Source organism: Pseudomonas anuradhapurensis (assembly GCF_014269225.2).
Classification (GTDB): Bacteria; Pseudomonadota; Gammaproteobacteria; order Pseudomonadales; family Pseudomonadaceae; genus Aquipseudomonas; species Aquipseudomonas anuradhapurensis.
The window spans coordinates 3,815,311-3,871,508 of record NZ_CP077097.1; the positions used below are offsets into that span (position 1 = coordinate 3,815,311).

The following is a 56,198-nucleotide window of genomic DNA, read 5'->3' on the forward strand; positions in this document are numbered from 1 at the left end:
TGCGCTTCCATGCTCTCCACCGTCGCCGCGCTGTGCTTGAAGCCATGCCGGGCCAGCTCGGCCTGGCTCCAGTAGCCGCGCCCGACCATGCGTTGCTGGGTCACCACCTGCTCGGGGATTCGCCGCTCGCCATACAGCGGGTGGCGGCTGCTGCAGTACAACCAGTGCTGTTCGCGGTACAGCGGTTGATACAGCAGCCCGCTCATGCGCGAGGAAAACGCCCCGATGGCCAGGTCCAGGCGGTTGTCCTGCACGCCCAGCTGCAGTTCGTAAGGGCTGGACACCGACAGGTGCAGGTGCACCGCCGGGTGTTCCTGGCTGTAGGCACCGATAGCTTCGGCCAGTGGCAAGGCGCGGTCGCCGACGGTGGAGTCGATCACGCCAAGGTTGAGCGTGCCGCGCAATTCGCCCTTGAGGGCAGCGGCGTACTGTTCGAAACCGTCCAGCTCGGCCAGCAGGCGCAGGGTTTCCTGGTGGAACAGCTCGCCCTTGCTGGTGAGGCTGAAGCCGCCACGGCCCCGGTGGCACAGGACGATGCCCAAGGCGCCTTCCAGCTGGCTCATGTAGGTACTGATGGCCGAGGTCGACAGGTTCAGCTCGCGCTGGGCGTTGGCGAAACCCTGGTGGCGCACCACGCTGACGAAGATGCGCAGCAGTTTCAGGTCGGGCAAGGTCGAGGCCATGGGGCAGCAGTTCCACAACAGTGTTTTCGCGCAGTCTAACCGCTGCGCCCGCGTTTAGTTCAGAAATTCCTGAACTAAGTATTTGCCGGCAGCGATTTGTCCCCGACAGTACCTTCAGCAGACTTGGCCGAAATGTCCCTGCCCGCCGTCAAGCAACAGGCGTGCGGCGGCACAGGTTCGAACAAACAGAACAATCGACCGACTGATGAGGCCCACCGTGGACAAGATTCTCCACCAACCACTGGGCGGCAACGAAATGCCGCGTTTCGGCGGCATCGCCACCATGCTTCGCCTTCCCCACCTGCAGAGTGCCCAAGGCCTGGACGCCGCTTTCATCGGCGTCCCCTTGGACATCGGTACTTCGCTGCGCTCCGGCACCCGCTTCGGCCCACGGCAGATCCGCGCCGAATCGGTGATGATCCGCCCGTACAACATGGCTACCGGGGCTGCCCCGTTCGACTCGCTGTCGGTGGCCGACATCGGTGACGTGGCGATCAACACCTTCAACCTGCTGGACGCCGTGCGCATCATCGAAGAAGCGTATGACGAGATCCTCGAACACGACATCATCCCGCTGACCCTGGGCGGCGACCACACCATCACCCTGCCGATCCTGCGTGCGCTGCACAAGAAGCACGGCAAGATCGGCCTGGTGCACATCGACGCCCACGCCGACGTCAACGACCACATGTTCGGCGAAAAGATCGCCCACGGCACCACCTTCCGCCGGGCCGTGGAAGAAGGCCTGCTCGATTGCGAGCGTGTGGTGCAGATCGGCCTGCGCGCCCAGGGCTACACCGCCGATGATTTCAACTGGAGCCGTCGCCAGGGCTTTCGCGTGGTCCAGGCCGAAGAGTGCTGGCACAAGTCGCTGGTACCGCTGATGGCCGAAGTGCGGGAAAAGGTCGGCGGTGGCCCGGTGTACCTGTCGTTCGACATCGACGGCATCGACCCGGCCTGGGCGCCTGGCACCGGCACCCCGGAAATCGGCGGCTTGACCACCATCCAGGCGATGGAGATCATTCGCGGCTGCCACGGCCTGGACCTGATCGGTTGTGACCTGGTCGAAGTCTCCCCGCCTTACGACACCACCGGCAACACCTCGCTGCTCGGTGCCAACCTGCTGTTCGAGATGCTCTGCGTGCTACCGGGCGTTGTCCGCCGGTAAACGACGGCCCTTGGTAGGAGCGGCCTTGTGTCGCGCCTACCAAAAGCGCCCGCAGTAGTTGCTACACCCCCGGCAGGAGCCATGAGGGAGGGCCACTGAGGCCCGCCAACACACGACAGGACCGCCGGGCGCCGTGAACCCGCCCGGGTGGTCGATCTCGCCATAATAAAGATAATCGGGAGACCCCCAATGGCCTTGGACATCATTGTTGTAATGATCTACACCGCCGGCATGCTCGGGCTTGGCTGGTATGGCATGCGCCGCGCGAAAACCCACGAAGACTACTTGGTTGCCGGGCGCAACCTCGGCCCGGTGCTGTACATGGGTACCATGGCCACCACCGTGCTCGGTGGCGCCTCCACCGTTGGCACCGTACGCCTGGGCTATGTGCACGGCATTTCCGGCTTCTGGCTGTGTGCCGCCCTGGGCCTGGGTATCATCGCGCTGAACCTGTTCCTGGCCAAACCCCTGCTGCGCCTGCGCATCTTCACCGTGACCCAGGTGCTGGAACAGCGCTACAACCCCACTGCACGCCAGGCCAGCGCGGTGATCATGCTGGCTTATGCGCTGATGATCGGCGTGACCTCGACCTTGGCCATGGCCACCGTGTTGCAAGTGCTGCTGGACCTGCCGTTCTGGGCCTCGCTGCTGCTCGGCGGCGGTGTGGTGGTGCTGTATTCCACCATCGGCGGCATGTGGTCGCTGACCCTGACCGACATCGTGCAGTTCGTGATCAAGACCGTCGGCCTGATGTTCATCCTGCTGCCGGTGTGCCTGTACAAGGCCGGTGGCTGGGACACCCTGGTGGCCAAGCTGCCGGCGGCCAGCTTCCAGCTGACCACCATTGGCTGGGACACCATCATCACCTACTTCCTGATCTACTTCTTCGGCATCCTCATCGGCCAGGACATCTGGCAGCGGGTATTCACTGCCCGTGACGAGAAGGTCTGCCAGCGTGCCGGCACCACCGCGGGTGTGTACTGCGTGCTGTACGGCCTGGCCTGCGCCACCATCGGCATGGCCGCGCATGTGCTGATGCCTGACCTGGCCAACCCGAACAACGCCTTTGCCGAAATGATCAAGACCACCCTGCCCGATGGCATCCGTGGCTTGCTGATGGCGGCAGCGCTGGCGGCGATGATGTCCACCGCGAGTGCCGGCCTGCTGGCCGCGTCGACCACCCTGACCGAAGACTTGCTGCCCAAGCTGCGTGGCGGCAAACAATCGAGCCTGGCCGTCAGCCGCCTGTTCACCCTGCTCACCGGCCTGGTGGTGCTGGGCATCGCGCTGGTGGTGAACGACGTGATCAGCGCCCTGACCCTGGCCTACAACCTGCTGGTCGGCGGCATGCTGATCCCGCTGATCGGGGCGATCTTCTGGAAGCGCGCGACCACCGCCGGGGCCATCGCCAGCATGTCGCTGGGCTTTGCCACCGCGTTGCTGTTCATGTTCCTGGACGGCCTGGAGGCCAACACCCCGATCTACTACAGCCTGGTGGTTGGCCTGGTGAGCTTCGTGCTGGTGAGCCTGCTGTCGCGCAAAGCAGTGACGGCGGTGAAGCTGGCCTGATCGACCGCCTGTACCGGCCCTGGCGTCGGGACAGGCGTTATCCATGGAGCAGATACAAGAAGGCCGCTGCACCCACCCAGGTGCAGCGGCCTTTGTCTGTATCAGCGACGACGCGGTTGGCGCTTGCGCTGCTCTTCATCAGTCGGGATCGGTACCGGCTGCAGGGGTGGCGGGATCAGCCCCAAGGCGACAGCCAGGTCGTGGAGCCAGTTGGACAGTGGTTTATTCATAATGCCCCCTTGACGGGTCAGCCTCACGGCAATTCAATCCTGCGATGTTTCATACAGATCATAGCCCCATGTTCTGTATAACGCATGCCTCTGTGCCTACAGATACGGGCCATTTTGATACGGATCAAGCCGTAACGGGGCATTCCGACGACTGGTTAATCGTTTCGCTTTGTTGCAAGTCGATCCACGCCTGCAAATTCGCCCCGCGCATGCCCTGGCGCCACATCAACCAGGTGACCGCCTGATCGAACGGCGCCTGCAAGCGGTGCACTCGCACCCGGTCACGCCCGGGCAGGCTATCAAGCATCGACTGGGCCATCAGCGCCACCCCCGCACCGGCGATCACGCAGGACAGCATGCTTTGGTACGACTCGATCTCCATCACCCGGCCCATCGGCGTATGGGCATGGGCATACCAGGCCTCCAGGCGCATACGGTACGAACAGCCCTGGCGGAAGGTGAACACCGCCTTGCTCGCCACGTCCCGGGCCGTGTGCACCGGCGGGTGCTCGGGGCTGGTGATCAGCACCAGTTGCTCGTCGCACAGCGGCACGCCATCCAGCCCGGCCAGGCTTGGAGGGCCATCTACCAGCGCGGCGTCCAGGCTGTGGTTGAGCAGGCCCTCCAGCAGCTCGCCACTGGGCGCCGCACGCACCTGCAGGTTCACCGCTGGATAGGCCTGGTGATAACGCGCCAAGAGCCCCGGCAGATGCGTCGCCGCCGTGCTGTACATGGTCCCCAGCACAAAATCCCCGGCTGGCTGGCCGCCGCGCACGGCAGCCTGGGCCTCGTCGCGCAAGGCGGCCAGACGCTGGGCGTAGTCCAGCAGCACCTTGCCCGCTGGCGACAGCTGCAGGCGCTGGCGTTCACGCAGGAACAGCTCGACACCCAGGTGTTCTTCAAGCTGGCGCAAGCGCGTCGACAGGTTCGACGGCACGCGGTGCAGGCGCTCTGCGGCGCGGGTGAGCGAGCCCTCCTCGGCCACGGCCTGGAAGATACGCAGCTGGTTGAATTCCACGGCATTCTCCAAAACAGAACAACTTTATCATCATTATTCAATTTTATTGAAAATTAAACCGCCCTAACCTGCCGGTCATCGCTTCCACCGTGCAGGAGACCTGTGATGTCGCCACTCATTCAACTGCTGGCCAGCGCCGTGGCGCTGATGATGGCCATGGGCATTGGCCGTTTCGCCCTGACCCCGCAGCTGCCGCAGCTGATCGCCGAGGGTCAGTTCGACCTGACGGCGGCCGGGCTGGTGGCCGCGGCCAACTACCTGGGCTACTTCCTCGGCGCGCTCGATGCGATGTTCGCCCGCGCGCCTGGCCAGGTGCGCCTGCGCCTGCAGGGTGGGCTGTGGCTGTGCGTGGTACTGACCCTGGCCTCGTCGGCTGCCGACGGCTTCTACGGTCACCTGCTGCTGCGCTTCGGTACGGGCGTGGCCAGCGCCTGGGTGCTGGTGATGATCACCAGCCTCAGCCAGCAACTGGCTAATGCCCATAACCGCCAGCGCCTGGGTGCGCTGGTATTCGCCGGGCCCGGCCTGGGCATCGCGCTGACCGGCTTGCTGGCACTGCTGGCACATCGGCTGGGGCTGGGCTCGGCAGCGCTGTGGCTGATCTATGCCATGGCGGCACTGCTGATGCTGCTGGCGATCAGGCCCTGGCTACCCCAGGCACTGCAGGCAGCGCCCGCACCGCCTGTGCAGCAGGGCCGGCAACGGCGTGTCGGTATCGGCCGCCTGGGGCTGGTGTATGCCCTGTATGGCGTGGGTTACATCCTGCCGGCCACCTTCCTGTCGCAAATGGCCAGCCAGCAGTTTCACGGGCAGTGGCTGGCCGACCTGTTCTGGCCGGCGTTCGGCCTGGCGGCGGCGCTGGGTGTGCTGCTGGTGAGCCTGCGCCGCGGCGGGCGTACTTCGACCTGGTTGACCGTCACCCTGTGGTTGCAAGGGTTGGGTGTGCTGGCCTGCCTGATTGGCGGGGGTGTCGGGCTGGCCTTGGGCGTGGTGCTGTGTGGCGCGCCATTCCTGGCTTGCATGCAGTTGGTGATGCAACGTTCGCGAGAGCTGGCGCCGCACGCGACACAGCGCAATGCCGGGTTGCTGACGGCGTGCTTTGCCCTGGGGCAGTTGAGCGGGCCGCTGCTGGCGGCGCTGAGCAGCCATTACAGTGGCGGGCTGCAACCCGCGCTGATGCTGGCGGCGGCTGGGCTGGTGGTGGCCGGTGGACTAGTGCAACTGGCGGGTAATGCACAGCAGGACAATGCCTGCCAGGCCAGGATCACATCCTGATAGCTGTTACCGTACTGGCCTGTTCGTTTCATCTGCGAACAGGCCGGCAACGGCGCCAAATCAACCGACAAACCGCCGCAGTTGCTGTTTCACCCACGGCTCGGCACTCACCAGGACCACTCCCAGCAGCACCATCAACGCCCCGATCACGAAGTTCATGCTCAACGGCTCATCCAGCAGCAGCACGCCAAAGGTGACCCCGAACAGCGGGGTAATGAACGAAAATACCGCCAGGTTCGACGCCAGGTATTTGCGCAGCAACCAGAACCATGTCAGGTAACTGATGAACGACACCACGATGCCCTGGAACAGCACGCTGCCGATTGCCAGCGGGGTCAATACCACCGCACCGATCTGCCCGCTGAGCAAGGCAATCAGCAGCAGCCCGGCAAAGCCCACCGCCAGTTGGTAGAACAGGGTCAGGGTGGCGGGCGCTTCCGACAGCCGCGAGCAGCGCACCACCACGGTGGTCGCCCCCCAGGCCAGGCCGGCAATCACGCCAAAGGCATCCCCCAGCAAGGTACGGCCATCCATCTGCTCGAACGACATGCCGCCGGCGAATGCCGTGGCGATGCCGCCGAAAGCCAACAGAATGCCCAGCCATTGCAGCAACCGCAGGCGTTCGCTGGGCAGGCGGAAATGCAGGCCCAAGGCAGTGAACACCGGCGCGGTATAGAGGAACACCGACATGTGCGCCGCCGAAGTCAGCTTCAGCCCTTCGGCAATGAACAGAAACTCGAGGCCGAACAAGCCACCTGCCAACACCCCGGCACGCCAGGTACCGCCGAGTTGGCCCCAACCGCCGCGCCAGCACAGCATCAGCCCTACCAGCACGGCGGCAATACCGTTGCGCAGCGCCGCCTGCATCACCGGCGCGATATCGACAGCGGCGGTCTTGATCAGCACCTGCTGGCAGCCCCAGATCAGGCACAGCCCCAGCATCACCTGCAAGGCAAAGGCGTCGGGGTTCTTGCGGACCGCGCTCATCGGCGGGCCTTCGGGGTAATCATGGGCATGGGCAAGGGCTCGGCAGTGTTCGGAAGCTACCGATTATCGGGTTTCCAGGGCTGCCCTTGCCAGCCTCAAAACGACCTCAGGCAATCTGCGCCTTCGCCGACACCTGTTCGAAGGTGGTTTCGTCCAGCGCATCCTCCTGCTCGTCCAGCACCTGGCGCGGGTGCTCGAAGCCAGGGATGCTGCTGTCGATCAGGCTCATCAGCCGCGAACCGCGTTCGGTCAGCACGAAGTTCTCACCGTTGCCGCCATCCTCTTCGGGGCGGCTTTCGATGTAGCCACGTTCGAACAGCAGCTTTTCGTATTCGCAGGCACGGGTTTTACGGTGGTCCAGGTCGCCCACCGGCTCTCCCTTGGCGGCCAGTGCCGCAGCGTGCTGCTCGGCATAAGGGCGTGGCGTGAAGCTGTGACCGGCGCCGTTCTGCACCTCGTGCAGCAAGCGTTCGATCAGGTCCCAGTCGTAGGCGATGCTCATGGCTATGGGCTCCTGCTGTGGACGGAAGGGGTACACAAGGTGGGACCCGTCGGTGAGCCGTGGTGTTCCGAAGATCTTGGCGCGGTGATGTGCCAACCCTGAAGCCGCTGATACGGAAACAGGCAGAAACCGTTTGCCGTATAGCCATCTGTAGTTTATAAACTACATTAACTCGATGAAGAAAATCGAATCCAGCAGTTTCAGACATTGGGTGACGGGTCTCCGAGACGTTAATGCCAGGACCCGAATCATTTCTCGGATCAACCGGTTGATGGAGGGCCTGCCTGGCGACGTATCACCGGTCGGCCACGGCGTCAGTGAGCTCAGGGTTCACTATGGGCCTGGCTACCGGGTGTACTTCCATCAGGCTGGCAGCACGTTTGTCATTCTGCTTTGCGGCGGCGACAAAGGCAGCCAACAGCGAGACATCAAGACAGCCCACCAGATTCTGCGTTCGTGGAGGATGCAAAATGACTGAAACCTTCTCTGAATTCGACCCCGCCCAGTACCTCACTACCCCTGAAGCGATCGCGCAGTTCATGACCGACGCACTCGAGACCGGGGATGCCGGCTATGTCGCCAAGGCTGTAGGCGTGGTGGCTCGTGCAAAAGGCATGAGCGAGCTGGCGAAAGAAACCGGCCTGTCGCGCGAGCAGCTCTATCGGTCCTTCAGTGAGCATGGCAACCCGACTCTGAAATCATTTCTGACTGTGATGAAGGCGCTGGGCATAGACATGACGGCGCAGCCTCACCTCGCGGGCCATCGGTCAAGGCCGTTGAACTAACGGCAAGGCCCATGCCTCCACCGGGCATCACCACCGCCGGAGGTATAAAGGATGAAACCGCTGCTGCCCATTGCCTGCGCCATAGCCCTGTTCTGCGCCCTGCCCGTCTGGGCCTGCACGCCGGAGGAAGCGACGCAGAAACGTGAAGAGCTGGCCGGGTTGGTTACCCAGCTGACCGAGCAGAATCCGCAGAAGGCCAAGGAGATCAATGACGAGCTGCAAAGAATGGAGCTTGGAACGGCGAGCAAGGACTTGCCCGACAAGTGTCAGCTGATCGACAAGCGGATCAAGGAGCTGAAAGCGGCAGAGAACAAGGCTGACTGACCACTTGCCGCCGGCGTGCGCCCTATAGGAGCGGCCTGGCGTCGCGAAAGGGCCGCAAAGCGGCCCCCGGATGGATGCGTCAGTGTGGGAATCTTGGGGCTGCTGCGCAGCCCTTTCGCGACGCAAGGCCGCTCCTACAAAGAACGCTCAGCCTGTGACGGCGCTGGTTACTCCGCCGCCGCCTTGCGCTTCTTCAACGGTGCCAAGCCATCGGAGCTGGCCAGCGGTGCATTGGCCTTCGGCTTGGCGGTTGGCTTGCGCTTGGCCGCGGCTTTCTTGTCACCCGACTTCTTCTCGACCTTTTTCTTCTTGCTACCGGCCGCCTTGCCCGAGGCCTTGACCTTCTTCGGCCCGTTGTAGGTGCCCTTCACTTCCTTGATCACCCGGCGCTCGAACTGCTGCTTGAGGTAGCGCTCGATGCTCGACATCAGGTTCCAGTCGTTGTGGGTGATCAGCGAGATTGCCAGGCCTTCGCCACCGGCACGGCCAGTACGGCCCACGCGGTGCACATACTCGTCACCGCTGCGCGGCATGTCGAAGTTGATCACCAGGTCCAGGCCGTCGATGTCCAGGCCACGGGCAGCCACGTCGGTGGCCACCAGCACCTTGGAACTGCCCTGCTTGAAGCGGTCCAGGGCCAGCTTGCGGTCCTTCTGGTCCTTTTCGCCGTGCAGCACGAAGGCCTTCACGTCCTTGGCCACCAGGTGGCCGTAGATGCGATCGGCCAGGGCGCGGGTGTTGGTGAAGATGATCGCCTTGTCGAACGTCTCGTTGGCCAGCAGCCACTGCACGATCTGCTCTTTGTGCTGTTCGTGGTCGGCGGTGATGATCTGCTGGCGGGTGCCTTCGGCCAGCTGCGAGACGCTGTTGAGCATCAGGTGCTCCGGGTCTTTCAGCACCTTGCCGATGATGTCGCGCAGCGCAGCGCCGCCGGTGGTGGCCGAGAACAGCAGGGTCTGCTGGCGGTTCTCGCACTCCTTGCACAGGCGCTCCATGTCTTCGGCGAAGCCCATGTCGAGCATGCGGTCGGCTTCGTCGAGGATCAACACCTGCACATGGGACAGGTCAAGGTTGCCGGCATTCAGCTGCTCCAGCAGGCGGCCCGGGGTGCCGATCAGCACGTCCGGCACCTTGCGCAGCATGGCGGCCTGTTCCTTGAAGTCCTCGCCACCGGTGACCAGGCCCGCCTTGATGTAGGTGAACTGCGAGAACAGCTGCACCTGCTTGAGGGTTTGCTGGGCCAGTTCACGGGTCGGCAGCAGGATCAGCGCGCGGATCTCCACACGGCGCTCGCGCAGGTCGACCAGGCGGTTGAGCAGTGGCAGCACGAAGGCTGCGGTCTTGCCGCTGCCGGTCTGTGCGGTCACGCGCAGGTCACGCCCTTGCAGGGCCAGGGGGATGGCCGCGGCCTGCACCGGGGTTGGCTCGACAAAGTTAAGCTCGGCCACGGCTTTAAGCAGGCGTTCGTGCAGGGCGAATTGGGAGAACACGGAGGTAACCTCAGGCAAGTGCGGGAAATTCAGTTGCATAGGGTAACGTTTTCTGCCGCCTTAGCCGAATTTCTTTTGGCAACTTCATTGCCATCCGCGCTCTAATGGCGCTTCGTTTGGCAACAAGACTGTACGCAAGCCCATGGATATCCAACGAATCTGGCGTGACTCCCTCGACCTGTGGGGCACCCTCGACCGCCATCCAATGCTGCACGCGGCCATTGGCCTGGCGGTGCTGCTGCTGATCTCCCTGGTAATCGGCCGCCTGGCGCGCTTTTTGGTGCTGCATGGCGCCCGCCTGCTGGCCCGCCAGCCGGCGCTGAGGTGGCTGGACGACTTGCGCAACAACAAGGTTTTCCACCGCCTGGCCCAGACCACGCCGTCGCTGGTGCTGCAGTTCGGCCTGAAACTGGTGCCGGAGCTGTCCGATACCGCCCAGCACTTCCTCGGCAATGTCGCCCTGGCCTTCACCCTGCTGTTCATGACCCTGGCGCTGTCCTGCCTGCTGGATGCCCTGCTCGACATCTACGCCCGCACCGAACACGCCCGCACCCGCTCGATCAAGGGTTACGTGCAACTGGCCAAGATGATGCTGTGGATCTTCGCCGCCATTGTCATCGTCGCCACCCTGATCGACCGGTCCCCGCTGTTGCTGCTGTCGGGCCTGGGTGCGATGTCGGCGGTGCTGCTGTTGGTATACAAGGACACCCTGCTGTCGTTCGTCGCCAGCGTGCAGCTGACCAGCAACGACATGCTGCACGTGGGTGACTGGATCGAAATGCCCCAGGTCGGCGCCGATGGCGACGTGGTCGACATTACCCTGCACACGGTGAAGGTGCAGAACTTCGACAAGACCATCGTCTCCATCCCCACCTGGCGCCTGATGAGCGAGTCGTTCCGTAACTACCGCGGCATGCAGCAGTCCGGTGGCCGGCGTATCAAGCGCAGCCTGTTCATCGATGCCGCCGGGGTGCGCTTTCTCACCCGCGAAGAAGAACACCGCCTGAGCCAGGTGCACCTGCTGGCCGACTACCTGGCTGGCAAGCGCCAGGAGCTGCAGCGCTGGAACGAGGCCATGGGGCCGGTGGCCGAGCTGTCGGCCAACCGCCGCAAGCTCACCAACATCGGCACCTTCCGCGCCTTTGCTTTGGCCTACCTGAAAAACCACCCCAACGTGCACCCGAACATGACCTGCATGGTGCGGCAGATGCAGACCACCGCCGAGGGCGTGCCGCTGGAGATCTACTGCTTCACCACTACCACGGTGTGGGCGGATTACGAGCGGATCCAGGGGGATATCTTCGATTACTTGCTGGCGGTGTTGCCGGAGTTCGGGCTGAGCTTGTATCAGCAGCCGAGTGGCAATGACATGCGGGTGGGGTTGGCGGGGCGCGCGGCTCCAGAGCCAATGCCGCGCCGCCTTGAAGAAATGAACGAGGTTTGAGTTTACCGGGGCTGCTTTGCAGCCCCTTCCCTTTTCAAGGCCGCGTCAGGGAACCGCATTCCTTGTTTGCCAAAAGCGGCTTGCTTTCCCGGCTGTGAACCATGCAGTACAACGCGCCAGCCAGAATCAACCCCATCGCCCAACTGATATCCGCCCCCAGCCACTCAGCCACAAAGCCCGTATAGAACGACAGCTTCATGAACGGGATGGTACCGATGATCGACACCGCATACACCGCCAGGCTCCGACGATTGAAGCAGCCGTAACGCCCCTTGGCGTCGTACAGCGCCCCAACATCATAGTGGCCACGGCACACCCAGTAGTAATCCACCAGGTTGATCGCGCTCCATGGGATCAGCAGGTACAGCTGGCCGATCAGGATGTCGGCAAAGAACGTATCGAAATTGTACTGGGTGGCGATGGCGATCACCGTTGCCGCTGCGGTCAGGCCAGCCATTACCAGGGCCTTGGCCGTCGCAGTCACGCGGCGGATGGTCTTGAACGCGCCAAAGATCGTGATCGACGACATGTAGGCGCTGTACAGGCACAGGACGTTGTACTGGATCACCCCCAGCGCAATCACGGCCAGCGCCAACGGCGCCCACGGGCCAAACAAGGCGGCGATGGCTGTGGCCGGGTCATGGCCCAAGGCCGAGGGCAGTTCCACGGCCACCAGCGCGCCCAGTGCCATCATGGCGAAGGAGCCCAGCGCACAACCGCAGTAGGTGGCCCAGAACGTGGCGCGCGGGTTGACGTTGGCCGGGAGGTAGCGCGAGTAATCAGCCACATAGGGGCCATAGCCCAGCGTCCACGAGGCCGACTGGGCCACGATCAGGTTGAACGCGGTGAACGAAAAGCCGGTACTCACCGCCGTCGTGGTCGCCATGTCGCCAGGGTGCAGCAGGATCAGCACCAGGGCGCCGGCAAACACCAGCGTGGACAACAGGCTCATCCAGGCCCCCAGGCGGTGGATGAGTTCGTAGCCGACAAAGCCGATGACAAAGGTCAGTACACCAACCACCACGATGGCCTGGTCATCGCTCATCGGCACCAGGGCCTGCAGGGCATTGCGCATCAGCACGCCGCTGGCGGCGAGGAACAGGACTGCGGCGGTGACCATCACCAACAGCGGAAGCGCCGCACCGTGGACGCCGAACTGGGCCCGGCTCTGGATCATCTGGGGCACGCCCAGGTGCGGGCCCTGGGCAGAGTGCGCGGCCATGAACACGGTGCCGATCAGGTTGCCGACCAGCAGGCCGAGCAAGGTCCAGCCCAGGCTCAGCCCCGAGGCGACGCCCAGGGTGCCGACCATCAGGGCGGTTATCTGGAAGTTGGAGCTGAACCAGATGGTGAACAATCGTTTGGGCGTACCATAACGCTCAGCGTGTGGGACAAATTCGATACTTCGCGTTTCTAGCTTCACGCCGGTCTCCCGCTTTTATTTTTTTGATTATCGGGTAGCCACCGACAGATTTCGGGCCCAGTAACGAACGCGTCATAGCTAGCTGCGCCATGCCTTGCTCGACAACGTCAGGCTACCCAGGCGGCTCATCCACACCGACGCCAGGATCACCGCCCCGCCGAGCAACAGCCGGCCCAATGGCTCGTGCTGGTTCCAGATCAGCAGGTTCAGCAGCAAACCTACCGGCACATGCAGGTTGTTCATCACCGCCAGCGTCGCGCCGGAAACCAGGCAGGCGCCCTTGTTCCACCAGTACAGCCCCAGCGCTGTCGGGCACAGGCCGAGGAACAGCAACACCAGCCATTGCACGTTGGTGCTCGGCAGGTGCTGGGCGTTGCCGAACAGCAGGAACGCCGGTAGCACCACGATCAGCGCGCCCAGGTAGAAGTAGCCAAAGCGCTTGTAGTGCGGCAGGTCGCTGGGGTGGCGTGCGACCAGGTGGCGGTAGAGCACCTGGCCGGCGGCGTAGGTGAAGTTGGCCAGTTGCAGCAGCAGGAAGCCGATGAAGAACTCGCCGCTGATGGTGTCGAAGCGGATCACCGCAGCGCCGGCCACCGCCACCAGCGCTGCCACCAGGGCCCACGGGTTGAAGCGGCGGTTCATGGCATCTTCGATCAAGGTCACGTGCAATGGCGTGAGGATGGTGAACAGCAGCACCTCCGGCACACTGAGTACGCGGAAGCTGAGGTACAGGCAGACGTAGGTGATGCCGTACTGCAGCGCGCCGATCAGCAGCATCGAGCGCATGAAGCGCGGCTCGACCTGGCGCCAGCGGGTCAGTGGCAGGAACACCAGGCCAGCCAGCACCACGCGCGCGAGCACGGCGAAGTAGCTGTCGACGTGCCCGGCCAGGTACTCGCCGATCAGGCTGAAGGAAAACGCCTGGATCAGCGCGACGATTATCAGGTAGCCCATGGGTGCCTCTCGGGGATCAAGGGCGCGACCTTAGCGGGTTGCGGGGGATGAGTTCAACCATGAGGACTGTAAGGGCGGCAGCGCACGCGGTCTTTGTAGGAGCGGCCTTGTGTCGCGAAAGGGCTGCGAAGCAGCCCCAGGATCTCAGCACAGCAGCACAAATCGCCGGGGCTGCTTCGCAGCCCTTTCGCGACACAAGGCCGCTCCTACACAGAGCCAGAGCAGAGCGCATGTGCACAGACATAAAAAAGCCCGGCCAATGGCCGGGCAGGTACACCCAAAGGAGCAAAACCAGGTGTCAGGGTTGGGAATTCGTTGCGCCTCAGGCGACCGCTGCCAGCCTGGCCTTGGCCTGGTTCACGCCTTTCTCGTGGAACTCGCCACTCATGTTCAGCCCTTCGGCGTGGATGAAGTCGACATCGTGAATGCCGATGAAGGCCATGACCTGGCGCAGGTACGGTTCCTGGTGGTCGCTGCTGGCACCGGCGTGGATGCCGCCACGGGCCGTCAGGACAATGGCACGCTTGCCAGTCAGCAAGCCCTGTGGGCCGGTGGGGGTGTACTTGAAGGTGATGCCGGCACGCAGCACGTGGTCCAGCCAGGCCTTGAGCGTGCTAGGGATGGTGAAGTTGTACATCGGCGCAGCCATCACCAGCACGTCGGCGGCGAGCAGTTCATCGGTCAGCTCGTTGGAGCGGGCCAGGGCCTCCAGCTCGGCGGCGCTGCGCTGCTCTTCGGGCTTCATCCAGCCACCCAGCAGGTTGGCGTCCAGGTGCGGCACCGGGTTCACCGCCAGGTCACGCACGCTGATCTGGTCGGCCGGGTGGGCGGCCTGCCACTGCTGGATGAAGTCACGGGTCAGCTGGCGGGAAACGGAATCCTGCTGGCGGGCGCTGCTTTCGATGATCAGTACGCGGGACATGGGTGCCTCCATCGGCAAAAAGGGTTGCGATTCGATGGAGGTGAGATTAAGGCTTGACCTATCGATAAAAAAGCGTAAAAAGTGGGTGCAATCAATCGATTTATCAGTTTATTCCGCGCTACAGCTCAGGGCGATCCGCAGTTTGATGATCTGCCGGTTGAACTTGGCGGTGACATCGACACTTTTACCGGCCGGTACATTCACCCGCCGTACCCGCGGCGCCTCGGGGCCGTTGCGGAAGGTGACCTTGCATGCAGCCGGCACCTGCCCATAGTTATTCAGGGTGATGGCGCCAATGTCGTAAGCCGTGTCGTAGGCGGTGTAGTCGAGCTTGACCCCGGTCAGTTCCTTCTCCACATCGATGGGATAAGCCATGGCCCCGAGGGGCAGGCACATCAGTATTGCCGCACAACATTTCTTCATGGGCCGCTCTCCTTGAAAGAGCGCAGCTTAGGACAACAGGAGCGAAACATGAAAGCGCCGCGCGTAACCCTTGACCAGTGGCGAACCCTGCAGGCAGTGGTCGATCACGGCGGGTTTGCCCAGGCCGCCGAGGCACTGCACCGCTCACAGTCGTCGGTCAGCTACACCGTGGCGCGCATGCAGGAGCAACTGGGCGTGCCGCTGCTGCGTATTGATGGCCGCAAGGCCGTGCTCACCGAGGCCGGCAATGTGCTGCTGCGCCGCTCGCGCCACCTGGTCAAGCAGGCCAGCCAGCTCGAAGACCTCGCCCACCACATGGAACAGGGCTGGGAGGCCGAGGTGCGCCTGGTGGTCGATGCCGCCTACCCCAGCGCCCGCCTGGTGCGCGCCCTGGCCGCGTTCATGCCGCAGAGCCGTGGCTGCCGGGTGCGCCTGCGTGAAGAAGTACTGTCTGGGGTGGAGGAAGTGATGCACGAAGGCATCGCCGACCTGGCCATCAGCAGCTACAGCATCGGCGGCTACCTGGGTGCCGAACTGAGCGCAGTAGAGTTCGTCGCCGTCGCCCACCCGGAACACAGCCTGCACCGCCTGGGCCGCGAACTCACCTTCCAGGACCTGGAAAGCCAGTTGCAGGTGGTAATCCGCGACTCCGGCCGCGCCCAGCCGCGCGACGTCGGCTGGCTCGGTGCCGAGCAGCGCTGGACGGTCGGCAGCCTGGGCACCGCCGCCACCTTCGTCAGCAGCGGCCTGGGCTTTGCCTGGCTGCCCCGGCACATGATCGAGCGCGAGCTGCGCGAAGGCGTGCTCAAGCCGTTGCCACTGGACCAGGGTGGCAGCCGCCACCCACTGTTCTACCTTTATTCCAGCAAAGAGAAGACCCTGGGCCCGGCGACGCAGATTCTCATCGACCTGCTGCGCAATTTCGACACCGCGCCACTGGACGTGCCCTTCGCAGCCCCCGCACAAGCCTGAGAGGACCGCGCCCATGGCCTATTTCGAACACGAAGGATGCGCACTGCATTACGAAGTCTATGGCCAGGGCCAACCGCTGGTGCTGTTGCATGGCCTGGGCTCCAGCTGCCAGGACTGGGAGATGCAGGTGCCGGCGCTCAGCCGTCACTACCAGGTCATCCTGATGGACATCCGCGGCCATGGCCGCTCCGACAAGCCCCGCGACGGCTACCAGATCGCCACCTTCAGTGCCGACCTGCTGGCCCTGCTCGAACACCTGGATACCGGCCCGGTGCACTTCGTCGGCCTGTCCATGGGCGGCATGGTCGGCTTCCAGTTCGCCGTCGACCATCCACAATGGCTGCGCAGCCTGTGCATCGTCAACAGCGCCCCCGAGGTCAAGCGCCGCACCCGCAGTGACTGGATCTGGTGGTTGAAACGCTGGGGCCTGGCGCGCCTGCTCAGTGTCGAAACCGTCGGCAAGGGCCTGGCCGAACGGCTGTTCCCCAAGCCCGAGCAGGCCGGCCTGCGCCAGGAAATGGCCCAGCGCTGGGCACGCAACGACAAACGCGCCTATCTCAAGAGCTTCGACGCCATCGTCGACTGGGGCGTGCAGGAACGCATCGGGCAGATTCACTGTCCTACCCTGGTAATCGCCGCCGACCACGATTACACGCCGATACAACTGAAACAACGCTATGTCGCCCTGATGCCCCACGCCAGGCTGGTGGTCATCGACGATTCCCGGCACGCTACGCCCCTCGACCAACCCGAGGTCTTCAACCAGACCCTGCTGCAATTCCTTGCAGCCGCTTCCACCTCTCAAGGATCTTTGAGCCCATGCTGAAAAAACTTCTACTCACCGCCTGCTCGGTCGCCTTTGCCACCAGCGTCATGGCCTCCGACAAGACCCCGCACGTAGTGCTGGACACCAGCTTCGGCCAGGTGGAAATCGAGCTGAACGCCGAGAAGGCGCCGATCAGTACCAAGAACTTCCTCGGCTATGTCGACAGCGGCTTCTACAACAACACCATCTTCCACCGCGTGATCCCGGGCTTCATGGTCCAGGGCGGCGGGTTCACCGACCAGATGGTGCAGAAACCCACCAAGGACCCGATCAGGAACGAAGCCAGCAACGGCCTGCAGAACACCCGCGGCACCTTGTCGATGGCGCGCACCTCGGACCCGAATTCGGCCACCAGCCAGTTCTTCATCAACGTAGCCGACAACGACTTCCTCAACCCGGGCCGTGACGCCGGTTATGCCGTGTTCGGCAAGGTGACCAAGGGCATGGAAGTGGTCGACCAGATCGTCAACTCGCCAACCACCATCAAGAAAGGCATGCGCGATGTACCGGCCGACCCGGTGTACATCAAGTCGGCCAAACGCATCGACTGACCGCAGGCTTCACAGGGACGTGAAACCGCCTGGGGTCGGATGGAACAGGAGTGTCGTCACCCATGCTGTACCGCCGTTTCGAACAACTGATCGATATCTATCGCGAAGCGCCGAGCGACGCGCCCCCCAGCCGGGTATGGCCGTTCTACCTGTATTACCTGCGCCAGGTCTGGCCGAGCTTCCTGGCCCTGCTGGTGGTCGGCCTGTTCGCCTCGCTGATCGAGGTGGCGATGTTCAGCTACCTCAGCCGCATCATCGACCTGGCCCAGGGCACGCCCAATGCAAACTTTTTCAGTGAGCACAGTGGCGAGCTGATCTGGATGCTGGTGGTCATCCTGCTGCTGCGGCCGTTGTTCTTCGGCCTGCACGACCTGCTGGTGCACCAGACCATCACCCCCGGCATGACCAGCCTGATCCGCTGGCAGAACCACACCTACGTGCTCAAGCAGAGCCTGAACTTCTTCCAGAGCGACTTCGCCGGGCGTATCGCCCAGCGCATCATGCAGACCGGCAACTCGCTGCGTGACTCCGCCGTGCAGGCGGTGGATGCACTGTGGCATGTGCTGATCTACGCCATCACCTCGCTGGTGCTGTTCGCCGAGGCCGACTGGCGCCTGATGCTGCCCCTGCTGCTGTGGATCGTCGGCTATATCGCCGCGCTGTTCTACTTCGTGCCCAGGGTGAAGGAGCGCTCGGTGATTTCTTCCGACGCGCGCTCCAAGCTGATGGGCCGTATCGTTGATGGCTACACCAACATCGCCACCCTCAAGCTGTTCGCCCACACCGACTACGAGCAGCAATACGCCCGCGAAGCGATCAGCGAACAGACCGAGAAAACCCAGCTGGCGGCGCGCGTGGTCACCAGCATGGACGTGGTCATCACCACCCTCAATGGCCTGCTGGTGGTCGCCACCACGGGCCTGGCGCTGTGGTTGTGGAGCCAGTCGCTGATCACGGTCGGCGCCATCGCCCTGGCCACCGGCCTGGTGATCCGCATCGTCAACATGTCGGGTTGGATCATGTGGGTGGTCAACGGCATCTTCGAGAACATCGGCATGGTCCAGGACGGCCTGCAGACCATCGCCCAGCCGGTCACCGTCACCGACCCGCCCAACGCACCGGCGCTGAAGGTCAGCCGCGGCGCGGTACGCTTCGATGACGTGGATTTCCACTATGGCCAGGCGGCCAACGTGATCGAAGGGCTGAACCTGGACATTCGCCCGGGCGAGAAGATCGGCCTGATCGGCCCGTCCGGGGCCGGCAAGTCGACCCTGGTCAACCTGCTGCTGCGGCTGTACGACGTGCAGGGCGGGCGCATCCTCATCGACGGCCAGGACATTGCCCAGGTCAGCCAGGCCAGCCTGCGCGCGCAGATTGGCATGATCACCCAGGACACCTCGCTGCTGCACCGCTCGATTCGCGACAACCTGCTGTACGGCCGCCCGGGTGCCAGCGAGGCCGAGCTGCTCGAAGCGGTGCGCCGGGCGCGGGCTGACGAGTTCATCCCGCAGCTGTCGGATGCACTGGGCCGCACCGGCTTCGATGCCCACGTGGGCGAGCGCGGGGTCAAGCTGTCGGGCGGGCAGCGCCAGCGCATCGCCATTGCCCGGGTGCTGTTGAAGAATGCACCGATCCTGATCATGGACGAAGCGACCTCGGCGCTGGACTCGGAAGTCGAGGCCGCCATCCAGGAAAGCCTGGAGACGCTGATGCAGGGCAAGACGGTGATCGCCATTGCCCACCGGCTGTCGACCATCGCGCGGATGGACCGGCTGGTGGTGCTGGACAAGGGGCGGATCGTCGAGAGTGGCAGCCACAGTGAACTGCTCGAGCAGCAAGGGCTGTATGCCCGCTTGTGGCATCACCAGACCGGGGGCTTTGTCGGGGTCGACTGATCTAGGCCACAACGCGCCCTGTAGGAGCGGCCTTGTGTCGCGATCGGGCCGCAAAGCGGCCCCGGCTATTCTGCTGCGAAGCTGAAAAACTGGGGCTGCTGCGCAGCCCTTTCGCGACACAAGGCCGCGCCTACAAGATTTGCGCCAGCCTTGCGCCAGGATCAGTCCCGGCGATAGGGCAGCATCCCCTTGGCCTCCTCGGCATACGCCCGCACTCCTTCCCGCTCCTGCGCCAGAAAATCTTCCACCGCCCGGCGCAGGCCCGGGTGCAGCAGGTAATGCCACGACCGCGTCAGCACCGGCTCGAACCCGCGAATCAGCTTGTGCTCCCCCTGCGCCCCGGCATCGAAACGCTGCAGGCCCTCGGCGATGGCAAAGTCCATGCCCTGGTAGAAACAGGTCTCGAAATGCAGTCGGTCGAACTCGTCCAGGCAGCCCCAGTAACGCCCGAACAAGCTGTCGCCGCCCACCAGGCTCAAGGCCATCGCCACCTCCTGCCCGGCTTGCCGCGCCATCACCACGCGCAGTGCCTCGGGCATGCGCTCGGCCAGCAAGCTGAAGAACTCGCGCGTCAGGTAAGGCGCTCGCCGGCGCACCGCGTAGGTGTTGGCGTAGCAGCGGTAGACGAAATCCCACTGCGCCTGGTCCAGCTCCGCGCCGTGGTACCAGCGAAAATCGATGCCCTGCCCGGCTACCTGCTCACGCTCCTTGCGCATCTGCTTGCGCTTGCGTGAGCTGAGGCTGTCGAGGAAGTCCTGGAAGTCACGGTAGCCATGATTGCGCCAGTGGAACTGGCAACCCAGCCGCTCCATCCAGCCCGGCACCCCGGCCATCTGCGCATCCAGCTGCGCGTCGGTGAAGTTGATGTGTGCCCCGGACAACCCGCCCTTGCCCAGATACTCCGGCAACGCCTGCAGCACCAGCAAGGCGTCGGCAGGGTCGGCGGCCAGCAGGCGCGGGCCGCTGACCGGGCTGAACGGCACGGCACCGAGCAGCTTGGGGTAGTAGGCGATGCCGGCCCGCTCACAGGCATCGGCCCAACCATGGTCGAACACATACTCGCCAAACGAATGCCACTTGCGGTACGCCGGCAGCAGCGCCCGCACCTGCCCGTCACGCTCCAGCACCAGGTGCTCGGCGGCCCAGCCGGTGTTGCGCGCGACACTGCCGCTGTCCTCCATGGCACTGAGAAACGCATGGCGCAGGAACGGTTGGCCGGGCGGCACCAAGGCATCCCAGGTAGCCGCCGGCAGGTCACGCAGATGAGCAAGGCTGTACAGGCTGGTCACGGTTTCGACTCGCTGTTTCAAGGTACCCAGTATCCCCAAGGAAGGCCCGCCACTCAATTCACCAAGGCCGTGGCGATCCTTTTATTCTCAATTACTTAACCGCAGTGCCACTAATTCGACATTAATCTGTCATTCGCCCCCGCAATACTTGCGCCTGTTTTCCGGAACCCCAGAACCTGTCTATTCAGGCCCTTTCCGAAGACATGCCAATACAGGGGTGGGCGCCTGAGCCTCCCCCATCTTATTCAACAGGGAGAACCTTATGCGTCTTGTTTCTACACTTACCGGAGTGAGCCTCACCGGCATGATGCTGGCTCTGAGTACTCCGGCCAGTGCAGCTGTCGACGCCAAGCTGCTCGAAATGCTCCGCGCCAATGGCTCGATCAACCAGGCGCAGTACAACGAACTGCAGGCAGACCTGGCTCAGGAAACCAAGGAAAAGGCCGCTCAGAAAGCTCAGTCCGACCGGATGAGCTCCTTTGAACAGAAAGTGGCATGGGCCGCCAAGACCCAGGTCAAGGGTGACTTGCGCCTGCGTTACGAAGACGTCAACGTCGACGACCCGAACAGCAGCAGCGGCAACCAGGACCGCCAGCGCGTGCGTGCGCGTGTCGGCTTCTACAGTGAAATCAACCCGCAGGTGGACGCGGGCATCCGTATCGCCACCGGCAGCAGCGCCGACCGCCGCTCGACCAACCAGAGCTTCGACAACTACTTCGACAAGAAGTCGCTGTGGGTCGACCAGGCCTACCTCGACTGGCACCCGACCGCCGTCCCCAACCTGCACCTGATTGGCGGCAAGATGGCCCAGCCGTGGGTGAGCATGGGCGACATCATCTGGGATAGCGACATCAACCCGGAAGGCGTGGCCGCTACCTACAAGACCGACCTGGGCGGCGCCGAAGTGTTCGCCAGCGCCGGCCAGTACACGCTCAAGGACAACGTCGATGGCGACGGTGTGCAGTACAAGCATGACGCACAGGTCTATCACGGCCAGCTGGGCGCCAAGTTCGCCCCGGCAGACGCGCTCAAGCTGACCGTAGGTGCCAGTATCTATGGCTACGACAACGACAAGGAAGCCACCATCCTGCAGTCGTTCGGCAACACCACCAACGAGTTCAACCTGGTGGAAGGCTTTGGCCAGCTGGACTTCACCGGCTTTGCCATCCCGCTGTCGGCTTACGGCCAGTATGTGAAAAACACCGAGAGCACCGATGGCGAAGACCAGGCCTGGCTGGCCGGCCTGAAAACCAAGGTTGGTGCCTGGAGCCTGGACTACAACTACCGCGACGTACAGCGTAACGCCGTGGTCAGCCTGTTCACCGACTCGGACTTTGGCAACGGCTTTACCGGTTCGCGCGGGCACAAGTTCAAGGTCGGCTATGAAATCGACAAGAACTTCTCGCTGGGCGCTGCCTACCTGATGGCCAAGACCGACCTGTCGCAGTTGCCCAACAGCGATGCCGATGTCGATACCCTGCAGGTCGACCTGGAAGCCAAGTTCTAAGCACCACCACTTGCGCTTCACCTGAAGCGGGAAATGCCGACCCCATCCGGCGTTTCCCGCTTTTTTTTTGCCTGCCAGACATGCGCCGGCCTCTTCGCGGGTAAACCCGCTCCCACAGGTACCGTGCAGTGCTCAAAAGCTGTGCCGAACCTGTGGGAGCGGGTTCACCCGCGAAAAGGCCAGAACGGGCGCCCGGTGAATCAGCGCTTGCGCAGGATCACGCTGCCAATCGAATACCCCGCGCCGAACGAACTCAACACCCCCAGCGAGCCCTTGGCCAGGTCGTCCTGGTACAGGTGGAAGGCAATCACCGAGCCCGCCGAGCTGGTGTTGGCATAACGGTCGAGAATCACCGGTGCATCTTCCTCGGCCACTTCACGCCCCAGCAGTTTCTTGACGATCAGCTGGTTCATGCTGAGGTTGGCCTGGTGCAGCCAGAAACGCTTCACATCGCTCGGCTGCAGCCCGTTTTCCTGCAAGTGCTCACCGATCAGTTCGGCCACCTTCGGGCACACTTCGCGGAACACCTTGCGGCCTTCCTGGATGAACAGTTTGTCCGCTGCACCTTCCCCTTCTTCCGCCGCGCGATTGAGGAAGCCGAAGTTGTTGCGGATGTTGTTGGAGAACTCGGTCCACAGCTTGCTGCTGACAATCTCGAACTGGTGCGCCGAGGTCGCCTTGTCGGCACGCTCGAGCAGTACCGCGGTGGCGGCATCGCCAAAAATGAAGTGGCTGTCGCGGTCACGGAAGTTCAGGTGCCCGGTGCACACCTCCGGGTTGACCATCAGCACCGCACGGGCCTGGCCCAGGGCCACGCTGTTGGCAGCGGTCTGGATGCCGAAGGTGGCCGATGAACAGGCCACGTTCATGTCGAAGGCAAAACCCTGGATGCCCAGTGCCTGTTGCACTTCGATGGCGATCGCCGGGTATGGCCGCTGCAGGTTGGAGCAGGCGACGATCACTCCGTCGACGTCGGCCGCGCTGCGGCCGGCGCGTTCCAGCGCCTGGCGGGCAGCGGCCACGGCCATTTCACAGAGCACCGACGGCTCGTCGTTGGAGCGCTCTGGCAGGCGTGGCTTCATGCGCTGCGGGTCGAGGATGCCGGCCTTGTCCATGACGAAGCGGCTCTTGATGCCCGAAGCCTTTTCGATGAAGGCGGCGTCGGACAATGGCGCGGCTTCGATCTCGCCGCGCTCGATGGCCGCGGCGTTGTCCTGGTTGAACTGCTGCGCCCAGGTGTTGAAGGAGGCTACCAGTTCTTCGTTGGAAATGCTCTGGGCCGGGGTGTACAGGCCGGTGCCGCTGATCACGACGTTATGCACGGTCGTTCCTCTGGTCAAAGGCCATCGCCACGGGGCGCTGGCTGGGAAACATGACAGGTTAATGGCACTTTAGTGCCAATTTATAGGCGAGGGCTGCGCCCTCGTTCGCGGGTAAACCCGCTCCCACAGGGGTTGCGCCGCTCCCGAGGATAACGCTTTACCTGTGGGAGCGGGTTTACCCGCGAAGGGCCGCAGGCGACCCAAAATTGCATCATATTGCCACAACTGTGGAAGTTTAACCCTCCACCTGGCTCCATTGCTTGCTCAAACGTTTGTCAGAAATCGGCACCTTGGTGCCCAACTGCTGGGCAAACAGCGAGACCCGATATTCTTCCAGCCACCAGCGGTAGACGGTCAGTTGCTCGTCGCGCTTGCCCTCCTGGGCATGCTTGTCGGCACGGGCCTTGTACTGCGCCCACAGGTTGCCCAGCTCGGCGCTCCACACCCGGTCCTTCTGCACCTGCGCGCCGAGCTTCTCCAGGCGCAGCTCCACCGCCTTGAGGTAGCGTGGCAGTTCCTTGAACCAGGCACCGGGGGTTTCGCGCACGAAGCCCGGGTACACCAGGTTGCCCAGCTGCTGCTTGATGTCGTTCAGCGCCACCGCCTGGCTCAGGTCGATCTTGCCCTTGAAACGCTTCTGCAAGCCGTGCCACAGCTTCAGCACTTCCAGGGTTTGCCGGGCCAGGCGCTCGGCATGCTCGGCCCAGCTGCCGCGCTTGCGCTCCGCCAGCCCGGCCAATGCGGCACCGTCGCGCGGCAGCGCTTGTTCGCCGTCGAGGATGCAGCTGTCCAGGCTGGCCAGCAGAATATCCTCGACCAATGCCTCGACGCGGCCCATATCGCGGTACAGCAGGCCCAGTTCGGTCAGCCCCGGCAGCTTGCCACGCAAATACTTGGCCGGCTCGGCCAACTGCTGCAGCAACAGGCGTTGCAAGGCGCGGCGGTGCTGGAACTCGGCTTCGGCCTGGGTCGAGAAACGCCCTTCGCGCACGCTGCCGTTATCTTCCACCAACGCCGGGTATACGGTCATCGACAGGCCAGCGATGTTCTGCTGGGCGGTCTGCTTCACTTCGCTGAAGGCCTTGGCCTGCACCGGCTGTTCGCTGCTGGCGTCGCGCGGCACGGCCAGCGCAGCCTGGCTGGCGGCGGCAAAGCGTGCGGTCAGCTCGGCCAGGTCGCGGCCTTCGCCAAGGAACTTGCCCTGCCCATCGACCACCTCGATGTTCATGCGCAAATGGCCTTCGACCAGGTTGACCGACTCGTCCCAGGCCTCGTCGGGCACCCGCGCACCGGTCATGCGCAGCAGCTCCTGGCCCAGGGCCTGCGGCAGCGCCCCGTGGCCGAAGGCCATGCGCGCCAGCGAGGCCTTGACGAAGTCCGGCACCGGCACGAAGTTCTTGCGCAGGGCCTTGGGCAGGTTGCGCACCAGCGCCACGCACTTGGCTTCCAGCAGGCCCGGCACCAGCCACTCCAGGCGCTCGCCCGGCAGGCTCGGCAGCAGCGGTGCCGGCACCCGCACGGTCACGCCATCGCGGGGATGGCCGGGCTCGAAGTGGTAGCTCAGCGGCAGGCGCAGATCGCCCACCTGCAGGCTGTCGGGATATTGCGCGGCGGTCACTTCACTGGCCTCGCGGGCCAGCACGTCTTCCTCGCGCATGATCAGCAGGTTGGCGTCCTTCTGGCTGCCCATGCGGTACCAGCTGTCGAAGGTCGCGGTCTGGTGGATTTCCGCTGGCAGGCGCGCTTCGTAGAAGGCGTACAGGGTTTCTTCGTCGGCGAGGATGTCGCGGCGGCGCGCCTTGGCCTCCAGTTCGTCGAGCTGTTCGAGCAGGCGCTTGTTGGCCGCCAGGCACTTGGCGCGCGACTGGATTTCGCCGCCGACCAGGCCTTCGCGGATGAACAGCTCGCGCGAGGTGACCGGGTCGATCGGGCCGAAATGCACCGGCCGGCGGCCGACCAGGATCAGGCCGTACAGGGTGATCTGCTCGTAGGCCACCACCTGCCCGCGCTTCTTCTCCCAGTGCGGTTCGAAGTGGTTCTTCTTGACCAGGTGGCCGGCCAGCGGCTCGATCCAGTCCGGTTCGATCTTGGCCACCATGCGCGCGTACAGCTTGGTGGTCTCGACCAGTTCGGCAGCCATCACCCACTGCGGGCGCTTGCGGCCCAGGCCCGAGGACGGGTGCACCCAGAAGCGCCGCTGACGCGCCCCCTGGTAGTCGCCCTCTTCGGTCTTCTGGCCGATCTGGCTGAGCAGCCCGCTGAGAATGGCCTTGTGCATCTTCGGGTAGTCGGACGGCTCCTTGTTCACCGTCAACTGCAGGTCGCGGCAGATCAGCGCCAACTGGCGATGGGCATCGCGCCACTCGCGCAGGCGCAGGTAATTGAGGAAGTTCTTGCGGCACCAGTTGCGCAGCGGGTTGGCGGTCAGCGCCTGGCGCTGCTCTTCGAAACCGCGCCAGAGGTTGACCAGCGCCGCGAAATCGGAGTCGACGTCCTTCCATTGCGCGTGCGCCTGGTCGGCGGCCTGCTGGCGCTCCGGCGGGCGTTCGCGCGGGTCCTGCACCGACAGCGCACTGGTGACGATCAGCACTTCCTGCAGGCTGCCCAGGCGTGCGCCTTCGAGCAGCATGCGGCCTAGCCGCGGGTCGATCGGCAGGCGCGCCAACTGGCGGCCGATCGGGGTCAGCTGGTTTTCGCGGTTGACCGCCGACAGCTCCTGCAGCAGGTTGAAACCATCGCTGATGGCCTTGCCATCCGGCGGCTCGATGAACGGGAAGGCATCGATCGCGCCGAGGCGCAGGTGGAGCATCTGCAGGATCACCGCCGCCAGGTTGGTGCGCAGGATCTCCGGGTCGGTGAACGCCGGCCGGCTGTTGAAATCCTCTTCGCTGTACAGGCGCACGCAGATGCCCGGCTCGACCCGGCCGCAGCGGCCTTTACGCTGGTTGGCACTGGCCTGCGACACGGCCTCGATCGGCAGACGCTGGACCTTGGCGCGGTAGCTGTAGCGGCTGATACGGGCGGTGCCGGTGTCGATCACGTAACGGATGCCCGGCACGGTCAGCGAGGTTTCCGCGACGTTGGTGGCCAGCACCACGCGGCGCCCGCTGTGCGGCTGGAAGATGCGCTGCTGTTCGGCCGGCGACAGCCGCGCGTACAGCGGCAGGATCTCGGTGTGGCGCAGTTGCGCCTTGCGCAGGATCTCGGCGGCATCGCGAATTTCCCGCTCGCCCGGCAGGAAGATCAGCACATCGCCCGGCCCCTTGCCGACGCTGCGCTCGTGCTGCGCCAGCTCGTCCAGGGTGGCGAGGATGGCCTGGTCGACGGTGAGGTCGTCCTCGATCTGGTTGCCTTCTTCGTCCTGCTCGCTGGTCAGCGGGCGGTACCAGGTTTCCACCGGGAAGGTGCGCCCGGAGACTTCGATGATCGGCGCACCGTCGAAGTGTTGGGAGAAACGCTCCAGGTCGATGGTCGCCGAGGTGATGATCAGCTTCAGGTCGGGGCGGCGGTGCAGCAGGGTCTTCAGGTAGCCGAGCAGGAAATCGATGTTCAGGCTGCGTTCGTGGGCTTCGTCGACGATGATCGTGTCGTAGCGTTCGAGAAAGCGGTCGTGCTGGGTTTCGGCCAGCAGGATACCGTCGGTCATCAGCTTGACCAGGGTGTTGGCGTCGCTCTGGTCCTCGAAGCGCACCTGGTAGCCGACCAGCCCGCCCAGCGGCGTGCCCAGCTCTTCGGCGACCCGCGCAGCCACACTGCGCGCGGCGATGCGGCGTGGCTGGGTGTGGGCGATCATGCCATGGCTGCCTCGGCCGAGTTCCAGGCAGATCTTCGGCAACTGGGTGGTCTTGCCCGAACCGGTTTCGCCGGCGATCACCAGCACCTGGTGTTCGGCCAGGGCCTTCTTGATTTCGTCACGCTTGGCGGCGATCGGCAGGTTGTCGTCGTAGCGCACGGTGGGCACGCTCTGCTGGCGCGCGGTGACCTGGGCGCAGGAGGCCTGGACCTTGTCCACCCACTGCGCCAGCTTCGCCTCATCGGGGCGCTTGCGCAGGTCGTGCAATTGCCGGCGCAGGCGATGGCGGTCGGCGATCATGGCGTGGTCGAGGTTTTGCAGCAGTTTGTCGATGGCGTGGTCAGTCATGGGGCTTTTGAGTGATGCAGGTGAGCCTGCTTTTTCATGATCGGCATTCGAAGGATGCGCGATTGTCGCAGATTTGCGCCTGCTTTGCTGTCCAGGCTGGCGCTGTCCCCTGTAGGAGCGGCCTTGCGTCGCGATGGGGTGCGCAGCAGCCCCTGGCAATTTGTGCCGGGGCGGAAATCCTGGGGCTGCTGCGCACCCCATCGCGACGCAAGGCCGCTCCTACAGGGTTCGCAGCAAGGCTGAAAGTTTAGCAAGGGCTTATGTAAAGGTTGCCATTCACTGCTTTAATCAACCTTACCCAGCATGTGAGTATCCAAGGCATGACTCCCCTCCAGCCCAGCGCCCCACCCTCGCCCCGCCCTTCGCTACCGAAGGCCCGGCGCCGTGCCGGTGAAAATCCGCTGGTCCACGTCATCCTCGCCTTCTGGGCCCTGTGGCACTGCCGTCACGCGCGCCCACCGGATTACTCACGCACGCCTTCATGACCGAACCCGGACCCCGTCCGGCCGTTTGACCCAGCTGGGCCGCCTGCCTGTGCGGTGGCCCCGTGCGCCCATGAGCGAATCCACCATGCACTTTGCACCTGTAGAGCAAGCCAGGCGTTTCCTGGCCGACAACCCCGATATCGAGCTGTTCGAACTGTTCATCCTCGACGCCAACGGCGTACCGCGCGGCAAGCTGCTGCACCGCGACGAACTGCTGGCCGTGTACCAGAGCGGCCGGCCGCTGCCCAGCACCATCCTTGGCCTGACCCTCAACGGCGACGATGTGGAAAACTCCGGGCTGGTGTGGGACGTAGGCGATATCGACTGCCGCGCCTACCCATTGGAAGGCAGCCTGGTACGCCTGCCCTGGCGGCGGGTGCCGACTGCCGCGGTACAGGTGAGCATGCACCCGAGCGAAGGCCTGCCGGCCAGTATCGCCGACCCACGCCATGTGCTGCTGCGCACCATCGATGCGCTGAAGGCCGACGGCTACCACCCGGTGATGGCCTGCGAACTGGAGTTCTACCTGCTCGACCAGCAGCGTGACGCTTTGGGCCGCCCGCAACCGGCGCTGGACAACGATGGCGGCCGCCCACGCAGCACCCAGGTCTATGGCCTGCGCGAACTGGAGCAGATCGAGCCGTTCCTCGCCGACCTCTACGCCGCCTGCAAGGCCCAGGGCATACCAGCCCGCACGGCGATTTCGGAATATGCCCCCGGCCAGGTGGAAATCACCCTCGAGCACGGCGACGCGCTGCAGGCGATGGACCAGGCCGTGCGCTACAAACGCCTGGTAAAAGGTGTGGCCCATGCCCACGGCATGCAGGCCTGCTTCATGGCCAAGCCATTCGCCCACCTGGCCGGCACCGGCATGCACATGCACCTGAGCCTGGCCGACGACGCCGGCAACAACCTGTTCGCCAGCGACGACAAGGCCGGCACTCCGCTGCTGCGCCAGGCCGTGGCCGGCATGTTGCGCCACCTGCACGACTCGCTGCTGCTGTTCTGCCCCAATGCCAACTCGTTCCGCCGCTTCCAGGCCAACAGCTACGCGCCGCTGGCGCCCACCTGGGGGGTGGACAACCGCACCGTGAGCCTGCGCGTACCGGGCGGCCCGGCCAACAGCCGGCATGTGGAGCACCGCATCTGTGGCGCCGACGCCAACCCGTACCTGGCGGCCGCGGCGATTCTCGCCGCCAGCCACCGCGGTATCCGCGAACAGCTTGACCCTGGTGCGCCGGTGGAAGGCAACGGCTATGCCCAGGCCAGCGAACACCTGCCCACCGACTGGCTGACCGCGCTCGACGCCCTGCAGCACTCCAATTGGGCTCGTGAAGCCTTTGGCGAGCCGTTCCTCGGCGTGTACCTGAAGGTCAAGCGCGCCGAGTACCGCCAGTTCATGGCCGAAGTCAGCGAACAGGACTGGCGCTGGTACCTGCACCAGGCCTGAGCCCCGGATAACAAGGAACACCCATGAATGCAGCATTGAACAAAGGCCCGGCGCAGCGCGCGCCGTCCTACTACAGCGCCACCCTCAACGACCACACCGCGTACCCACAGCTAAAAGGTACCGTGCAGGTGGACGTGGCGATCATCGGCGGCGGCTTCACCGGCGTGGCCACGGCAGTGGAACTGGCCGAGCGCGGCCTGAAGGTGGCCATCGTCGAAACCAACCGCATTGGCTGGGGCGCCAGCGGCCGCAATGGCGGCCAGGTCACCGGCAGCCTGTCGGGCGACGAAGCCATGCGCACGCAGATGCGCAACCGCCTGGGGGCCGAAGTCGACGATTTCATCTGGCACCTGCGCTGGCGCGGGCACCAATTGATCGAACAACGCGTGGCGCGCTACGGCATTGACTGCGACCTCAAGCGCGGCCACCTGCATGCAGCGATGAAACCTTCGCACATGGACGAGCTGCGCGCATTCGAGGCCGAGGCCCGGCGCCGCGGCATGGGCGAGCAGGTGCAGTTGCTGGACCGCAACGGCGTGGCCGAGCACCTGCAAAGCCCGCTGTACCTGGGTGCGCTGAAGAACCTGCGCAACCTGCACCTGCACCCGCTCAACCTGTGCCTGGGCGAAGCCCGCGCCGCCCATGGCCTGGGGGCGCTGATCTTCGAGAACTCCGAGGTGCTGGACATCGTCCACGGCCCGCGCCCGGCGGTGGTCACTGCCCACGGTCGGGTCGAGGCGCGCCAGGTGATGCTGGCCGGCGATGTGTATCACAAACTGGAGAAACGCCAGCTCAAGGGCAAGATCTTCCCGGCCATGGGCGGCATCGTCACCACCGCACCGCTGGGGCAGCTGGCCGAGCAGATCAACCCGCAGGACCTGGCGGTCTACGACTGCCGCTTCGTCCTCGACTACTACCGCCTGACCGCCGACAAGCGCCTGCTGTTCGGCGGCGGTGCCAACTATTCCGGCCGTGACTCACGCGATATCGCAGGCGAACTGCGCCCATGCATCGAGCGCACCTTCCCGGCGCTCAAGGGCGTGCCGATCGAGTTCCAGTGGAGCTGCGCGATGGGCATCGTGGTCAACCGCATTCCGCAGCTGGGCAAGCTGTCGGACAATGTGTGGTATTGCCAGGGCTATTCGGGGCACGGCATCGCCACCAGCCACATCATGGGCGAGATCATGGCCGAGGCGTTGACCGGGACGCTGGAGAAGTTCGACACCTTTGCCCAGTGCAAGCATGTGCGGGTGCCAATGGGGGAACTGCTGGGGAACCCGCTGTTGGCGGCAGGGATGTGGTATTACCAGATGCTGGAGAAATTGCGCTGATTTTACCGGCCTCTTCGCGGGTAAACCCGCTCCCACAGGTATTGCACAACCCTTGAGAGTTGCACAGAACCTGTGGGAGCGGGTTTACCCGCGAAGAGGTCGGTAAAGCCAGCAGAGATTCAGAAGATCAGGCGATCTTCTTCAGGCCCTGCTTCTTCAGCTCTTCATCGCGCAGTTCGCGGCGCAAAATCTTGCCCACGTTGGTGGTCGGCAGCGCGTCGCGGAACTCGATCTGGCGTGGCACCTTGTAGCCGGTAACGTTGGCGCGCATGTGCTCCATCACCTGCTCCTTGGTCACGGTCATGCCCGGCTTGACCACGATGAACACCTTGATCACCTCGCCCGACTTCTCGTCCGGCACCCCGATGGCCGCACACTGCAATACGCCCGGCAGGGCCGCCAGCACGTCTTCCAGTTCGTTGGGGTACACGTTGAAGCCCGAGACCAGGATCATGTCCTTCTTGCGGTCGACGATGCGCATGTAGCCGTCCGGCTGGATCACGGCGATATCGCCGGTCTTCAGCCAGCCCTCGCTGTCGAGGATCTCGGCCGTGGCGTCCTCGCGCTGCCAGTAGCCCTTCATCACCTGCGGGCCCTTGATGCACAGCTCGCCCACCTCGCCCAACGGCAGTTCGTTGCCCGCGTCATCGATCACCTTGCACAGGGTCGAGGGTACCGGGATACCGATGGTGCCGACCTGGTTGGCCTCCGACGGGTTCACCGCGGCCACCGGGCTGGTCTCGGTCATGCCGTAGCCTTCGCAGATGGCGCAACCGGTGACGGCTTTCCAGCGCTCGGCCACGCTCAGTTGCAGGGCCATGCCGCCGGACAGGGTAATTTTCAGCGCGGAGAAATCCAGGGCGCGGAAGGCCTCGTTGTTGCACAGGGCAACGAACAGGGTGTTGAGGCCGACGAAGCCACTGAACTTCCACTTGCCCAGCTCCTTGACCATCGCCGGCAGGTCACGCGGGTTGCTGATCAGCACGTTGTGGTTGCCGATCAGCATCATTGCCATGCAATGGAAGGTAAAGGCGTAGATGTGGTACAGCGGCAACGGAGTGATGAGGATTTCGCAACCTTCGTGCAGGTTAGCGCCCATCAGTGCCCGGCACTGCAGCATGTTGGCCACCAGGTTGCGGTGGGTGAGCATCGCGCCCTTGGCCACGCCGGTGGTACCGCCGGTATATTGCAGCACCGCCACGTCGTTGGCCTGCGGGTTGGCCTCGGTCACCGGCTGCCCTTTGCCCAGCGCCAGCGCGTCGTTGAAACGTACGGCACGCGGCAGGTGGTAGGCCGGTACCATCTTCTTCACGTACTTGATCACGCTGTTGATCAGCAGGCGCTTGAGTGGCGGCAGCAGGTCGGCCACTTCGGTGACGATGACATGCCGGACCTGGGTCTTGGGCACCACCTTCTCGGCCAGGTGGGCCATGTTGGCCAGGCACACCAGGGCCTTGGCACCGGAGTCGTTGAACTGGTGTTCCATCTCGCGTGCGGTGTACAGCGGGTTGGTGTTGACCACGATCAGCCCGGCACGTATGGCACCGAACACCGCCACCGGGTATTGCAGGACGTTGGGCAGCTGCACGGCAATGCGGTCACCCGGCTTGAGGTCGGTATGCTGTTGCAGCCAGGCGGCAAACGCCCCCGACAGCGCATACAGCTCGCCATAAGTGATAGTCTTGCCCAGGTTGCTAAAGGCCGGTTTATCGGCAAAGCGTTGGCAGGATTGCTTGAGTACCGCCTGGATATTGGGGAATTCGTCAGGATTGATTTCCGCCGTAATCCCGGCTGGGTACTTATCCTTCCAAAAATGTTCGATCATGGAAGCCCACTCCTTCAGCAACAGCGAAGTTCGATTCACGCGTCGATGCGCTTATTATTGATATGAGATGACGGCTCGTTGCAAACCGGATCATCTGAAAGCGGGCCGAGAGTATCAGCTTTACCTGGGGTCGCCTAGGGGCCAAAACAGGCCTTGCAGTCACAAAAATGACTCAATGAACAATACAAGTCATTTTTAGAGTATTTAGCCAAAATGTCGCAGATCGGGCTGTAAGCAGCCTGTTAGAGCGGTTTCACGGCATTCGCGGGCGTGCCCGCTCCCACAGGGGCCTCACAGTTCTCGAATGCTGTGCAGTACCTGTGGGAGCGGGCAAGCCCGCGAACAAGCCAACCCGCTATCAAGCTATATCACGCAGCTCCCGCCGCAGGATCTTGCCCACCGGCGTCATTGGCAAGGCGTCGCGCAACACGATGTGCTTGGGCACCTTGTAGCCGGTGAAGTTGGCCTTGCAGAAGGCCTTGAGCTCTTCCACGCTCACCCCGCCCTCGCGCGGCACCACGAACAGCTTCACCGCCTCGCCGGAACGCTCGTCCGGCACGCCGATGGCTGCGCAGTTGGCCACCTTGGGGTGGCCCATGACCACGTCCTCGATCTCGTTGGGGTACACGTTGAAACCGGAGACGATGATCATGTCCTTCTTGCGGTCGACGATGCGGGTGAAGCCGTCCGGGTCGATCACTGCAATATCGCCGGTCTTGAACCAGCCCTCCGCATCCAGGGCCTGGGCGGTGGCCTCGGGCTGCTGCCAGTAGCCCTTCATCACCTGGGGCCCCTTGATGCACAACTCGCCACGCTCGCCCAGCGGCAGCTCGTTGCCGTCATCGTCGATCACCTTGAAGGCGGTGCCCACCACCGGGATGCCCACCGTGCCCAGGCGCGCCAGTTGGCCATAGGGGTTGGTGCTGGCCACCGGCGAGGTTTCGGTCAGGCCGTAGCCTTCGACGATGCGGCAGCCGGTCAGGCTCTCCCAGCGCTCGGCAGTGGCCTTGACCAACGCAGTGCCGCCCGAGTTGGTGACTTTCAACGCCGAGAAATCCAGCTGGCTGAAGCCTGGGTGGTTCATCAGCGCAACAAACAGGGTATTCAGGCCCAGCAGCCCAGTGAACCGCCATTTGCCCAGCTCCTTGATGAAGCCGGGGATATCCCGCGGGTTGGTGATCAGCACGTTGTGGTTGCCGGTGACCATCATGCACATGCAGTTCGCGGTGAAGGCGTAGATGTGGTACAGCGGCAGTGGCGCGATCATCACCTCCTGGCCTTCCTTGATCAGCTTCTGCCCATCCGGCCCGTGCTGCGAGAGGCAGGCCAGTACCTGCAGCATGTTGGCCACCAGGTTGCCGTGGGTGAGCATGGCCCCCTTGGCCAGGCCAGTGGTACCGCCGGTGTATTGCAACACGGCGATGTCGTCCAGGCTCAGCGGCACCGGCTTGGCAGACAGCTCGCGGCCCTGGCGCAACACCTGCTTGAACGGTACCGCCTGCGGCAGCCGGTAGGCCGGTACCATTTTCTTCAGTTTGTCGACCACGGTGTTGACCAGCCAGCCCTTGGCGGCGGGCAGCATGTCGCCCATCTTGGCCTCGATCAGGTAGTCGATGCCGGTATCCGGCAGTACCTCCTGGACGTGCTTGCCGAACATGTTCAGGTATACCAGCGCGCGCGCGCCGCTGTCGGTGAACTGGTGACGCATCTCACGCGCGGTGTACAGCGGGTTGGTGTTGACCACGATCAGGCCCGCCCGCAGGGCGCCGAACACGGCGATGGGGTACTGCAGCACGTTGGGCATCTGTACCGCGATGCGGTCACCCGGCTTGAGGTCGGTGTGCTGCTGCAGCCAGGCGGCGAAGGCCGCCGAATGGCGCTCCAGAGCCGCGTAGGTCAGGGTCACGCCCAGGTTGCTGAAGGCCGGGCGATCGGCAAAGCGCTTGCAGGAGCGCTCGAACACCTCGACAACCGAGGTGTAGGCGTTGATGTCGAGGGTGGATGGCACGCCCGCTGGGCGCTTGTCGTTCCAGAAATCGGCTTGCATTTATTATTGTTCCTCTGCCTGGACCCGCTGAGTGTCCTGTCCTTTTACCTGCCCGCCCAAGAGCGAAAAGGCGTTGGCCCGACGTTAACAGGTAAGCCCGAGGTGGCATATACGCCAAGTGCCGCCATTAACATTGTGAATCTTATTTGTGCCCTTCCTGCAATCCGGCCGGTTGTGCATACACTGTTCGGGTACCCGTGCGCATAAGGACCCGCCATGCCTCACGACGCCTTCTGGCTGCCTGCCAGCGAGCATTGCAGCCTGTACGTACACCAATGGCTGCCGGCCACGCCGGTCAAGGCCGTGGTGCTGCTGGCCCACGGCATGGCCGAGCATGCCGGGCGCTACCAGCCGCTGGGCGAGGCCCTCAGCGCGGCGGGCTTTGCCCTGATCGCCGCCGACCAGCGCGGCCACGGGCGCACCGCCGAACTGGGCAGCCTCGGCCTGTTCGCCCGCCATCATGGCTGGGATGCCGTGGTCAATGATCTCGGGCTGCTGGCCCAGCACATCGGCCAGCAGTACCCATGCACGCCTTTATTCCTGTTCGGCCACAGCATGGGCAGCTACATCGCCCAGGCCTACCTGCTGCACCACAGCGGCAGCCTGCATGGGGCGATCCTCAGTGGCTCCAACTACCAGCCGGCGATGCTCTACCGCGTGGCTCGGCTGATTGCCCGGCTGGAAGCCTGGCGCCAGGGGCCGTTGGGCAAGAGCGCGCTGCTTGAATGGTTGTCGTTCGGCTCGTTCAACAAGGCCTTCAAGCCCAACCGCACGGCATTCGACTGGCTCAGCCGCGACCCGGCGCAGGTCGACCTGTACCTCAACGACCCGTTATGCGGCTTTCGCTGCAGCAACCAGTTGTGGCTCGACCTGCTGCAAGGCTTGGCGCAGATCAGCCAGCCGGGTAACCTCGCGCAGATCGATCCAAACCTGCCGCTGCTGGTGATCGGTGGTGAATGTGATCCGGTCAGTGCCGGCAAGCGTCTCACCCACCTGGCCGACGCCTTGCGCGCGACCGGCAATCGACATGTACAGCTGCGCGTCTACCCCGAGGCGCGGCATGAAGTGCTCAACGAACTCAATCGAGACGAGGTCACCGGCGATATTCTCGCCTGGCTCGAACAGGCGCTGGCCCTTGGCCGGCCTGCCCGCAGCGAATGATAGGCGCCCTCGCCCGCCCCTTAAGGAAGCCCCGATGACCCAGGTCAGCAACACGCCCTACGAAGCCCTCGAAGTCGGTCAGAAGGCCGAATACCAGAAGTCCGTTGAAGAACGTGATATCCAGCTGTTCGCCGCGATGTCCGGCGACCACAACCCGGTGCACCTGGATCCCGAGTTCGCCGCCAAGAGCATGTTCCGCGAGCGCATTGCCCATGGCATGTTCAGCGGCGCGCTGATCAGCGCTGCAGTGGCCTGCACCCTGCCCGGCCCGGGCACCATCTACCTCGGCCAGCAAATGAGCTTCCAGAAGCCGGTGAAGATTGGCGACACCCTGACCGTGCGCCTGGAAATCCTCGAGAAGCTGCCCAAGTTCAAGGTGCGCATCGCCACCAATGTGTACAACCAGAACGATGAGCTGGTGGTCGAAGGTGAAGCCGAGATCCTGGCACCGCGCAAGCAGCAGACCGTCGAGCTGGTATCGCCGCCGAACTTCGTGGCTAGCTGAAGTCGGATGTAGCCAGTACGGCCCTGTCGCCGGCCAGCCAGCACCCACAGCACCGCCACAGGCTTGGGCACTGTGGTGATTCTGTTAGAGCTGGCTGGCCGACGACAGGGCCGGTGTAGCAAAATCATTCGATCGCCTGCAGGCGCCGCTCGATATGCCTGCGCTCCGGCTCCTGCCGGGTCAGCGCCAACGCCTGCCGCCAGGCCGCACGCGCTCGCTCCACCTGCCCCAGCTGAAAATGCAGCTCGGCCCGCGCCGCATGCGCCAGGTGGTAATCCTGCAGTTCTCCCCGCGCCAGAATCCGTTCGATTTCCCGCAGGCCAACCGCCGGCCCATCCCGCTTCGCCAGCGCCACCGCGCGGTTCAGCGCCACCACGGCTGACGGCCAGTGCCGCTGCAGGACATCATACAGCCCGACAATCTCGGCCCAGTCGGTGTCCTCGGCCGTGGCCGCTTCGGCATGCACCGCGGCAATCGCCGCCTGCACGGTATAGGCACCGAATGCCCGGCTTTGCAGGGCCTGGCGCACCAGTTGGCAGCCTTCGGCAATGCGCTGCCGGTCCCACAGGCTGCGGTCCTGCTGCTCCAGCACCACCAGGTTGCCTTGGCCATCGGTACGCGCGCGCTGGCGGGACGCCTGTAGCAGCATCAAGGCCAACAGGCCGACCGCCTCCGGGTCAGGCAGCAACTGCACCAGCAGCCGCGCCAGGCGAATGGCCTCGTCACTCAGCGCCTGCTGCAACAGCGCTTCGCCCGACGACGCCGAATAGCCTTCGTTGAACACCAGGTAGATCACCCGTAGCACGCTTTCCAGGCGCTCAGGCAACTCGCTCAGCTCCGGTACCTGGTAGGGGATGCCGGCATCGCGGATCTTGGCCTTGGCACGCACGATGCGCTGGGCGATGGTGGCCGGGCTTTGCAGGAAGGCACGGGCGATCTGTTCGGTGGTCAGGTCACAGACTTCGCGCAGGGTCAGCGGTACCTGGGCATCGGCAGACAACGCCGGGTGGCAACAGGTAAAGATCAGCCGCAGGCGGTCGTCCGCCAGCAGTTCTTCTTCGCTGGGGTCCTGCGCCTGGCCGTCGAGGAGCATGCTCAGGTCTGCCTGGGAGCGGTCGAAACGGGCCCGCCGGCGCAGCGCATCGATGGCCTTGAAGCGCCCGGTGGAGACCAGCCACGCCCGTGGGTTGACGGGTATGCCGTCGCGCTGCCAGCGCTCCACCGCGATGAAGAAGGCATCGTGCATGGCCTCCTCGGCCAGGTCGAAGTCGCCCAACAGGCGGATCAGCGTCGCCAGGATGCGGCGCGACTCCTGCAAGTAGACCGCCTCGACCTCGGCGCGCACCTGGGCCATGGCCAGCATCAGTCAGGCATCCGCTGGGTCACCACCTCCACCAGCCGCTCCAGGCTTTCTCCCCACCCCTGGTGGAAGCCCATCTCCTCATGGGCACGGCAGTCGGTGGCGCTCCAGTGCCAGGCACGGGCGGTGTAGCGGGTCTTGCCCTGTTCCTCGTCGAAACTGATCACGGCGGTCATGAAGGCCTTGTCCGAAGGCACCCAGCCCGGGCCGAAGGCATCGGTGAATACCAACCGGCGCGGCGCGGCAATTTCCAGGAACACGCCCTGGTTCGGGTACTCGCTGCCGTCCGGTGCCCGCATCAGGGTGCGGAACAGGCCCCCGGGCCACAACTGCATCTCGCACTCCGGGGTCGTCATGCCGTGCGGGCCCCACCACTGCATCAACCACTCAGGTTCGGTCCAGGCGCGGAACACCTTGGCCGGTGGCGCGTCGATCAGGCGGCTGATGGACAATTCGTGTTGCGCTTGCGCAGGCAGTGCAAGGGTCATGCTCAGGCTCTCCGTCGCTGTCAGGGTTGCAGTTCACGCACTGGCCGCACCTCGACACTGCCAACCCGCGCAGCGGGGATGCCCTTGGCGATGTTCAGCGCCTCGTTCAGGTCGCGGGCTTCCACCAGGTAGAAGCCGGCCAGTTGCTCCTTGGTCTCGGCGAACGGGCCATCGGTCAGGCTCATCTGGCCGTTGCGCATGCGTACCGTGGTGGCGGTCTGCACCGACTTCAGCGCTTCGGCCGCCAGCATTCGCCCGGTGCCCTGGATGGATTCGGCGTACGCCATGCATTCGGCGTCTTCCGGGCTGTCGGGCAGGCTGTGCAGCAGCCCCTCGTCACAATAGACCAGGCACAGGTATTTCATGGTCGCCTCCAGGCATTGGCAACGTATGTTTGGCGATAACCGCTCAGGGTTTGAGATCGAACAGCGCTTTCTGGGTCTGCATGTCGAATGGCGCCGACCAGTGTTCATGGATGACCTGCCACTGGCCGCCCTGACGACGATAGCCTACGGTGGCACGCATGAAGCCGCACTGGCTTTCGTTGTCGGCCGGGCCACAGCGGTTCAGCCAATGGGCCAGGGCCAGGTCGCCAGCGGCATGCACGGTGAGTTCGGCGAGTTCGAAGACCATCGGGCCGGTACACAGGCCCATGCACATTTCCCAGTGCGCCTGGTAATTGGCCTTGCCTTTGAATTGCAGGGCCTGGATGGCATCGAAGGCGACGATGTCGTCGGCATAAGGGGCGATGATGTTGGCGATGTCGCGGTCGCGCACGGCCTGCATCCAGCGCGCGATCAGTTGGCGGATCTCGGTTTCGGCTGTAGTGCTCATCGGGGGTTGCTCCGACAGGTCATGGGTGGTGGCAACGCCGGCAGCGTGCCTTCACCTATGGTCGAACCGAGGGCGGGGGAATCGACAAGGCCTGGAAATATTTCTGCCAGCGAAGCCGGCAACGGGCCGACCTGCTCAAACGAATTCCCGATACCCCGACACGATCACATACACCGCGAAATAACAGAAGATCGCCGCCGACAGCAGATATGACCAGGTCAGCAGCCGGTCACCCAGCAAGCGCCCGCCATGGCTGGCAATGCCACACAGGCCAACGCACCAAACCAGCCCGGCCGCGAAGAAGCCACCGAGGAACAACCCGGCCTCCACCAGGCTGCCGCCGCCGGAACGGGAAATCAGCACGCCACCCACCGCGGCAAACCACAAGATGGCGCTGGGCGACGACATGGCCAGAAAGATACCGCGCAGGAATTCGCGCCACCCCGACTCCACCACCACCTCGCCCCGCGCCTCCATGTGCCCGCCGCGCCACGCGGCCAGGAGCATTTTCAGCGCGAACCACACCAGCAACACCGAGCCACCCAACCACAGCGCCCAGCGCACGCTTTCGAACTGCAGCAGCACGGTCATTCCGGCCAATGCGGCAATGGCATACAGCAGGTCGCCGACGCAGGTACCGAGGCCCAGCCAGAAGCCCTGGAGGAAACCACGCTGCATGGCCAAGGTAATCATGGCGATATTGGCAATGCCGATATCCAGGCACAGGGAAAGACTGAGGAGAAAACCATTGGAGAAAGGCATGCAAGGCTCGGCTGCGGCTCAAGAAAGCGGCCTAGAGCGTGCCATGAGTGCGCAGCGGATGGGAAGCGCGCAGGTTCAGGCCATAGCGGCTTGCTCGAAAACCTCGTCCGCCCACTGGTTCAAGCTTTTGCCGGCAGCACGTGCAGCGATACTCGCCGCAGCATGCACTTCGGGGCGGATGCGCAGCATGATTTTGCCAGAGGCAGGTTTTTCTGGCGTTATGCCCTGCTCTGCACAATCAGCCAGGTAATCCTCCAACGCATCGCGGAAAGCCTCATGCAGCTCCGGCACCGACCTCGCGTGAAAACTGATGATGTCACGCATACCAAGCACTCGGCCGACGAAGATATCGTCACGCTCGTCATACTCGATACGGGCAGCGTAGCCTTTATAGCGCATGCAACTCATATCCTGACTCCTGCCCGCAAGAGAAATTCGCGAGCCTCTTCAATTTGATACCGCTTGGCTTCTTTACCAGGATGAGGCCGGTGGCATCGCCAGCATTGGCCACCCAGCACAAGCTTGACCCTGGATCCTTGCCGCTCCAATACCTGGCCACCCAAGTGGAGCGTCAATGCCTCGATTTCGGGAAAAGCCAACGACACCGTAGTCGGCGTGCGGAAAATTGCATCGAGGATCTTGCGGTATCGAGTGTTCATCGAAAAATGCTATCAAAATAAGATAGCACTTTTTCCTCGATATTCATTCAGGATTTTTCTATCGCTCGAAGAGCATGCGCGGCTGGCCCCGGGGCAGATCGCCGCAGGGGCCACCCATCAGGCAACGACCTGATCAACCCTGCTGGCAACCCTCACCCATGGCACGGTACTGGATGGTATGCACCTGCCCCTGGTGATCCTCGTAGGTCATGGTCGCCGGGACCACTTCGCACACGTTGGGGATGGTCGAAAGGTTGATCACCCGCTTGATATCCAGGTTCATGGAGTAGTCGTATTGCTGGGTCAGGGGTTCGCTGTTGACGGGTTTGGCCTCATCGGCAAGGGCGAACGAGGACATACCGACCAATGCAAGAATCAGTAGTGGTTTCATGTGAGTCTGCCTTTCACGCGTTCAAGCTGATCGATTGACTTCTATTGCCGTGACGGCGCGGAGAAGTTGCCATCTACGCTGAAGATGGCACGAAGTACCGATCCCGCTTCGTACTGCCAGGGGGGATGAGTGAAAGTCTACTCCCGACCCTGAATAGTTGAACCCCACGGTCGGATATTCAGCCTTGCAGTATTTGCAACAATCTGCGACAACGTGGCCGCAAATAGTCAGGCCAGAGCGTTTGGTCACTTTTCAGGGCGGGCCCCACCATTTCTCTCAATCTGCAGTGTTCGCCACTGTCGGCCAGCGAACGCCGGCTACTGGACCATTTTTACCGCCAGCATGGCACGCGCATGCGTGCTGCGGGCGACGGGCAACTATGGGTGGCCAGGGCGCCTGGGATCATCGCCGGGTTGAGCCTGAGCCCGGTAGACAACGGCTTCTGGCTGACCGGACTGTTCGTCGCCCCGCAGCACCGCGGCCAGGGGGTAGCCGGGCGTTTGATCGAGGCGGCGCTGGCGCAGGCAGGCGGCCCGACCTGGCTGTTCTGCCATACGGACCTTGCAGCCTTCTATCAGCGCCTGGGCTTCGCCACTGCCGGGCACTTGCCGCAAGCCCTGGCTGGCCGCCTGCAGCGCTACCAGCGCAGCAAACGCCTGGTGGCCCTGCAGCGGGGTCAGTCGTCGCTGGGGTCAAGCCCGGGAAACAGCACCTCGGTGTAGCCGAACCGGGAGAAGTCCTGGATGCGTGACGGGTACAGGCGGCCGATCAGGTGGTCGCATTCGTGCTGCACCACCCGGGCTTGGAAGCCTTCGGCAAAGCGCTCGATCGGCTTGCCCTGGGGGTCGAGGCCGGTATAGCAGATATGCTTGAATCGCGGCACCACGCCGCGCAGGCCAGGTACCGACAGGCAGCCTTCCCAACCATCCTCCAGTTCGCTGGAGGTTGGCGTGATCACCGGGTTGAGCAGGATGGTCTGCGGCACCGGCTCGGCATCCGGGTAACGCTCGCTGCGCTCGAAGCCAAAGATCACCAGCTGCAGGTCGATGCCCACCTGCGGCGCCGCCAGGCCGACACCGCCGACGTGATGCATGGTTTCGAACATGTCGTCGATCAGTTGCTGCAACTCGGCGCTGCCGAACATGTGCTGGGGTACGGGCGGCGCGATGCGCAGCAGGCGTTCGTCACCCATCTTGAGAATGTCGCGGATCATCGGGAGTTCGGCTCGGTAGGTTGGTGCTCGCTGGGTACCGGGTGTTCATGGCCCAGCACGGTAATGGTGGCGTGGGGGGTGTGCTCGGCAGCTTCCTTCTCGCCCGGGTTCTTGCCCTCGCTGGACATGTGCTCGATCACGGCGTTCATTTCCGCGCCCAGCAGCAACACCGCAGCGGAAATATAGAAGTACAGCAACAGCACGATGATTGCACCAATACTGCCGTACATGGCGTTGTAGTCGGCAAAGGTCTTCACGTAGTAGGCAAAGCCCAGCGACGCCACGATCCACACCACCACCGCCAGCACCGAGCCCGGGGTGATGAAGCGAAACTCCTGTTTCACATCCGGCATCACGTAGTAGATCACCGCCACTGCAACCATCAGCAGAATCACGATCACCGGCCAGCGCAGCACGGTCCACAAGGTGACGATGAACTCCTGCATGCCAACCTGCGCCGCGATCCATTCCATTACCTGCGGGCCCAGCACCATCAGCGCCGCCGCCACCAGCAGCATGCCGGCCAAGCCTACCGTGTAGATGATCGACAGCGGCATGCGCTTCCAGGCCGGGCGCCCCTCGGGCACGTCGTAGGCGGCGTTCATCGCGCTCATCATCAGGCGCACACCGGCCGAGGCGGTCCACAGGGCAATCACGATACCTACCGACAGCAGCCCGCCCTTGGACTGTTGCAACTGGTCGATCACCGGGTTCACCTGCTCCAGCGCCTGGGGCGGCAGCACCAGTTCCGACTGCAGGCGCAACCAGGAGAAGAAGTCCGGCAGGTGCAGGAAGCCGATCAGCGCTATCAAGAACAGCAGAAAAGGAAACAGCGAGAACAGCGCCTGATACGCCAATGCCGAGGCGTAGGTGGACATCTCGTCGTCAAGGAATTCCTTGACCGTACGTACCAGCACGCGGTGCAAGGGCAGGCCGCGCAGGTCGGGGAAAATCATAGCGTCTCCTTTCGCCGCTTGATCGGTTCAACGGACAAGTCTAATAGACCCTGTCGGCGCTGTGCTGCTCCCGGCAAAACTGCAAGAATTTTCTTACAGCAGTATCAGCCTCTTCGCGGGCCAGCGCGAAGAGGCTGCTTGGCGAATCACATCAAGGCTTTTTCACTGCATCCTTCACATTGCCCTTGATCTGTTGCCCTTCACCTTTCAACTCCTGCGCCTCGCCCTCGGCGCGCAGCCTGTCATTGTCGGTGGCTTTGCCAACCCCCTGCTTGACGTTACCGATCGCTTCGTTGGCCAACCCTTTCGCTTTGTCTTTGGTACCGCTCATGGCAAAACTCCTGTAACTGGAGACACGTGGACCGTGTCGACAGTCGGTGGACCCGGGCCCTTCGCCAGGAGTTTCAATGAATCACGCGCGCATGAGCCAAGCGGCAACCTTGCAGGCATGGCAGACGGCAAGCCTTGCCGCGCCCGGTGCCACCCCTCACAATGCAGGCCTTCGTAGCGTCAACCCGCAGGAACCTGCATGAAACTCGACAAACCCGCCGCCATCGCCCGGCGTAACCAAGCATTGGCCCGGCCGGTGCTGACCAGCGCCAATACCCTGTTCGCCATTCTCGACCGCAAACGCAACCTGTGGTGGTTCGAGGTGCCGGTGGCGCTGCTGCGCAAGGGCCAGCCCGACTGGGTCAACCTGCTGCTGCACACCCCGGAAAGCGATGAGCTGCAGCACCTGAAGGTGCCGACCAACTTCCTGCGCGCCCACCAGGAGCAGATGGAGGTGCGCAACCCCGGCAAGCGCCGCTCGACCATCAGCCTGGCGCTCAGTGCCGACCGCGACTCGCTGCTGCGCGACACCCGCCCGGGTGGCGAGCAGCTGGACTTCCGTACCTTCGTGCAGGCCTGATCAGGCCTTCTCGATCCGATCGTCATGGATGACGATGCGGCCCTGCTTGAACAGGCCGCCAATGGCCTTCTTGAAGTTGCCCTTGCTGACGTTGAACAGCTTGCTGATCAGCGCCGGGTCGCTCTTGTCGCACACCCCCAGCACCCCGCCTTCGGCCTCCAGGCGGGCCATGATCTGCTCCTGCAGGCTGTCGGCCAGGGCCGCGCCCACCGGTTGCAGGCTGAGGGCGATCTTGCCGTCGTGGCGTACTTCCTTGATGAAGCCCTTTTCGTGCATGCCGGAACGCAGGAACTTGAACACCTCGTTCTTGTGGATCAGGCCCCAGTGGCGGTTGTTGATGATGGCCTTGAAGCCCATCGGCGTTTCGCCGGCCACCAGCAGCTCGACCGGCTGACCAGCCTGGTAGTCCGCCGGGGTGCGGTCCAGGTAGCGGTCCAGGCGCGAAGTGGCGGTGATGCGGCGGGTGCGCTTGTCGAGGTACACGTGCACCACGCAGTAGTCGCCGATCTTCAACGGCCGCGCCTCTTCCGAGTACGGCATCAGCAGGTCCTTGGACAGGCCCCAGTCGAGGAAGATGCCGGCGCCGTTGATGTCCTTGACCTTGAGGCTGGCGAATTCGCCGACCTGCACCTTGGGCTTTTCGGTGGTGGCGATCAGCTGGTCTTCGCTGTCCAGGTAGATGAACACGTTCAGCCAGTCATCGACTTCGGTTTCGGCGTTTTTCGGGATGTAGCGCGCGGGCAGCAGGATCTCGCCGTCGGCACCGCCATCCAGGTACAGGCCGAAGTCCACGTGTTTCACGATTTGCAAACTGTTGTAACGCCCAAGCAGAGCCATTTCCGATGATCCTCAAGACAAGGCGGCTATTCTACACCTGAAGCCAGCGCGCCGCCCGACCGCTGATGCAGTGGAACCGCCAGCCGCGCCCTTGCGTCTACCGTCTGGCAAGCCTCAGCAAGGAACAGCCCATGCCGCTACGCCTGTCCAAAGCCCTGCTCATCGCCATCGGCTTCGCCCTGGCCATGGCCGCCTGCAGCCGCATCGACCTGGCCTACCGCAACCTCGACCGCCTGGTGCCATGGTCGCTGGGCGACTACCTGGACATGAACCGCGAGCAGAAGGCCATGCTCGACGACCGCCTGCGCGAGCACCTGGCCTGGCATTGCCAGACCCAGTTGCCTGGCTACCTCGACTGGCTGGACCGGGTACGTGACATGGTGGCCGACGACCAGGTAACCGACCAGGCCCTGCAGCAACGCACCCGCGAAGCGCGCGAGGCGATTGGCCGGGTGGCGGAGGAGATCACCCCGTCGGCCATTGAACTGCTGCGCGGCATGAGCGACGCCCAGGTGGCGGAGATGCGCGAGGCGTTCCGCGACGACATCGCCGAACGGCAGAAACAGTATGTCGATACGCCGCTGTCGAAACAGATTGCCCGCCGCGCCGAACGCATGGAAAAACGCCTCACGCCCTGGTTTGGCGAGCTGACCCCGGTGCAGCAGCAACGGGTACGGGCCTGGTCCGAGGCGCTGGGCGACCAGAACCGCGCATGGATCGCCAACCGCGCCCACTGGCAGCAACAACTGCTGCTGGCAATGAACCAGCGTAACGACGCCAGCTTCGAGCCGCGCCTGGCGACCCTGCTGCAGCGCAAGGAGAGCTTGTGGACGCCGGAATATCGCGCGGCATTCCAGAATACCGAGCGGCAGGCGCGTAGCCTGCTGGTCGACCTGGTGCAGCAGAGCACCCCGCAGCAGCGGCGGTTCCTGCAGGAGCGGCTGGGCCAGGTGCGCACGAATTTCAGTGACTTGAAGTGTTTGAGGGGTGACGGTGAAAAGCAGGCCCGGCCTCTTCGCGGGTAAACCCGCTCCCACAGGCACCCCACTGGTTTCGCGTACTGTGCCGTATCTGTGGGAGCGAGTTTACCCGCGAAGAGGCCGGGCCTGCCAAAGCACAGTCACCGCCCCTTGCGTCGATACGGAAACACATCAATCACTTTCCCGTCGCGTATCGCCGCCTGCAGCCGCTTCCAGTAATCCGCGTCGTACAGCTCACCATGCAAGCGGCTGAACAACCGGCGCTGGCCGATATCGGCGAACAAAAACGGCGGAAATTCTTCGGGAAACACATCATGCGGCCCGATCGAGTACCATGGCTCGCCCGACATCTCGTCTTCGGGATAGCGCGGCGGTGGAATGTGGCGGAAGTTTACCTCGGTCAGAAAGCTGATTTCGTCATAGTCGTAGAACACCACCCGGCCATGCCGGGTAACGCCAAAATTCTTCAGCAGCATGTCGCCAGGGAAGATATTCGCCGCCGCCAGCTGCTTGATGGCCAGGCCGTAATCCTCCAGCGCCTCCAGCACCTGGGCCTCGCTGGCATGCTCCAGGTACAGGTTCAGGGGCGTCATGCGCCGCTCGGTCCAGCAGTGGCGAATCAGCACCGTGTCGCCCTCCAGCGCCACGGTCGAGGGTGCCACCTCCAGCAGTTCGGCCAGGCACTCCGGCTCGAACTTGCTGCGCGGAAAGCGAAAATCGGCAAACTCCTGGGTATCGGCCATACGCCCCACCCGATCGACACTCTTCACCAGCCGGTACTTGTCGATCACCGTGGCACGGTCGACCGTCTTCGATGGCGAAAAACGGTCCTTGATGATCTTGAACACGGTATTGAAGCCTGGCAGGGTGAACACACTCATGACCATGCCACGGACCCCGGGCGCCATGACGAAGCGGTCGTCGCTGCTGGCCAGGTGGTTGATCAGCGCCCGGTAGAACTCCGACTTGCCGTGCTTGTAGAACCCGATCGAGGTGTACAGCTCGGCAATGTGCTTGCCCGGCAGAATGCGCTTGAGGAAGTTGACGAATTCCGCAGGCACCGGCACGTCGACCATGAAGTACGAGCGGGTGAAGGAAAAGATGATCGATACCTCGGCCTCGTCGGTGATCAGCGCATCGGCCTCGATGCCGTGCCCTTCGCGGTGCAACAGCGGGATCACCAGCGGCCACTGCTCGTCGCTGTTGTATAGCCGGCCGACCAGGTAGGCCCCCTTGTTGCGGTACAGCACCGGCACGAACAGCTCCAGGGCCAGGGCCGGGTCCTTGCAGACCCAGTCCGGCAGGCAGTCGCGCAACTGCTCCTCCAGGCGCGCCAGGTCGCCTTCCAGGTCGCCATACGGCACATCGAACGGGTAATCGGCAAATACCGCCCGCAGCAAGCCCTTCAGGCCACCGTCAGGTCGATAGGTGCGGGTTTGCGCGGCCCGTTCGCGGCCGCGCATCGAGGGCCGGGTGGTGTGGATGAACATGCAGCCGTCGCTGATCAGGTCGTGGCTGAACAGGCTGCAGAACAGCGAGTTGTACCAGGTCTCGGCCAGCTCGTCGTCCAGACGCGGGTCGATCAGGTGGATGTAGGCGTCCTTCACCAGCGGCCATTGCGCCACGTCCAGCAACACATCCTCGGCAAACCCTTGGCGCAGCCAGCCGTTGACCTCGGCGACCTTTTCTTCATAGAGGTTGATGCGGGCGGCAGCGGCACGCTGGATATCCTGCCAGCGCGCTTGTTCGAAGCGCTCGCGGGCGCCGAGGGTGATGCGCTGGAAATGGTCGCGGTAATCGTCGAAGCCGGCGAGGATCATCCGGGCGATTTCGACGGCGGGCCAGGGCTGGGGCATGCGAAGACCTCGATGCGGTGTTGAGTTACAGAGCTTAGTCGCCTCTTGGTTTTTGCGGAGCCTGTGCCGGCCTCTTCGCGGGTAAACCCGCTCCCACAGGTTCTCTGCAATGCTCGGCCCGGTGGCAACCCTGTGGGAGCGGGTTTACCCGCGAAAGGGCCGACACAGGTTTACAGCGCAAGAAAGCACAAGAATCCCCCCGCCCCCTGGCGTACACTCGCGCCCTGCCCTGCCGCCGGAGACCGTTGTGAGCCCCATCGCCCTAGCCCGCCTGCTGACCCTTGCCGCCGTCTGGGGGGCGAGCTTCCTGTTCATGCGCATCATCGCCCCGGCGCTTGGCACGGTACCGACCGCGTTTTTCCGCGTGTCCATCGCCTGCCTGGGCCTGGTCGCGCTGTTTGCTGCCGCCCGGGTGCGCTGGGACTTCCAGGGCAAGCTCGGCGCCTGCCTGGTGCTGGGCATGATCAACTCCGGCATTCCGGCCACCTTCTATTCCGTGGCCGCCCAGGTGTTACCGGCCGGTTATTCGGCCATCTTCAACGCCACCACGCCGCTGATGGGCGTGCTGGTCGGCGCGCTGTTCTTCCGCGAACCGCTGACCCTGGCCAAGCTGTGCGGCATCTTCCTCGGCCTGTTCGGCGTCGGCATCCTCAGCGGTGCCGGCCCAGTGGCCCTCGACCTGGCCCTGCTGCAGGGCGCCCTCGCCTGCCTGGCAGCCACCACCTGCTACGGCTTTGCCGGTTTCCTCGCCCGCCGCTGGGTCAGCGGCCTGGACAGCCGCCTGTCGGCACTGGGCAGCATGCTCGGCGCTACCCTGATGCTCAGCCCGCTGTTCGCCTGGAGCGCACTGAGCCAGCCACCGGCCAGCTGGGGCGGCTGGCAGGTGTGGCTGTCGCTGCTGGGCCTGGGCTTGCTGTGTACGGCATTCGCCTACATCCTGTACTTCCGCCTGCTGGAGGAAATCGGCCCGGTCAAGGCCAGCACCGTGACCTTCCTGATTCCGGTGTTCGGCGTTTTGTGGGGGGCGTGGCTGCTGGACGAACCGCTGTCGATGGCGCACCTGTACGGCGGCGTGCTGATCGGTGCGGCGTTGTGGCTGGTACTGCGCCCGGCGCGCAGGTGAAGCGGAGCAGACTGTGAACAGCGCATACAAGAAGGTCTTGTTCCGCCTGGAACAGGACGCCAACGGCTATCCACCGGCCTCGGTCGAGGGGCTGTGGGCCAAGGCCGTGGACGGTGGCTATGCCGTCGACAACATTCCCTTCCATGTCTACGGCATTGCCCCGGGCGACGTGATCGCCACCCGTGAACAAGCCGGCGAAACCTGGTTTGCCGCACTACGCCGCAGCGGCGGCAGCTCGGTGTTCCGGGTTATTGTCAAGCCCCCGGAAACCTTGGACCAGGTACGCGCGGCGCTGCAAGACTTCGGCTGCAACTGCGAGACCGAGCAAGCGGTGAAGATGCTGGCGCTCGAGGTCCCGCCGCAGCGTTCGCTCGATACCCTGCTCTACTACCTGCTCACCCAGCGCGACGCCGGCCTGCTGGACTTCGAGGAAGGCGTGCTGCGCCACGCGATCCCCGAAGAATTCCGCTAGGACCGCCAGGGCCTAGGCCTCGGCCAGGCGCGCGGCGGGCTTGCGAAACACGAACAGCAGGCCCACCACGATCAGCCCCATGCCCAGCAGGCCAAGCGGAGCCAGGCGGTTACCGAAGATCAGCAAGTCCATCACCGCAGTCACGGCCGGCACCAGGTAGAACAGGCTGGTGACATTGACCAGGTTGCCCTTGGCGATCAGCCGGTACAGCAGCAAGGTCGCCAGCAGCGAGACCACCAGGCCCATCCACAGCAGCGCGCCGACGAAGCTGCCGCTCCACTGCACATGCAGTGGCTGCAGCGGCGCGAACAGTGCGCACATGGCAAAGCCGGCCAGGTACTGCAGCGGCAGGGTGCCCATGGGGTTGTCGGTGATGCGCTTCTGCAGGATCGAACCGAAGGTCATGCAGGCCAGCGCCAGCAGGGCGAACAGCATCCCGGCCAGCGATACCCCACCCAGGTTGATGCCCTGGTAGACCACCATGACCAAGCCCGCCAGCCCCAACCCCAGGCCGAACAGACGGCTCCACGAGCGTTGGCGCTCCATCAGCACCACGGTCAGGATCGGTTGTACCCCCATCACCGTGGCCATGATGCCCGGGGTGACCTGGGTGTCGAGCGCCAGCAGGTAGAAGATCTGGTAGGCGCCGAGCAGCACGCAGCCGGTGCCCAGGGCCCGCAGCACGGCCGCGCGACTGCGCGGCCAGCGCAGCCCCAGCAGCGGCCCGATCAACAGCATGCCAGCCAGGGCCAGCGCCGAGCGCAGCAGCAGGAAGGCGAACGGGCTGGCCTGCGCCAGGCCCAGCTTGGAAACGATCGCCCCGCTGCTCCACAGCAGGACGAACAGGCAGGTAGTGGCCGCCGAGGCCACGGAGGTTTTGCTAAAGACAGACATGGATTGCCACCTGATATAAGGCAAATAAGCCAGACGGACGACGTGCGCTTCAGCGAGGGAAGTCGCCGACCGTGTTCAGTAGGTTGCGTGTGCGAAGGGCAGCGGCCAGCAGCCGATCAGCCCAGCACGACCACGCAGCGAGGCGGAGCTACGCCGCCCACGACGCCACTGACAGGTGGTGGTGGATAGTGACTGATCATGACCGGCTGCTGGCTGCCACGCACGACCATGCCCGCGACTGGCGCGATGGCAAAGCAAGTGGTGGAAGGGCTGGCTGACATGAGCAGGTCTTCGGGAAGAGGACAATGGGCTGGACTATAGCCCGGGGTTTGCTGGCTGGCAACCACCCCGCCGCCCACGCTCCCGTTGTAGGAGCGGCCTTGCGTCGCGATGGGCTGCGAAGCGGCCCCATTTCTTTGCATTCACGCCGATATTGCCGGGGCCGCTTCGCGCCCCATCGCGACGCAAGGCCGCGCCTACAACGACTGGTTAATTTTTCACCGCCTCGGCTCGTCTGAATGCGAAACGCAGCCCGCATTCACCCGTTCCGAGGACCGCTGATGAACGTCTCCACCTGGCTCTGCCGGCCAGCCCAGATCACCTGCCTGCTGCTGGTCAGCGCCCATGCCCACGCCGCCAAACCCGGCGACGTGTTCAAAGACTGCAAGGACTGCCCGGAAATGGTCGTGCTGCCCGCCGGCAGCTACCTGATGGGCGCCCCCGACGACGAAGTCGGTCGCCAGCCCGACGAGGGCCCGCTGCACACCGTGACCTTCGCCAAACCCTTCGCCATGAGCCGCTACCAAGTTACCGCCGGCGAACTGGACGCCTATATCAAGGCCACCGGCACCGTGATCAAGAGCGGCGACGATCGCCCCGGCCGCTGGTGCCAGGCGAGCAAGCCCAGCTACCCGCAAGGCCCCCGCCAACCCGCGGTGTGCGTGGACTACGACGAAGTGCAGGCCTACACCCGCTGGCTGGCGAACACCACCGGCAAAGCGTACCGCATGGTCAGCGAAGCCGAACGTGAATACGCCGCCCGTGCCGGGTCCAGCGGCCCGTTTCCGTTCCCCTTCGACGAACCGGGCAAGTACGAGATCAGCAAGCACGCCAATACCTATGGCCCCAAGGACGGTTACACATACACCGCCCCGGTGGGCAGCTACCCGGCCAATGCCTTCGGCCTGTACGACATGCACGGCAACGTCTACGAGTGGGTCGCCGACTGCTACCACGACAGCTACCAAGGCGCCCCCAGCGACGGCAGCGCCTGGGTCCAGGACCCCCAGTGCATTCGCGCGCACATGCGTGGCAACGACTGGGGCGAGCCGCCGATCTTCTCTCGCTCGGCCAACCGCAACGACCGCCTCAAGACCACCCGCGGCGACTTTCTCGGTTTCCGCGTAGCACGTGAATTGTGAAGTTGTGACGCGGTTGACGCAGCAGCCTGAAAAAAATCGGCAATAAGAATCGTTCCGGTTTTTACCAGGTGCTGCGTCCTATTGCTGACACCGATAAAAACCCTCTGCCAACGAGACCGCAATAGATGTCCAAGCCCCTGCCCGGCCCGCTCAACCCACTGGCCAAAGCGTTACTGCTCCGTCACTCCTTTCGCCCCCGGGATGCGTTGACACGCGTCGGCCTGGGCCTGGCAATGTGCACCGCCATGGTCGCCCAGGTGCAGGCGCAGGAATGGACCCTGGACATTCCCGCGCAGTCGATGAACTCGGCATTGCAGGCACTGGCCAGACAGACCGATACCCAGTTGCTGTACAGCCCGGAGGACATCGGCGGGTTGCGCTCCAGCGCCCTCAAGGGCCAGCACGACCTCGCTTCGTCACTGGCCATCCTGCTGGGTGGCAGCGGGCTGCGTTACCAGATCGACGGCAACACCGTGACCGTCAGCGCAGCTTCAAGCGCAAAGGACGGCCAGGTCGAGCTTTCGGCGACCAACGTCAGTAGCACGGGCCTGGGGGCCACCACCGAAGGCACGGGGTCGTACACCACCGGGGTGACCAGCACCGCCACCAAGATGAACCTGTCGATCCGCGAAACGCCGCAAACCATCAGCGTGATCACTCGCCAGCGCATGGATGACCAACACCTGGCGACGATGACCGAAGTGCTCAACCAGACGCCCGGCATCACCATGTCCCAGGACGGCGGTGAGCGTTTCAACATCTACTCCCGTGGCAGTGCGATCAACACCTACCAGATCGATGGCGTGACCACCACCCAGGAAAACCAGACCCGCAACATGCCCAGCACCCTGCTGGACATGGCGCTCTATGATCATGTCGAGATCATCCGTGGTGCCACCGGTCTGATGACCGGGGCGGGTGACCCGAGCGGCGTGGTGAACCTGATCCGCAAGCGGCCAACCCGCGAGTTCAAGTCGCACATCCAGGCCGGGGTTGGCTCGTGGGACTACTACCGCGCCGAAGCAGACATCTCCGGGCCGCTGACGGCAAACGGCAACGTTCGCGGCCGCTTCGTCGCAGCCAAGCAAGACAACGACACCTTCATGGACTGGTACAGCCAGAAACGCGACCTGGTCTATGGAGTTGTCGAAGCAGACCTGAGCGACAGCACCGTCGGCCGTTTCAGCATCGACCACCAGAAGTACCGGGCCGATGGCGCCCCGGGCGTCCCGGTGCTGTTCAGCAATGGCCAACCCACCGATTTCTCCCGCTCGAAAAGCGCCGGCGCGCGCTGGATGTACGACGAAATCGAAACCACCAACTACACCTTCGGCCTGGAACAGGCACTGGCCAATGACTGGCAGTTCAAGATCGCCGCCAACTACATGGACGTCGACCGCGATACCGACTCGGCCTACCTGCGTACCACCACCAACGTGGCCTATATCAACCAGGCCACCGGTGCGATACCGATCATCCCGGCCAAGGCCAAGGCAACCCAGACGCAGAAAGGCGTCGATGTGACGCTCCAGGGCCCGTTTGAACTGCTCGGGCAGAGCCATGAGCTGATCGTCGGCTACAACTTCCAGGAGTACGAAAACCAGCACGACGAAGCCGATGCGCCGTCGACCACGATCGACTATTACAACTGGGACAACCAGATGGCCCGGCCAGCGGACGACAGCTACGTCCCGTTCCTGGATTACAACGTCGCTATCCGGCAGAGCGGTTACTACCTGGCCGGCCGCTTCAACATCACCGACGAGCTGCACTTCATCCTTGGCGCCCGGGTCTCGAAATACAGCTACGACTACAACCTCAGCATCCTGCCCACCCGCGCCCCGACCACCAAGATGCGCGAGAACGGCGTGGTCACGCCCTATGCCGGGATCGTCTACGACCTGACCCCGGAGCAGTCGGTCTATGTCAGCTATACCGACATCTTCAAACCGCAGTCCGCCCAGGATGTTTCCGGCAAGACCCTGGAACCTGTGGTGGGCAAAAACTACGAGCTGGGTTGGAAAGGTGAATTCTATGATGGCCGGTTGAATGCCAACGCTGCCCTCTATCTGATCCAGCGCGACAACCTTGCCGAAGAGGATGGCGATAACCTGACACCTGGTCGTACCCAGGCTTACCGCGCTGTCGATGGTGCGGAAACCAAAGGTATCGACCTGGAACTGTCCGGTGAGGTATTGCCCGGTTGGAACCTGCAGACCGGCTATAGCCACTCGCGTACCGAGGACGCCGATGGCAACCGCCTGACCACGCAATTGCCCATGGACACCTTCCGCCTCTGGACCACCTACCGTCTTCAGGGTGACTGGAACAAGCTGACCATTGGCGGCGGTGCAAGCTGGAACTCCAGTTCGTCGCTCACCTACGCCCGCCTGGGTGCACGGGTCACGCAAGACGACTATACCGTCGCCAGCCTGATGGCTCGCTACCAGATCAACGACAACCTGTCGGCCACCGTCAACGTCAACAACCTGTTCGATGAGAAATACTACGCAGGCATGGCCGGCAGCTACGCCCACTACGGCGCCCCGCGCAACACCATGCTGAACCTGCGCTACGACTTCTGACCTGACAGCAATCCCGCCACACTTGCCGCAAGCCGGCTGACAGAACGGCGCTTCCCACACGGGAGCGCCGTTTTTCATTGCCCGGCCATGCCCGGGCGAGCCGTAGTCATGAAAAAGCCCGTTGCCACCCCAAGGGGTACGCAACGGGCCCTCATGCAGGCAGCCGCCCCACAACGGGGCGGCCAGCTTCAGCCGCCGACCAGGTCCCGCCGTTGCAGCAAGGCGACCACGCCGTCGAGCACCTCGGGATGCCTGAGGATGTCGTAATGCCCGGCATCCACAGAGGTATGCCGGGCAGGGCCGGCAATCCGTTCGTCGAAGTTGCCGGTACCTGCCCACCAGCACGCAGCCTCTGCAAGAGTAACCGGCAACGCGGCCATCTGCTGCGACAGTGCCTTGAGCTTCATCGCGACGACAAAAGTGTGGGCCAGCTCCGCGCTGCCGATCTCGGCATAAGCTGACTGCCCGGCCTGGGACGCGCGCACCGCGTCAATGATCTGCGCCAACCCGTTGCTGTCGCAATCGGCCGCTATTGCAGGCACAACCAGACGTTCTCTGTCTGCGCCAAGCATCACCCCCAGGAAGCCGTGCAGGTCGTCACGCCAATCCGTGTCTGGTGCCACCTGGCCCGGCTGAGGAATGAAGCTGTCCACCAGGCTCAGCATCGCAACCTGCTGCCCTTGGCTTTCCAGCTCATGGGCCACCAGCACCGCCAGCGCGCCACCGAGCGACCACCCGAGCAACTGGTAAGGCCCCTGCGGCTGTTTCTGGCGGATGTACTGGGCATAGTCGATCGCCATTGCCTGCAGGGAATCATCCTCCCAGGCATGCTCCAGCAGCATGCGACACTGGATGCCGTAGACTGCACAGCGGCCGTCCAGACGGCGCGCCAACGGCTCGTAGTCGAACACCGTACCGAAGCCGGCGTGCAGGCAGAACAACGGTGGCGCCCCGGCCACACGGCTGTTGAGCAGCAGCAGCGGATCCAGGCTGGCCTCGTTGTCGGCGTAACCAGACAATTCGGCAATGGTCGGCCTGGCAATCACATCCCGCAGTTTCAGTTCGATGGGCAACGCCTCGCAGGCGCGGACCTTGGACAGCATCTTGAGCACCCGCAGCGAATCGCCGCCCAGCTCGAAGAAGTTGTCTTCGACCCCCACGCTGGGCACATCCAGCACTTGCTGCCAGATGTCCGCCAACGCCCGCTCGATCGCGTTGCGCGGTGCAACCTGCACACGCTGGCCGACGAATTCGGGCGCCGGCAGCGCATTGCGGTCGACCTTGCCGTTTGGCGTGAGCGGCAATGCCGGCATCAGCACCAGTTGCGCAGGCACCATGTAATCCGGCAATTCGGCAGCCAGGGCCTCACGCAATGCCTGGGCGCAGCCGTGGTGGTCGCGGGTAACCACGTAGCCGATCAGCTGTTTGCCTGTGGCTGTGTCGCGTGCGACCACCACGGCATCCCGCACCTCGCTCAGGTCACGCAGGCGCGCTTCGATTTCGCCGGGCTCGATGCGGAAACCACGCACCTTCAACTGGTTGTCCATGCGCCCGATGAAGTCGATCACCCCATCGCTACGGCGCCGCACCCGGTCACCGGTGCGATACAGGCGCAAGCCCTGGCCAGATGGGTCGGCAACGAAACGCTCGGCAGTCAGGGACGGCCGCTGGTGATACCCGCGCGCCACCCCTTCGCCGCCAATGTACAGCTCGCCCGCGACACCATCAGGCAACGGATTGAGATGCGGGTCGAGTACGTACAGGGTACGCTCACCGACACGCGTACCGATCGGTGCGAACACCGCCTCGCATGCCTGCTCGCGGGAGACCTTCCACAACAGCGGGGTAACCACCGTCTCGGTCGGGCCATAGCCGTTGGTCAGCCACTGCGGCTGCAAGCTGCGCTTGACCTGCTCGAACAGCGCATTCGGCACCGCGTCCCCGCCAAAGCAG

General features: G+C 63.9%; 53 protein-coding genes (2 of these 53 only partly in view). 23 read left to right on the forward strand and 30 right to left on the reverse strand.

Going from position 1 to position 56,198, the window contains the following annotated elements:
* Positions 1 to 683: the 5' portion of a LysR family transcriptional regulator gene (locus tag HU763_RS17565; protein WP_186676283.1), read on the reverse strand. Its footprint begins 211 nt before the window's first position; the window shows 683 of its 894 coding nt (coding positions 1-683); it begins with the start codon at positions 681 to 683; its stop codon lies beyond the left edge, outside the window.
* 217 nt (positions 684 to 900) lie between these two features.
* Between HU763_RS17565 and speB the strand changes: the two genes are divergently transcribed.
* Entirely contained in the window at positions 901 to 1,851 is a 951-nt protein-coding gene (gene speB, locus HU763_RS17570; RefSeq protein ID WP_186688547.1) for an agmatinase, read from the forward strand.
* 189 nt (positions 1,852 to 2,040) lie between these two features.
* The gene (locus HU763_RS17575) at positions 2,041 to 3,420 is read left to right on the forward strand and encodes a sodium:solute symporter family protein (protein ID WP_170031295.1); all 1,380 of its coding nucleotides are present in this window, start codon (positions 2,041 to 2,043) and stop codon (positions 3,418 to 3,420) included.
* A gap of 101 nt (positions 3,421 to 3,521) precedes the next feature.
* Here the strand turns inward: HU763_RS17575 and HU763_RS24860 are convergent, their stop codons facing one another.
* Together HU763_RS24860 and ptrR are read right to left on the reverse strand one after the other, a co-directional pair.
* Positions 3,522 to 3,650, reverse strand: a complete 129-nt coding sequence (locus tag HU763_RS24860) for a PA1414 family protein (RefSeq protein ID WP_009683677.1) — start codon at positions 3,648 to 3,650, stop codon at positions 3,522 to 3,524.
* Positions 3,651 to 3,774: 124 nt separating this feature from the next.
* A complete protein-coding gene (gene ptrR, locus HU763_RS17580) occupies positions 3,775 to 4,668 on the reverse strand; it encodes a putrescine utilization regulator PtrR (RefSeq protein ID WP_186688545.1) in 894 nt (297 codons plus the stop codon).
* Positions 4,669 to 4,773: 105 nt separating this feature from the next.
* Between ptrR and HU763_RS17585 the strand changes: the two genes are divergently transcribed.
* The gene (locus HU763_RS17585) at positions 4,774 to 5,943 is read left to right on the forward strand and encodes an MFS transporter (RefSeq protein ID WP_186688543.1); all 1,170 of its coding nucleotides are present in this window, start codon (positions 4,774 to 4,776) and stop codon (positions 5,941 to 5,943) included.
* A 60-nt stretch (positions 5,944 to 6,003) separates the two neighbouring features.
* Here the strand turns inward: HU763_RS17585 and HU763_RS17590 are convergent, their stop codons facing one another.
* Together HU763_RS17590 and HU763_RS17595 are read right to left on the reverse strand one after the other, a co-directional pair.
* On the reverse strand, positions 6,004 to 6,930 hold the full coding sequence (locus tag HU763_RS17590) for a DMT family transporter (protein ID WP_186688541.1): 927 nt from the start codon (positions 6,928 to 6,930) through the stop codon (positions 6,004 to 6,006).
* A gap of 106 nt (positions 6,931 to 7,036) precedes the next feature.
* Complete coding sequence (locus HU763_RS17595) at positions 7,037 to 7,432, reverse strand: transcriptional regulator (RefSeq protein ID WP_186688539.1); 396 nt, start codon at positions 7,430 to 7,432, stop codon at positions 7,037 to 7,039.
* Between the two features lie 175 nt (positions 7,433 to 7,607).
* Here HU763_RS17595 and HU763_RS17600 point away from each other — a divergent pair, with 175 nt between their 5' ends.
* Genes HU763_RS17600 through HU763_RS17610 form a run of 3 tightly spaced genes read left to right on the forward strand, consistent with a single transcriptional unit; the run spans position 7,608 to position 8,541 of the window.
* Positions 7,608 to 7,910 (forward strand): type II toxin-antitoxin system RelE/ParE family toxin, encoded by a 303-nt coding sequence (locus tag HU763_RS17600; protein ID WP_186688536.1) that lies wholly within the window; start codon positions 7,608 to 7,610, stop codon positions 7,908 to 7,910.
* A complete protein-coding gene (locus HU763_RS17605) occupies positions 7,903 to 8,217 on the forward strand; it encodes an addiction module antidote protein (protein WP_186688533.1) in 315 nt (104 codons plus the stop codon). Before HU763_RS17600 ends, HU763_RS17605 begins: the two co-directional genes overlap by 8 nt.
* Before the next feature lie 51 nt (positions 8,218 to 8,268).
* Entirely contained in the window at positions 8,269 to 8,541 is a 273-nt protein-coding gene (locus HU763_RS17610; protein WP_186688530.1) for a hypothetical protein, read from the forward strand.
* Positions 8,542 to 8,708: 167 nt separating this feature from the next.
* Here the strand turns inward: HU763_RS17610 and HU763_RS17615 are convergent, their stop codons facing one another.
* Positions 8,709 to 10,070, reverse strand: coding sequence for a DEAD/DEAH box helicase (locus tag HU763_RS17615; protein ID WP_186688527.1), 1,362 nt, complete (start codon positions 10,068 to 10,070; stop codon positions 8,709 to 8,711).
* Between the two features lie 103 nt (positions 10,071 to 10,173).
* Between HU763_RS17615 and HU763_RS17620 the strand changes: the two genes are divergently transcribed.
* On the forward strand, positions 10,174 to 11,475 hold the full coding sequence (locus HU763_RS17620; RefSeq protein ID WP_186688524.1) for a mechanosensitive ion channel family protein: 1,302 nt from the start codon (positions 10,174 to 10,176) through the stop codon (positions 11,473 to 11,475).
* 34 nt (positions 11,476 to 11,509) lie between these two features.
* Here HU763_RS17620 and HU763_RS17625 read toward each other — a convergent pair whose 3' ends face one another.
* The 4 genes from HU763_RS17625 to HU763_RS17640 form a co-directional block, all read right to left on the reverse strand.
* Positions 11,510 to 12,898, reverse strand: coding sequence for a purine-cytosine permease family protein (locus HU763_RS17625; protein ID WP_186688521.1), 1,389 nt, complete (start codon positions 12,896 to 12,898; stop codon positions 11,510 to 11,512).
* Positions 12,899 to 12,976: 78 nt separating this feature from the next.
* The gene (locus HU763_RS17630; protein ID WP_186688517.1) at positions 12,977 to 13,852 is read right to left on the reverse strand and encodes a carboxylate/amino acid/amine transporter; all 876 of its coding nucleotides are present in this window, start codon (positions 13,850 to 13,852) and stop codon (positions 12,977 to 12,979) included.
* Between the two features lie 322 nt (positions 13,853 to 14,174).
* Complete coding sequence (locus HU763_RS17635; protein WP_170031317.1) at positions 14,175 to 14,774, reverse strand: FMN-dependent NADH-azoreductase; 600 nt, start codon at positions 14,772 to 14,774, stop codon at positions 14,175 to 14,177.
* A gap of 108 nt (positions 14,775 to 14,882) precedes the next feature.
* Positions 14,883 to 15,197, reverse strand: a complete 315-nt coding sequence (locus tag HU763_RS17640) for a hypothetical protein (protein ID WP_025753884.1) — start codon at positions 15,195 to 15,197, stop codon at positions 14,883 to 14,885.
* Between the two features lie 48 nt (positions 15,198 to 15,245).
* On the opposite strand from HU763_RS17640, the gene HU763_RS17645 reads away from it, so the two are divergent.
* The 4 genes from HU763_RS17645 (at position 15,246) to HU763_RS17660 (ending at position 19,441) form a co-directional block, all read left to right on the forward strand.
* Positions 15,246 to 16,169, forward strand: a complete 924-nt coding sequence (locus HU763_RS17645; RefSeq protein WP_170031319.1) for a LysR family transcriptional regulator — start codon at positions 15,246 to 15,248, stop codon at positions 16,167 to 16,169.
* Positions 16,170 to 16,182: 13 nt separating this feature from the next.
* Positions 16,183 to 16,995 carry an alpha/beta fold hydrolase gene (locus HU763_RS17650; protein ID WP_186690722.1) on the forward strand — a complete coding sequence of 271 codons (813 nt, stop codon included), beginning with the start codon at positions 16,183 to 16,185 and terminating at the stop codon, positions 16,993 to 16,995.
* Entirely contained in the window at positions 16,989 to 17,546 is a 558-nt protein-coding gene (locus tag HU763_RS17655; protein WP_186690723.1) for a peptidylprolyl isomerase, read from the forward strand. Before HU763_RS17650 ends, HU763_RS17655 begins: the two co-directional genes overlap by 7 nt.
* A gap of 62 nt (positions 17,547 to 17,608) precedes the next feature.
* Positions 17,609 to 19,441, forward strand: coding sequence for an ABC transporter ATP-binding protein (locus tag HU763_RS17660; RefSeq protein ID WP_186690724.1), 1,833 nt, complete (start codon positions 17,609 to 17,611; stop codon positions 19,439 to 19,441).
* A gap of 161 nt (positions 19,442 to 19,602) precedes the next feature.
* Here HU763_RS17660 and HU763_RS17665 read toward each other — a convergent pair whose 3' ends face one another.
* On the reverse strand, positions 19,603 to 20,730 hold the full coding sequence (locus HU763_RS17665) for a GNAT family N-acetyltransferase (protein WP_186690726.1): 1,128 nt from the start codon (positions 20,728 to 20,730) through the stop codon (positions 19,603 to 19,605).
* A gap of 262 nt (positions 20,731 to 20,992) precedes the next feature.
* Here HU763_RS17665 and HU763_RS17670 point away from each other — a divergent pair, with 262 nt between their 5' ends.
* On the forward strand, positions 20,993 to 22,237 hold the full coding sequence (locus HU763_RS17670; RefSeq protein WP_170031327.1) for a putative porin: 1,245 nt from the start codon (positions 20,993 to 20,995) through the stop codon (positions 22,235 to 22,237).
* Positions 22,238 to 22,437: 200 nt separating this feature from the next.
* Here HU763_RS17670 and HU763_RS17675 read toward each other — a convergent pair whose 3' ends face one another.
* The gene (locus tag HU763_RS17675) at positions 22,438 to 23,559 is read right to left on the reverse strand and encodes a beta-ketoacyl-ACP synthase III (protein WP_170031329.1); all 1,122 of its coding nucleotides are present in this window, start codon (positions 23,557 to 23,559) and stop codon (positions 22,438 to 22,440) included.
* Positions 23,560 to 23,794: 235 nt separating this feature from the next.
* A complete protein-coding gene (hrpA, locus tag HU763_RS17680; RefSeq protein ID WP_186690725.1) occupies positions 23,795 to 27,700 on the reverse strand; it encodes an ATP-dependent RNA helicase HrpA in 3,906 nt (1,301 codons plus the stop codon).
* Between the two features lie 570 nt (positions 27,701 to 28,270).
* Between hrpA and HU763_RS17685 the strand changes: the two genes are divergently transcribed.
* Together HU763_RS17685 and HU763_RS17690 are read left to right on the forward strand one after the other, a co-directional pair.
* Positions 28,271 to 29,635 (forward strand): glutamine synthetase family protein, encoded by a 1,365-nt coding sequence (locus tag HU763_RS17685; protein WP_170034251.1) that lies wholly within the window; start codon positions 28,271 to 28,273, stop codon positions 29,633 to 29,635.
* Between the two features lie 23 nt (positions 29,636 to 29,658).
* Positions 29,659 to 30,966: an NAD(P)/FAD-dependent oxidoreductase gene (locus tag HU763_RS17690; protein ID WP_186690571.1), complete on the forward strand. Its 1,308-nt coding sequence runs from the start codon at positions 29,659 to 29,661 to the stop codon at positions 30,964 to 30,966.
* Positions 30,967 to 31,093: 127 nt separating this feature from the next.
* Here the strand turns inward: HU763_RS17690 and fadD1 are convergent, their stop codons facing one another.
* Together fadD1 and fadD2 are read right to left on the reverse strand one after the other, a co-directional pair.
* On the reverse strand, positions 31,094 to 32,791 hold the full coding sequence (fadD1, locus tag HU763_RS17695; RefSeq protein WP_170031335.1) for a long-chain-fatty-acid--CoA ligase FadD1: 1,698 nt from the start codon (positions 32,789 to 32,791) through the stop codon (positions 31,094 to 31,096).
* A 358-nt stretch (positions 32,792 to 33,149) separates the two neighbouring features.
* The gene (fadD2, locus tag HU763_RS17700; RefSeq protein WP_186690569.1) at positions 33,150 to 34,838 is read right to left on the reverse strand and encodes a long-chain-fatty-acid--CoA ligase FadD2; all 1,689 of its coding nucleotides are present in this window, start codon (positions 34,836 to 34,838) and stop codon (positions 33,150 to 33,152) included.
* Positions 34,839 to 35,054: 216 nt separating this feature from the next.
* Here fadD2 and HU763_RS17705 point away from each other — a divergent pair, with 216 nt between their 5' ends.
* Positions 35,055 to 35,999 carry an alpha/beta hydrolase gene (locus HU763_RS17705; RefSeq protein ID WP_186690567.1) on the forward strand — a complete coding sequence of 315 codons (945 nt, stop codon included), beginning with the start codon at positions 35,055 to 35,057 and terminating at the stop codon, positions 35,997 to 35,999.
* A gap of 34 nt (positions 36,000 to 36,033) precedes the next feature.
* Positions 36,034 to 36,504 carry a MaoC family dehydratase gene (locus tag HU763_RS17710; protein WP_170031341.1) on the forward strand — a complete coding sequence of 157 codons (471 nt, stop codon included), beginning with the start codon at positions 36,034 to 36,036 and terminating at the stop codon, positions 36,502 to 36,504.
* Between the two features lie 124 nt (positions 36,505 to 36,628).
* On the opposite strand, the gene HU763_RS17715 is transcribed toward HU763_RS17710, so the two are convergent.
* From HU763_RS17715 to HU763_RS17745, 7 genes are all read right to left on the reverse strand, one after another.
* Positions 36,629 to 37,867, reverse strand: a complete 1,239-nt coding sequence (locus HU763_RS17715; protein ID WP_186690565.1) for an RNA polymerase sigma factor — start codon at positions 37,865 to 37,867, stop codon at positions 36,629 to 36,631.
* Entirely contained in the window at positions 37,867 to 38,352 is a 486-nt protein-coding gene (locus tag HU763_RS17720; protein WP_170031345.1) for an SRPBCC family protein, read from the reverse strand. The genes HU763_RS17715 and HU763_RS17720 overlap by 1 nt, the downstream gene beginning before the upstream one ends.
* 20 nt (positions 38,353 to 38,372) lie before the next feature.
* On the reverse strand, positions 38,373 to 38,717 hold the full coding sequence (locus HU763_RS17725; protein WP_186690563.1) for a YciI family protein: 345 nt from the start codon (positions 38,715 to 38,717) through the stop codon (positions 38,373 to 38,375).
* Positions 38,718 to 38,760: 43 nt separating this feature from the next.
* On the reverse strand, positions 38,761 to 39,186 hold the full coding sequence (locus tag HU763_RS17730; RefSeq protein ID WP_170031349.1) for a YybH family protein: 426 nt from the start codon (positions 39,184 to 39,186) through the stop codon (positions 38,761 to 38,763).
* Positions 39,187 to 39,321: 135 nt separating this feature from the next.
* On the reverse strand, positions 39,322 to 39,948 hold the full coding sequence (locus HU763_RS17735; RefSeq protein WP_170031351.1) for a LysE family translocator: 627 nt from the start codon (positions 39,946 to 39,948) through the stop codon (positions 39,322 to 39,324).
* 75 nt (positions 39,949 to 40,023) lie between these two features.
* On the reverse strand, positions 40,024 to 40,356 hold the full coding sequence (locus HU763_RS17740; protein WP_170031353.1) for a type II toxin-antitoxin system HicB family antitoxin: 333 nt from the start codon (positions 40,354 to 40,356) through the stop codon (positions 40,024 to 40,026).
* Positions 40,357 to 40,740: 384 nt separating this feature from the next.
* Entirely contained in the window at positions 40,741 to 40,998 is a 258-nt protein-coding gene (locus HU763_RS17745) for a DUF2790 domain-containing protein (RefSeq protein ID WP_186690561.1), read from the reverse strand.
* A gap of 353 nt (positions 40,999 to 41,351) precedes the next feature.
* On the opposite strand from HU763_RS17745, the gene HU763_RS17750 reads away from it, so the two are divergent.
* Entirely contained in the window at positions 41,352 to 41,720 is a 369-nt protein-coding gene (locus HU763_RS17750) for a GNAT family N-acetyltransferase (protein ID WP_186690559.1), read from the forward strand.
* Here HU763_RS17750 and def read toward each other — a convergent pair.
* The 3 genes from def to HU763_RS17765 all read right to left on the reverse strand — a co-directional run bounded on the left by def (position 41,675) and on the right by HU763_RS17765 (position 43,498).
* Complete coding sequence (gene def, locus HU763_RS17755) at positions 41,675 to 42,211, reverse strand: peptide deformylase (RefSeq protein ID WP_186690558.1); 537 nt, start codon at positions 42,209 to 42,211, stop codon at positions 41,675 to 41,677. The two genes, HU763_RS17750 and def, sit on opposite strands and share 46 nt — an antisense overlap.
* Positions 42,208 to 43,167 carry a YihY/virulence factor BrkB family protein gene (locus HU763_RS17760; RefSeq protein ID WP_186690557.1) on the reverse strand — a complete coding sequence of 320 codons (960 nt, stop codon included), beginning with the start codon at positions 43,165 to 43,167 and terminating at the stop codon, positions 42,208 to 42,210. Before HU763_RS17760 ends, def begins: the two co-directional genes overlap by 4 nt.
* 151 nt (positions 43,168 to 43,318) lie before the next feature.
* A complete protein-coding gene (locus HU763_RS17765) occupies positions 43,319 to 43,498 on the reverse strand; it encodes a CsbD family protein (RefSeq protein ID WP_114168292.1) in 180 nt (59 codons plus the stop codon).
* 198 nt (positions 43,499 to 43,696) lie between these two features.
* On the opposite strand from HU763_RS17765, the gene HU763_RS17770 reads away from it, so the two are divergent.
* Positions 43,697 to 44,077, forward strand: coding sequence for a hypothetical protein (locus HU763_RS17770; protein ID WP_186676182.1), 381 nt, complete (start codon positions 43,697 to 43,699; stop codon positions 44,075 to 44,077).
* Here the strand turns inward: HU763_RS17770 and HU763_RS17775 are convergent, their stop codons facing one another.
* The gene (locus HU763_RS17775; protein ID WP_186690556.1) at positions 44,078 to 44,914 is read right to left on the reverse strand and encodes a CvfB family protein; all 837 of its coding nucleotides are present in this window, start codon (positions 44,912 to 44,914) and stop codon (positions 44,078 to 44,080) included.
* Positions 44,915 to 45,045: 131 nt separating this feature from the next.
* Between HU763_RS17775 and HU763_RS17780 the strand changes: the two genes are divergently transcribed.
* Complete coding sequence (locus HU763_RS17780) at positions 45,046 to 45,939, forward strand: DUF6279 family lipoprotein (protein ID WP_189665928.1); 894 nt, start codon at positions 45,046 to 45,048, stop codon at positions 45,937 to 45,939.
* Between the two features lie 95 nt (positions 45,940 to 46,034).
* Here HU763_RS17780 and aceK read toward each other — a convergent pair whose 3' ends face one another.
* Positions 46,035 to 47,750: a bifunctional isocitrate dehydrogenase kinase/phosphatase gene (aceK, locus tag HU763_RS17785; protein ID WP_186690555.1), complete on the reverse strand. Its 1,716-nt coding sequence runs from the start codon at positions 47,748 to 47,750 to the stop codon at positions 46,035 to 46,037.
* A 247-nt stretch (positions 47,751 to 47,997) separates the two neighbouring features.
* Here aceK and HU763_RS17790 point away from each other — a divergent pair, with 247 nt between their 5' ends.
* Both HU763_RS17790 and HU763_RS17795 read left to right on the forward strand, forming a co-directional pair.
* Entirely contained in the window at positions 47,998 to 48,873 is an 876-nt protein-coding gene (locus HU763_RS17790) for a DMT family transporter (RefSeq protein ID WP_186690554.1), read from the forward strand.
* Between the two features lie 13 nt (positions 48,874 to 48,886).
* Positions 48,887 to 49,345, forward strand: coding sequence for a DUF4265 domain-containing protein (locus tag HU763_RS17795; protein WP_186690552.1), 459 nt, complete (start codon positions 48,887 to 48,889; stop codon positions 49,343 to 49,345).
* A 12-nt stretch (positions 49,346 to 49,357) separates the two neighbouring features.
* Here HU763_RS17795 and HU763_RS17800 read toward each other — a convergent pair whose 3' ends face one another.
* Both HU763_RS17800 and HU763_RS17805 read right to left on the reverse strand, forming a co-directional pair.
* The gene (locus HU763_RS17800; protein ID WP_186690551.1) at positions 49,358 to 50,239 is read right to left on the reverse strand and encodes a DMT family transporter; all 882 of its coding nucleotides are present in this window, start codon (positions 50,237 to 50,239) and stop codon (positions 49,358 to 49,360) included.
* Between the two features lie 116 nt (positions 50,240 to 50,355).
* Positions 50,356 to 50,520 (reverse strand): hypothetical protein, encoded by a 165-nt coding sequence (locus HU763_RS17805; RefSeq protein ID WP_225931893.1) that lies wholly within the window; start codon positions 50,518 to 50,520, stop codon positions 50,356 to 50,358.
* Between the two features lie 279 nt (positions 50,521 to 50,799).
* Between HU763_RS17805 and pvdO the strand changes: the two genes are divergently transcribed.
* Both pvdO and HU763_RS17815 read left to right on the forward strand, forming a co-directional pair.
* Positions 50,800 to 51,660 carry a dihydropyoverdine dehydrogenase gene (pvdO, locus tag HU763_RS17810; RefSeq protein WP_170031376.1) on the forward strand — a complete coding sequence of 287 codons (861 nt, stop codon included), beginning with the start codon at positions 50,800 to 50,802 and terminating at the stop codon, positions 51,658 to 51,660.
* A gap of 125 nt (positions 51,661 to 51,785) precedes the next feature.
* A complete protein-coding gene (locus HU763_RS17815) occupies positions 51,786 to 54,245 on the forward strand; it encodes a TonB-dependent siderophore receptor (RefSeq protein WP_186690550.1) in 2,460 nt (819 codons plus the stop codon).
* Positions 54,246 to 54,433: 188 nt separating this feature from the next.
* Here HU763_RS17815 and HU763_RS17820 read toward each other — a convergent pair whose 3' ends face one another.
* A protein-coding gene (locus tag HU763_RS17820; protein WP_476705420.1) for an amino acid adenylation domain-containing protein crosses the window boundary here: on the reverse strand, positions 54,434 to 56,198 show its end. Its footprint extends 9,941 nt past the window's final position; the window shows 1,765 of its 11,706 coding nt (coding positions 9,942-11,706); its start codon lies beyond the right edge, outside the window; its stop codon occupies positions 54,434 to 54,436.

Bases quoted from the DNA above. Each gene is read 5' to 3' on its own strand.
- HU763_RS17600 (WP_186688536.1), top strand. From the start codon at position 7,608: ATGAAGAAAATCGAATCCAGCAGTTTCAGACATTGGGTGACGGGTCTC.
- fadD2 (WP_186690569.1), bottom strand. From the start codon at position 34,838: ATGCAAGCCGATTTCTGGAACGACAAGCGCCCAGCGGGCGTGCCATCC.
- fadD1 (WP_170031335.1), bottom strand. From the start codon at position 32,791: ATGATCGAACATTTTTGGAAGGATAAGTACCCAGCCGGGATTACGGCG.
- HU763_RS17800 (WP_186690551.1), bottom strand. From the start codon at position 50,239: ATGTCTGTCTTTAGCAAAACCTCCGTGGCCTCGGCGGCCACTACCTGC.
- HU763_RS17650 (WP_186690722.1), top strand. From the start codon at position 16,183: ATGGCCTATTTCGAACACGAAGGATGCGCACTGCATTACGAAGTCTAT.
- HU763_RS17735 (WP_170031351.1), bottom strand. From the start codon at position 39,948: ATGCCTTTCTCCAATGGTTTTCTCCTCAGTCTTTCCCTGTGCCTGGAT.
- HU763_RS17715 (WP_186690565.1), bottom strand. From the start codon at position 37,867: ATGCTGGCCATGGCCCAGGTGCGCGCCGAGGTCGAGGCGGTCTACTTG.
- HU763_RS17585 (WP_186688543.1), top strand. From the start codon at position 4,774: ATGTCGCCACTCATTCAACTGCTGGCCAGCGCCGTGGCGCTGATGATG.
- def (WP_186690558.1), bottom strand. From the start codon at position 42,211: ATGATCCGCGACATTCTCAAGATGGGTGACGAACGCCTGCTGCGCATC.
- HU763_RS17770 (WP_186676182.1), top strand. From the start codon at position 43,697: ATGAAACTCGACAAACCCGCCGCCATCGCCCGGCGTAACCAAGCATTG.
- HU763_RS17690 (WP_186690571.1), top strand. From the start codon at position 29,659: ATGAATGCAGCATTGAACAAAGGCCCGGCGCAGCGCGCGCCGTCCTAC.
- HU763_RS17775 (WP_186690556.1), bottom strand. From the start codon at position 44,914: ATGGCTCTGCTTGGGCGTTACAACAGTTTGCAAATCGTGAAACACGTG.
- pvdO (WP_170031376.1), top strand. From the start codon at position 50,800: ATGAACGTCTCCACCTGGCTCTGCCGGCCAGCCCAGATCACCTGCCTG.
- HU763_RS17660 (WP_186690724.1), top strand. From the start codon at position 17,609: ATGCTGTACCGCCGTTTCGAACAACTGATCGATATCTATCGCGAAGCG.
- HU763_RS17615 (WP_186688527.1), bottom strand. From the start codon at position 10,070: ATGCAACTGAATTTCCCGCACTTGCCTGAGGTTACCTCCGTGTTCTCC.
- HU763_RS17645 (WP_170031319.1), top strand. From the start codon at position 15,246: ATGAAAGCGCCGCGCGTAACCCTTGACCAGTGGCGAACCCTGCAGGCA.
- HU763_RS17605 (WP_186688533.1), top strand. From the start codon at position 7,903: ATGACTGAAACCTTCTCTGAATTCGACCCCGCCCAGTACCTCACTACC.
- HU763_RS17610 (WP_186688530.1), top strand. From the start codon at position 8,269: ATGAAACCGCTGCTGCCCATTGCCTGCGCCATAGCCCTGTTCTGCGCC.
- HU763_RS17780 (WP_189665928.1), top strand. From the start codon at position 45,046: ATGCCGCTACGCCTGTCCAAAGCCCTGCTCATCGCCATCGGCTTCGCC.
- HU763_RS17805 (WP_225931893.1), bottom strand. From the start codon at position 50,520: ATGTCAGCCAGCCCTTCCACCACTTGCTTTGCCATCGCGCCAGTCGCG.
- HU763_RS17620 (WP_186688524.1), top strand. From the start codon at position 10,174: ATGGATATCCAACGAATCTGGCGTGACTCCCTCGACCTGTGGGGCACC.
- HU763_RS17730 (WP_170031349.1), bottom strand. From the start codon at position 39,186: ATGAGCACTACAGCCGAAACCGAGATCCGCCAACTGATCGCGCGCTGG.
- HU763_RS17745 (WP_186690561.1), bottom strand. From the start codon at position 40,998: ATGAAACCACTACTGATTCTTGCATTGGTCGGTATGTCCTCGTTCGCC.
- HU763_RS17765 (WP_114168292.1), bottom strand. From the start codon at position 43,498: ATGAGCGGTACCAAAGACAAAGCGAAAGGGTTGGCCAACGAAGCGATC.
- HU763_RS17685 (WP_170034251.1), top strand. From the start codon at position 28,271: ATGCACTTTGCACCTGTAGAGCAAGCCAGGCGTTTCCTGGCCGACAAC.
- HU763_RS24860 (WP_009683677.1), bottom strand. From the start codon at position 3,650: ATGAATAAACCACTGTCCAACTGGCTCCACGACCTGGCTGTCGCCTTG.
- HU763_RS17740 (WP_170031353.1), bottom strand. From the start codon at position 40,356: ATGAGTTGCATGCGCTATAAAGGCTACGCTGCCCGTATCGAGTATGAC.
- HU763_RS17575 (WP_170031295.1), top strand. From the start codon at position 2,041: ATGGCCTTGGACATCATTGTTGTAATGATCTACACCGCCGGCATGCTC.
- HU763_RS17590 (WP_186688541.1), bottom strand. From the start codon at position 6,930: ATGAGCGCGGTCCGCAAGAACCCCGACGCCTTTGCCTTGCAGGTGATG.
- HU763_RS17750 (WP_186690559.1), top strand. From the start codon at position 41,352: ATGCGTGCTGCGGGCGACGGGCAACTATGGGTGGCCAGGGCGCCTGGG.
- HU763_RS17635 (WP_170031317.1), bottom strand. From the start codon at position 14,774: ATGTCCCGCGTACTGATCATCGAAAGCAGCGCCCGCCAGCAGGATTCC.
- HU763_RS17815 (WP_186690550.1), top strand. From the start codon at position 51,786: ATGTCCAAGCCCCTGCCCGGCCCGCTCAACCCACTGGCCAAAGCGTTA.
- HU763_RS17760 (WP_186690557.1), bottom strand. From the start codon at position 43,167: ATGATTTTCCCCGACCTGCGCGGCCTGCCCTTGCACCGCGTGCTGGTA.
- HU763_RS17655 (WP_186690723.1), top strand. From the start codon at position 16,989: ATGCTGAAAAAACTTCTACTCACCGCCTGCTCGGTCGCCTTTGCCACC.
- HU763_RS17710 (WP_170031341.1), top strand. From the start codon at position 36,034: ATGACCCAGGTCAGCAACACGCCCTACGAAGCCCTCGAAGTCGGTCAG.
- HU763_RS17630 (WP_186688517.1), bottom strand. From the start codon at position 13,852: ATGGGCTACCTGATAATCGTCGCGCTGATCCAGGCGTTTTCCTTCAGC.
- HU763_RS17640 (WP_025753884.1), bottom strand. From the start codon at position 15,197: ATGAAGAAATGTTGTGCGGCAATACTGATGTGCCTGCCCCTCGGGGCC.
- HU763_RS17595 (WP_186688539.1), bottom strand. From the start codon at position 7,432: ATGAGCATCGCCTACGACTGGGACCTGATCGAACGCTTGCTGCACGAG.
- HU763_RS17670 (WP_170031327.1), top strand. From the start codon at position 20,993: ATGCGTCTTGTTTCTACACTTACCGGAGTGAGCCTCACCGGCATGATG.
- aceK (WP_186690555.1), bottom strand. From the start codon at position 47,750: ATGCCCCAGCCCTGGCCCGCCGTCGAAATCGCCCGGATGATCCTCGCC.
- HU763_RS17720 (WP_170031345.1), bottom strand. From the start codon at position 38,352: ATGACCCTTGCACTGCCTGCGCAAGCGCAACACGAATTGTCCATCAGC.
- hrpA (WP_186690725.1), bottom strand. From the start codon at position 27,700: ATGACTGACCACGCCATCGACAAACTGCTGCAAAACCTCGACCACGCC.
- HU763_RS17725 (WP_186690563.1), bottom strand. From the start codon at position 38,717: ATGAAATACCTGTGCCTGGTCTATTGTGACGAGGGGCTGCTGCACAGC.
- HU763_RS17705 (WP_186690567.1), top strand. From the start codon at position 35,055: ATGCCTCACGACGCCTTCTGGCTGCCTGCCAGCGAGCATTGCAGCCTG.